Origin of the sequence: Nodularia sp. LEGE 04288, from assembly GCF_963896525.1 — a bacterium.
In the GTDB taxonomy this organism is placed as follows: domain Bacteria; phylum Cyanobacteriota; class Cyanobacteriia; order Cyanobacteriales; family Nostocaceae; genus Nodularia.
Genome location: NZ_CAWQOY010000106.1, coordinates 1 through 57,671 on the forward strand (window position 1 = coordinate 1; position 57,671 = coordinate 57,671).

The following is a 57,671-nucleotide window of genomic DNA, read 5'->3' on the forward strand; positions in this document are numbered from 1 at the left end:
CCTCTTCCCCACTCCCCACTCCCCACATCATGCCTACCATCCGTCCTGCCCAAATCACCAAAGTATTACCCGATTCTATAGCCGCAGAAATTGGCTTTGACACGGGGGATGCCATAGTTGCTATCAATGGCACACAACCCCGTGATTTAATTGATTATCAATTTTTATGTGCTGATGAAGTTCTCGAACTAGAAGTTTTAGACGCAACAGGGAAAACTCATCATCTTGAAATTGAAAAAGATTACGACGAAGACCTGGGGTTAGAATTTGCCACCGCCCTATTTGATGGGTTAATTCAATGCAATAACCGTTGTCCATTTTGCTTTATTGACCAGCAACCACCAGGTAAGCGTTCCAGCTTGTATTTAAAAGACGACGATTACCGTCTCAGTTTTTTATATGGTTCCTACTTAACTCTGACCAATTTGTCAGAAAAAGAATGGCAACGTATTGAACAAATGCGCCTGTCTCCCTTGTTTGTTTCTGTTCATGCGACGGAACACGAAATCAGAATTAGACTCCTGAAAAATCAGCGTGCAGGACAAATTTTAGAACAAATTAAATGGTTCCAAGACCGAAGACTACAAATTCATGCCCAAGTAGTCGTTTGTCCTGGTATAAACGATGGTCAACACCTGGAAAAAACCCTCAAAGATTTAGCGTTTTTTCATCGTGGTGAAATACCTGCTGTGGCATCAGTAGCAGTTGTCCCAGTGGGCTTAACGCGGTTTCGCCCAGAAGCAGACGAACTGATCCCCGTAACCAAGGAAAAAGCTCAAGAAGTAATTTCCCAAGTGCAAACCATCTCACAGCAATTTCGTCAACAATTCAGTTCCGGCTTTGCTTGGTTAGCCGATGAGTGGTTTTTGATTGCAGGTGAAGAATTGCCCAGCGAAGCGGAATATGAAGAATATCCACAAATTGATAACGGTGTGGGTTCAATTCGGTTATTTATTAAGCAATTTGCATCTACATCTGCCGAATTATTACCACCAAAGCTTCACCATCCCAAAAAATTAACTTGGGTAGTTGGTAATGCCGTAGAACAAGCATTTCAACCGATTTTGGCACGTTTGAATGCTGTGGAGAATTTAGAAGTCAATATGCAGGCTTTATCTAGTGATTACTGGGGACAAAATATTAGTGTGACTGGGTTAATTACAGGTCATGATTTACTTTTAAATCTCCCAGGAAAAGATTTGGGTGATGGAATTTTGCTGCCAAAAGTCATGCTAAAAAATGGCGAATTGGTATTTTTAGATGATATGAGTGTTGCAGAAGTAGCTGAGAAACTCAATACAGAAATATTTCCAGTTTCTGGTATTGAAGAATTAATAAATACTTGTATTTCTGAAGTAGTTCTGGTTTAGATAGCACATATCATCTGTAATTCTTTTTTGATCATCGCCATCATCATCTATGCAAGCTTCACCTCAGCTTTCCCACCTACGATGTTTAAAGTCAATCATTGACTTTGATCCACTCAGAGTAAATCCAGAAACATCAGTATCAGACGCAGTATTTTTGATGGCCAATCATGGCGTGAGTATCTTGGTTTTGTCAGGATCACAGGTAGTTGGATGGTTGATACCCAAAGATGTGGTGCAGCTTTTAGCTTCAGGGGTGGACTTAAAAACAACTCCAATTTCTGAAGTTATGCAGGCTGTAGAAATTACCCTCAAACTTGCGGAATTTGAGAGTATGGCAACGGTACTTTCACTGTTGCACCAGCATCAATTAGATATTTTGCCAGTTATAGATGATCATGGTCAACTTGTTGGGACAATAACTCCAGCAAGTGTTTGTCAAGCCCTAGCAAAACCAGCCGAGGAAACTCAAGGTGAATATTCACAAACCCCAGTCGAAAGATTGCGTTTGCTAGAGTCAGCAGTGGTAAATGCCAATGATGCTATTTTGATTACTGCCGCTGATGTCTTAGATGAACCATTTGGCCCGCGAATAGTTTATGTCAATCCAGGCTTTACCAAGATGACTGGCTACTCCCCTGGGGAAGTGATTGGCAAAACACCGCGTATTCTACAGGGTGAGCTAACTTCTCGGACTCAACTCAAGAAAATGCGGACTGCACTTCAAAGCGGTTTGCCAATCAGGACAGAATTTATTAACTACCATAAAGATGGTTCTACATACTGGGTGGAGGTGAACGTAGTCCCAATCATAGATCAAGAAGGAAAAAGCACTCATTTTGTATCTGTACAGAGAAATATAAGTACGCAAAAAAGTAATGAAGCGGCGATTCGGTGGAATGAAGAGCTATTTCGGCAAGTAACAGAAAATATTCCGCAAGTCTTTTTTGTGCGAGATGCTTATGAGGAGAAATTATATTATATTAGCCCAGCTTACGAACAAATTTGGGGCAGAAGTCGCGATCGCCTTTACGAAAATTTCCGAGAAAATCTGCTTGATTCTATTCATCCCTTAGATCGAGATCACTACAGAGGTATTTTAGATGGTTTATTATCAGGCCAGAATTTCACCGCCGAATTTCCCATTGTCCGGACTAGCGGCGAAATGCGTTGGATTTCTGCCAAAACCTTTCCTGTTAACAATGAAAAAGGAGAACTTTACCGTTTTGCGGGGATTGCTGAAGATATTACCGAAATCAAAGAAGCACAAGCGGCTCTGACTCAGGTCAACCAAGAGCTAGAAATGCGTGTATCAGAACGAACTATTGCTTTAACTCAAGTCAATCAGCAGCTAGTATCAGAAATTACCGAACGCCATGAGAGTGAAGAACGCTTTCGCTTTTTGGCTGAATCCATCCCGCAACAAGTATGGATTGCTAATGCTAACGGTGAGCTTGAGTATGTAAATCAACGCGTTGTTGACTACTTTATGTGCAGTTCTGCACAAATTCTAGGGGTGGGATGGCAGGATGGGATACATCCTGATGATTTACCAGATACTTTGTCTGGCTGGCAGCAATCTCTGAGGATGGGTACACCTCATGAAGCTGAATTTCGTTGCCTCCGAGGCAGTGATCAAACCTATCGCTGGCATTTAATCCGGGCTTTGCCTATGCGTGATCAACAAGGTAGAATTGTCAACTGGTTCGGTACTAATACTGATATTGATGATCGTGTATCCACAGAAATTACTCTGCGGGAAACACAACAACAGCTACAGGCAATTTTATATAACTCTCCGGCGGTGATTTATGTAATCGATCCTGATGGTAAAAACCTACTAGGCAACCGCAAGTATGAACAGCTATTAAACCTGACTCAAGACCAAATCTTGGGCAAAAATGTGCATGAACTTTGGCCGGCTCATATTGCCGATGAGTTTGCCGTCAATAACCGTCAAGTCATTGCCGATGGTGTGGCTATAGAAACAGAAGAAGTCGTTCCTCAAGAGGATGGTTTACACACTTACTTGTCTATCAAGTTTCCTTTAAAAGATGCTCATGGCGTGACCTATGCTGTGGGTGGTATTTCTACTGATATTACACAACGCAAGTTAGCAGAAGAATCACTACTACGCTTTGGCAAAGCCATAGAAAGCATCAGTGATGCCATAGTGATTGGAGATATTACGGGTGCTTCTATCTACGTTAATCCGGCGTTTATCGAACAGTATGAGTACACCTTAGAGGAATTACAGGTCGCTGGGGGATGTAGAGTGATCTTCGAGCATCCAGCAATTTATGAAAAAATTCGCGCTGCTGTTGCCAAGCATCAGTCTTGGCGTGGTGAAGTCACCTTTCGAGCCTGTAGTGGTCGTCTTGTTCAAGTTTACGTGCGTTCTGATGCCATTAAAGATGCCACGGGTAAAAGTCTGGGTACAATCTGCATTCATACAGATATTACTCAACGGAAGCGCACAGAAGAAGGTTTAAGATTACGTAATCGTGCGATCGCTGCTAGTAGTAATGGCATTATTATTACTGATGCCAGTCTTCCCAATAGGCCGATTATCTATGTTAATCCGGCTTTTGAGCGCTTGACTGGCTATAGTGCCGCAGAGGTAATCGGCAGAAATTTTTGTTCATTCCAAGGTAATGATCTCAATCAATCTGAGATAGAAGAACTCTCTGCTACTATGCAAGCAGGAAAAGACTGCACTGTGACTTTACGCAATTACCGTAAAGATGGCAGCCTATTGTGGAGCGAGTTAAATATTTCCCCAGTTTATGACGTTGCGGGCAAACTCACCCACTACATCACCATCCAAACCAATATCACTGAGCGCAAGCAGGCAGAAACAGCTCTACTTGTGAGCCAAGAACGGCTACAATATCTACTTTCTTCCAGTCCAGCTGTCATCTATACCACTACAACTACCGGGTCTTTGGGTAGTACTTTTATCAGTGAAAATGTCACTGCCATGACGGGATATGAAGCGTGGGAAATTATCGAAAATTCTAGCTTTTGGACTACTCGTATCCACCCAGAAGATTTACCAGATGTCTTGGCGGAAATGGCTCAGGTAGTAAAGAAACCACATTACAGTCTTGAATATCGCTTTTTACATAAAGACGGCACTTATCGTTGGCTATATGACAAAGGCCAACTCATGCGGGATCAAGCTGGTAATCCATTAGAATTGGTCGGTTACTTGGCAGATATCACAGAACGTAAGCAATTAGAACAAGAACTGAAAGTAGCATTAGAGACAGAAAAGGAACTTAACGAACTCAAATCCCGTTTTGTTTCCATGACTTCCCATGAATTTCGCACGCCTTTGAGTACTATCCTTTCTTCGTCGGAATTACTAGAACATTACCGCCACCAATGGACAGAAGCAAAACAACTGACTCACTTGCATCGCATTCAAACTGCTGTGAAGCGAATGACAGAAATGTTAAATGATGTGTTGGTGATTGGCAAGGCGGAAGCAGGAAAACTAGAGTATAGTCCAAAGTGCTTTGATTTGGTGGAATACTGCCGTTATTTGCTGTCAGAAGCACAAGTGAATCAAGATGCTATGTGCGTAATTTATTTTACAAGTCAACATAAATCTTTGTCATGCTGTATGGATGATAAGTTGCTAGGACATATTCTGAATAACTTACTTTCAAATGCCCTCAAATATTCCCGAAATGACAGCACCATTGAGTTTAGTCTTGCTTGTGATAATGAGCAAGCCATATTTCAAATTCAGGATCAAGGAATTGGCATTCCAGAAGAAGACCAACCACGCTTGTTTGAATCTTTCCATCGTGCGAGGAATGTCGGCAATATTCTCGGAACTGGATTAGGATTGGCGATTGTGAAAACTTGTGTAGATTTACACCAAGGTGAAATTTCTGTCACCAGTACACAGGGAATTGGTACAGTATTTACTGTTAAATTGCCATTAAATAACCATATAAATACTAAGGTAACAAATGACTAAAATTTTAGTGATTGAAGATGAAGAATCAGTGCGTGAGAACTTATTAGATTTATTAGAGGCTGAGAATTTTGAGACGATTACAGCTGCCAATGGCAAAATTGGCATAAATTTGGCTGTATCTGTGATGCCTGACTTAATTTTGTGCGATATGATGATGCCGGAAATTGACGGTTACGGAGTGCTAACAGCAGTGCGTCAAGAACCTTTAACGGCAACAATTCCATTTATTTTTTTGACGGCTAAATCTGCTAAAGCTGATTTTCGCCAAGGTATGGATATGGGTGCAGATGATTATCTGACTAAGCCATTTACTCGCGCTGAACTTTTAAAGGCGATTATGAATCGCTTAGAAAGACAAGCTACTTTAAAAAAGTATTTATCTTTATCGAATCTCTCGGCTATTAACACATTTTCTCCGAAAATGCAGTTGATAGAAATGAACTTACACCGAGTTATCCACCAAAAAAGATTTCACGAATTTGAAATTTATTATCAACCTATTATTAATATTGCTTCAGGAAAAATAATTGCTGCGGAAAGTTTATTGCGTTGGGAGAGTCCTGAATTGGGTTCTGTTTCTCCGGCGGAATTTATGCCAGTGGCTGAGTCTACTGGTTTAATTATTTCTATTGATCAATGGGTATTAGAAAATGTCTGTAAACAAATTAAAAGCTGGCAAAATATGGGCGGGATATCCTTGAGGATTGCTGTAAATATATCAGTAATTGAATTTAATCATCCAGACTTTATCAAAAAAATTATTGAGTTTATTCATATAAATGATTTAGAACCAAAATATTTAGAACTCGAACTGACGGAAAGTATGATTATGCAAAATGCTCATGGGGCGATCGCTACTATGAGCGAATTACAAAATTTGGGGGTCAGAATTGCTATTGATGATTTTGGTACTGGTTATTCTTCTTTAATTTATCTGAAAAATTTACCAATTAATACATTAAAGATTGACCGTTATTTTATTCACAATGTGGACCAAGATCCTCAAAAATCTGCCATTAGCAAGGCATTAATCGAAATGGCGCACAATCTGAATTTGCAGGTAATTGCTGAAGGTGTAGAAACAGAATCTGAACTATCTTTTTTACGCGAAAATAATTGTGATGCCATGCAAGGTTTTTTATTCAGTCGTCCATTACCAGCAGCTGAATTAGAGAATTTTTTGTGGACTACAAGACGCTTATCTGTATAAATAAATGTAGTAATTTACTAATAGTTGAGAAATATATTTATGTCTGAGAATGAGAATGATGTTCAGTCAAATATCCCTGAATCTTCTGACCATTCAGGTGCAAGATACTGGGGTAATGTAGAGGTGATAGAGGAGGGGGAAAGCTATAGAATCAGTCGGGTTGAAATCAAGCCTAGACATGGGATTAAAGCACAAATCCATTATCACCGTAATGAGCATTGGGTTGTAGTCTCCGGTGTCGCTAAGGTAACTTGTGGAGAAGAGGAAAAGTTACTAAATCGAAATGAATCAACTTTTGTTCCCGCAGCGACTCTGCATAAGGTAGAGAACCCCGGACAGATTCCGTTGATTATTTTGGAAATTCAAAATGGTGAGTATTTGGGTGAGGATGACATTGAAAGACCTTATGAACTCAATGTTGTCAAGCCTGCGACTGAAAATAAACAAGTTTAAATTAATCAACAGTTATCAGTAATCAACACCTATAGGGGAGAATTGAGATCAAATCATGTCTCTTGACTGATAACTGATAACTGATAACTGTTAAAACCATCCCTCTTGTTCTAGGGTTTCAATCAACTGTAAACCACGAGGATCACCTACGCCTAATAGTGAGGCTTTAGCGTCTTCCCGGACTCCCAAATCTTGGTCTTCGGCGAAGGCTTGAATCAGGGCATCGATGGCTGTAGCATAAACTATGTTAGATGGCAATTCCCGGCATAATTGCCCAATTGTCCAAGCGCAGTTACTCCGCACTGCGGCGACGGGATCTTGAACTAAGGCTTCAATTAGGGCTGGGATGGCTCCCACAACGGCTTCATAACCTACGTCTGCCATCTGGGCTAAGGCACTAGCCGACCATAAACGCACGGCGGAAATATCAGTTCTTAAGGCATCTGCTAGAGGTGCTAGAGAACGGCGATCGCGACAATTCCCTAATGCCCAAACTACACCTTTACGGACATAGCCATTCCAATCTTTGTTCAGTTGCACAATTAACGGTTCTACTGCTTCTGGACTGGGATTGCGTCCAATGCCATAGGCTGCACTGACTCGCACCAAGGGACAGGTATCAGTTAACAGGCGAATTAAATGGGGTGTAGCCCGTGGATCTTCAATATCACAAAAAGCACGAGCCGCTAGCATCCGTTGCTGGGGTTGATGATCTTCCAAAAGTGCTAGCATCACTTCTGGATCGGGCTTTACCACTTCAGATTCAGCAGTTAGCGGCTCTATTTTATCCAGGGGGCTTTCTAGATCCACCTCGGCATCAAGTAAGCTTAGGTCTTCTTCGTCATACATATTTCATTTAAAGGCGCGAGTGGGATTTAATTGCACCCCCCGTGCTAATAAGTCAAACAATTTTAGATTTTTGATTGATTCCACAGATAAATCTGGGGGATTTTACCATTAAGAAACTATTGGTAAAAACCTGATAGATATCAGATATTGTACACCTATATCAGTTTATTTATGACTATGCAGTGATTTTACCATCCATAGGGATTGGGTTTGATAACCTAGATGATTGTAAAGATTTAAGGCGACTGGGTTAGATTGCCAAACTTGTAAGCCGATTTGGCGATCGCCTCTTTGAATTGCCCAATTTTCCACATACTTCATCAAAGCTGTACCCACACCCCGCCGCCGATGTTCTGGGACGACATAGAGCAGAAAAATGTGAGCATGGCGATCGCCTTGTATTTGATCTATGGCATTTCCGACCCAGAGACAAGCAATGGGAGGTTGGGGAGAATCTTCCTCATCCAAAAACTCTACCCACCACAACGGTGTGTCCTGAGACAAATACTGCTCGACGGTTTGCGCTAGATGGGCAAAATCTTGCTGGGGAAATAGATCCTGGTAAGTTCGCTGCATGAACTTTACTAGTAGCGATCGCTCTAGTGTGGAACCGCGACGAATATAGTAACCCGGTAGCAGTTGCTCAGACAAACTCAGTTTCCATTTCTATGAGAGCAGTGGAGGCTGTGCAAAGGCAAATAATTGTTCCTCTCCATTTCCCCATTGTCCTATTTCCCCATTTGCTTCAATGGGTGCGGGTGCTGCCATATCAGAGGGTAAAAAGATGCGGGCGCTGACTGCCACGAGGGCTAATGAGAATATTAACACTGCCACCAATGGAGCAATGTACTGACGAATTATGGTCATAGTTTAATTGAAATCGGCTAGGTTCTGGGATGAGAATCTAGCTGAAGATTTGTGAAGTTTTCTTGATTTATTTTAGCGTTGATCGCGTTCCAAGTCATCAATGACTCTCTCGCAATACCAGGTTTCTGGCATTCCCGGATAGTTGAGCTTGGCCTGATCAATTAATCGCTCGGCTGCGGCAGCATCACCGCCTAATTTAGCAATTAGTTGGTTTTTGAGATGGTTATCGGCTATTTGCTCGGTGATTTGTGTCTGTGCCTGTTCTGGTCTGTGTGCTGGTACTACCTGTGATTGTTCTCTGCGTAGCTGCCAAAATAAAACGTAATAAAGTGTACAAAAAATCAAAATTAGGCTGAATGTTCCGAAGACAGTTAGTAGGTTAAACGCTAGAAACCCTAAAACTAACTGTGAGAGAACATAGCCGAGTAACAAGCCGGTGATTAAGAGAATAAATGTGCCGACAATAATAACTACTTGGTTCCCCATAAATCCTCGTCGTCTTCCTCAAGTCCTGGTCTGGATATTGCCACTGGTTTAGGGTTCCAAGGGGCAAAGAATGGTAACAGGAGTAGTCCTGGAATAGCGGCAACCATACTAATAATGAAAAATAATGGCCAACCTGTGCTTTTTGCTAAACTGCCAGCTGGCGCGACTAGAATATCACGACTTACAGCCATAAAACTGGATAATAAAGCATATTGGGTGGCAGAAAAGCGCTGGTTACACATATTCATCAAAAAAGCCACAAAGGCTGCTGTTCCCAACCCACCACAAAAGTTTTCGATATTGATTGTTAGTACTAGAGCTTGGTAGTTTTGACCTAAGTTGGCAAGAACATAATAAGCTAAATTACTGACGGCTTGCAAAGCACCAAATAGCCAAAGTGAGCGATTTAGACCAATTTTACTCAAAATTACGCCCCCTGAGAGCGTGCCAACAATGGTAGCAATTAGCCCCATACCGCCTTGAATTGCCCCGATATCGGTTTGGGTGAATCCAGTTTGCAACAAAAAGGGTGTAGACATATTGTTGACAAAGGAATCGCCCAGTTTATACAGGACGATAAACAGCAGGACTAAAATGCCTTGGACTACACCCTGGCGCTGAAAAAATTCCCCAAAGGGTAAAATTACTGCCGCCGCTAAAGATTCTGGTGGACTAGTTTCTTGGGGTTCTGGGGCAAATAAGGTGGCAATAATCCCAATCCCCATGCCCAAGGACATTAATAGATAAACTGATGACCAAGGTAAAATATCGGCGAGGATTAATGCTAAAGATCCTGTGAATAAAAGTGCGATGCGATAACCTAAGACAAAAACAGCAGCACCGGCTCCCAATTCTAATTCTTCGAGAACGTCGGTGCGGTAGGCATCAGCAGCAATGTCTTGACTGGCACTTAAAAAGGCGATCGCCACAGCGTTAATCGCTAATAATTGTAGTGCTTGTTTGGGTTGTTGGAAAGCCATGAGGGCGATCGCCATCAATAACCCAATTTGCAGTGTAATTAACCAGCCTCGCCGCCGACCCAAAATTGGCACGGTAAACCTGTCTATTAAAGGCGACCAGATAAATTTTAACGAGTAGGGTAGACCCACAAGGCTTAATAAGCCAATGGCGGTTAAATCCACTCCTTCGACAGTCATCCAAGCTTGCAGAGTTCTACTGGTTAAGAACAATGGCAAACCGGAGGAAAAACCGATCAATGTCAAAGCCGCCATCTTACGGCTACCGAAAACTGTCAGTAGCGATCGCACTGGTTTCATGTTGTGCAGGTTCCTCTCAATCTGTGAATAGCAGTCATCTTGCCATAGCTGCTGTGTTATTCTACGCAAACATAAAAATTTGCCCAGGTTTAACCTGCTGAGATAATCATCAAGGTTGCCTTCATAGCATCAGTAATTCCTTAATTTTCCTTAATTTGCTCAACTTGATGACCTGTGATTTTTACCTTGTTTGCAGCCAGGCATTTTTCCCAACCGGCACGAGTCCCAATTTCACTTTTGGACTTGAGTAGTCCTAGTTGCTGTTCCTGTTGAGTCAGTTGAGCAAATTCCTCATAGCGGGGGTAGTTAGAAGTGACAAAATTTTCCTTGCGGTGCAGAATTGGCGGATTAGTTCTTTCTGCATAATCACGGTGAGTTATGTATAAACTTTTTAAGTCAATAGTGATACTGGCTTTTAAGGCTGGATGGGGATCACTGTCAAAATCTGGGTAAAACAAATAGGATATTTGCGGTTTTTCAATGTTGTATTTAATTAATGTCGCTCCATCTACGCGTCCAATAGTACGACTAGCACAGCTTTCATAAATTCGTAACAAGGGATCTAATGCTGCGAGTGCCGAAACATGAACATAAAGTGCGCCTCGTGTATGTTTACCAATTTTGCTTTTTTCACAAGCTGTTTGCACAACTTTGGGATCACCTAAGCTGAAGAGTTTTTGGTCAGCGACTTGACAGGCTTCTGCATAGTTACCGAAAAAGGCTTTGATATCGTGACGCATTTCTGGCGCTAGTTTTTGCCATGACGGACGTTGCTCAAAGTGGCTAAGGGCAAGATATACTTGGATATCTAAAGAACGACGATAGGCGATCGCATCCCATTCGGCTTCATCAGTAGCTTGTAACACCACATTAAAAGCCCGGCGGAAGTTTCCAAATTCACTCAATAATTCTGTTTGGTTCGCTAATTCGCCTTTAACGGGTAATCTGCCCCGTTTGGCAAAAAAGTCCATAAGTGGTTGCAGTTGTGCTTCGTAGTCCTCAAAGCGCTTGCTGGGGATACGAACTCTCGGTGTAGCAGTGCTAGAAAAGAAGCGGATAGCTTTAAAACTTTCTTTTGCAGCTTCATCACGAAAGACGAAATACACACCTAATGCTACAGGTACTGCATCGACATTGAGAATTTCGTCTATATACGTTTTTAGTTCTTGTTGTTCATAATATTTCTGAAACGTGTTGCGACGCGTGACAATCCCATCGCTGTAAGCTAGTTGTGCTTTACTAGGAGCATTAATTAATACTTGTGCCGCCACAATTAACACCTGCTGAGTCAGTTCCCACGCATGGATGAGACTTTGACGGCGTTCCTCTTGGTCTTCAATGACATTCAGGACATAGCCCAAATTGACCACATCGGCGGAGGTAATGGTGTCATGGGGAAAATAGTACGGGTCCCAACCAGCACTGCTATAGCCTAAATTGCCGACTCGCTGCACATCACCACCGTAGCCACAGCCGTAATCAAAGAATGAGGTTTCCTGATTGAGGATTGCCCATTCTATTGCTAAACGCACGGGGCGAGAGATATCATTACGAGCGATCGCAGCTCGATGACGCTCGATTTCTAAAGATTCGGGCATATCAGTTAACAGTCCATCGATTTTGGATTTTGGATTTTAGATTTTGGATTAATTTTAAATTCTGAATTAACAGGTTTTTAATTTTCAATCTAAAATTGGCACGATTAACAGTTAACTAATATCCTTTCAATCTTTGAGCGCCAGTTGGATTAAATCTTCAATTTTCTTGATATTTGGATCACCGGCTAAGTAACCAATTCCCCGATGTAAGTGCAGGCGAAATTGGGTAACGAGGCTGTCTTTATCAATGGGGTAGCCGTCGTTGTGACAGCGTTGTTTCAAAGCGAGGAGGAGGATATCGGACATTTCGCCGCCAAATACCCGCCAAGTCATTTCCACGTTGCTATCTTGGGGAATTGGTACCGGTGAGGGTGCGGTTGCTTCGGCGAGGGAACGACAAAATGCCCAACGACATAAAATGTTCCATTGGTCAATTTTTGTAGTCCGTCTGAGTTTAATCAGTTGGTCTTTAGCTGTTTGAGAGAGTTTAATTCTTTCGATGGGAGATTCCATGATAATTCGTAATTCGTAGTTCGTAATTCGTAGTTGATTGGGAGTTCTTCCTTTTTTTTGGGAAAAATAGAATGAATATTCATTATAAATCGTGAGCATCACAAATATGGTGACTAATAGTAATATTACTGACCGGACAAAAAGTTTTGCAATCCGAATTGTTAAAGCTTGTTGTTTTTTAGATGAACGACCAGGAGTGTATCGAACTCTTTCTAGACAACTGCTTCGTTCTGGTACTTCCATTGGTGCAAACGTCAGAGAAGCCCAGTCCGCCCAATCTGACAAAGATTTTATCCACAAATTAGAAATTGCGTTGAAAGAAACAAGAGAAACCCAATACTGGTTAGAAATATTAATTGAATCAGAGCTAGTTGAGCCGAAAAAATTCCAATCACTTCTACAAGAAGCAAATGAAATTGGTAAAATTTTAGTAGCCTCAACAAAAAAGCTCAAAGGCAAATAATTACGAATTACGAATTACGAACTACGAATTACCAAAAATATTTATTTTCTATGATTGTAGTTTGGCGAGTTGAGGAGTCGTATTTGAGAAGATATTCACGAGCGATCGCTTCATTATTTCTCAGTGTTTCTACTTCGTGTTTACCAATTTCAGTATCAGTAGATAATAAAATTACTTGATGGCTAGCAGATGGAAAATAGCGTTCTACGAGGTTTCCCCGGTGGGATGAGTCTAATCTCCCCAGAGGCGTGTCTATGGCTACAGGTAAGCGGTGTCCAGAGACTCGCGCTAATCCCCAGAGAAAGGCGATCGCTAAAAGTTGCTTTTCCCCGGCGGAAAGTCGATGTTTCGGTACTGGTTTACCATTAAAGTCATACAGGGAGAGGCTGAAGCTATCGGTATGAATAGCGACACGATGTACTAAATCTGATTTGTGTAGCAGATAGCGGAAGCATTCTGTAACTTCAACTTCTAGTTTATTCAGTTTGCGGAGAGTCAGTTTCTCCCGAAAAAGTTTGAGTGTATCTTGAACTTTAGCTGTTGCCGTAATAATATGTTCGTTATATTTGCGATCAATATTGGTTTCTGTATATTTTTCTAAGGTTTTTTTAGTAGTCCGAATTTGAGTTTCTAATTCGTTTAAATCGCGCTTGGCTATTTCACAAGCTGCTTGCACTTCTGCCACTTCTTTCTGTGCTGCTTGCAATTCATCTACCAACCTTTGATAATCCTCTGGAGATGCGGCTGTTTGAATTTGTCTTTCTAGGGTAATAACTTCTTCTTCTTGACTTTGGTGTAGTTCTAGCTGCTTTTTAGTAGCGTTTTTGGTATAGGGTAAATAATGATGAATCATATTATCTAAATGATGCAGGGTTTCCGTATCAGATAATAGCCAAACTTCCCCTGTGGTATCTTGCTTAATTAGATTATTTTCTTCGTCAATAAAATCTTGAATTTTTTCTACTTGTTGATCAGCAATAGTTAATTGTTTAATTAATTCAATTAAGCGGTGATTTCGTTCTAATAATAAATTATATGCGACCTTGGCTTGTTGAGTCCGAAATTCTTTTTGTCCTTGGATATAAGTTTCATTTAGCAAAGGTTCAATTAAAGCTAAGGGTAAAATGTCAGCAGCTAATCCGCGCATGGCTTGACGGGTATTTTCTGACTCCGTAATTAGTTGAGATTTTTGTTTTTCTAAATAAGTGCGATCGCCTGCAATTTTACCACCTTCAGAGATGAAATTATCCACAGCTTCTTGCTGCTTTTTTTCTGCTGCTACTAAATTCTGGTTCAGTTCCTTTAATTGAATTTCAACTTCCTGATATTCCTCTTGTTGTAGCTTTAGTTCTTGTTCAATTTCTTCTAAATTAGCCAAGTCTTGAGTATCAGCAATTTCCTTGCGCTTGCGGTTGACGATGATTTCTAAATCACCCCCTAAACGTTCAGCTAGTTCTAAACCTAAAAGTCCGCGAATTGCATCAACTACAATCGATGGAGGTGTTTCTTGTTCTGCGAGTTCCTTAACTTGTTCACCATCAAATAGAAACAGATTAGAAATTCCTAAAGGTAAGAGATTTTCTATATACTCATCCCAAATATTAACTAAAGCTTCTAAAGGCCAAGTATCATCCTCACCTAAAATTCCTAAGTGGTCTTTACCATCTTTAGGGTTTTTTGTCCAACGGCGGACAACTCTATATTTTACTGGTTGGTCATTTTCAATATGTTCAAAAACCAATTCAATGCGAGTATCTTCAGTGGGTGAACTGTGGCTATTAACGCATTGGTTGAGAAAATCGTTATAACTCAAGTTTCCACGAGTGGAACATTGGGCGCGATGACCATATAATGCTAGGCGAATTGCATCCATCAGAGTAGTTTTACCGCCACCATTCATCCCACCTAATAGAATAATGGGATAAGAATTTTCTTCATCAATTTTTGGGTCAAGATTGATTACTTGACGACCACAGTAAGGTCCAAAGTTTTGTAATACGAGTTCGAGAAATATCATTTATCTTAGTGCGGTTTTGTCAAGAATATCGGGCGAATAAAATGTGGAATTATACAGAAGACCCAGCGAATGAATTCGCCCGGTATTTTATAATCAATATTCATTTCTCCTTAACTCTTTTTAAACTTCATACTTCCCCAACTTGGCGGTTGATCGATTGCGTCGTCACCTTCATCCACAGCGTCGCCCAAAGTCAACTGCTTGACCTTTTTCACATCCCCTTGGTCAATGGCTGTTTTTAAATCGCGTTTCAGATGAGCATTTTTAATCGCTTCTTCTGGCGAATGGGAACTGGTGACAAAACATTTCTCTAAACTTTCATATATTCCCACCCGACGACCTTTTTTCCTGTACTGGCGTTCTGTGTCTAACAGCTTAGACATCAGTTCTAAGTGCATCGCATCATCGCCACAAATTTCCTCTAGCACTTCCCATTCATCGCTACCCAGTAGACTATAGCCAGCACCAGGACGAGGGTCTTGGAAAACTTCACCAGTCACTTCTTGATAAATCCGGGGTAAACTATCATCAAATTCATGCTTTTCTTCTAGCCAAATGCGGCGAATTTCGCTAAGTTCTTCTGGACTTATTAGCCTAATGTCGCGCATATTTTCTGGTGCTGTACGCCGGATTTTAGTTTGTGCTTCTAGTAACTTTCTTAACAAATGTTCTCGCCAAGATTTAACGTAGGGTCCTGGTATTGGTTCAATAGAAACTTCCCCTTCTAAGTTACGCTCAAATAGTTGAACTTCTCCCCAAATACGGCGAAAGTCTCGCTTACTTCGGTCTTGGTCAATATTTAATTCTTCTAAACGAATATCCATCAGAGGTTGCAACCATTCTTTCTCTTCGTCATTTTGGATCATGGCTTGCATAGACTTATCACTATTAACTAATGTGCAGACCCAGCATCCAAAACGAGAGCTACCACAACTAGGAGTAGAAGTATCAACGACTAAGGGACATTCGTTATCTGCTGTTGCACCTCGATACATAGCAAATAAGTCTTTGTTGCTGTATTCCCAAGGGTTTGACCATTGCATCAAATACAGCCAAACTTCATCAGTACGCCAATCTTCGATGGGAGTATAAAGCAGTGAGTTAACCAGACTAGGATGAGGACTAAGACGCTCTCGGACTCTACCAATTTCACGCTTGGCCATAATAGCAGCACGATTAGTACTTTCGGTTTTCCGAGTTCCTAAGACTACAATTGTTTCACCGCTAGCCCGGACAACATCACGAATGAAATGGTTAGAAGGGTCAATTTTCAACCTTCCGGTACACCAACGGAATTTGTGACGTGGTGCTGGGTAGCCTTTACCCATCAAACCTACCCAGTAACTCTGTTTAGTCTCTGGTTTCAATAAATGCGGTTTTATGGGCATTTTTTGCTCTTGAGCCGCTACTTTCATCTGTTCTAATGAATTACGTACCCAAGTAGCAACATAAGGATTCTCAACACCTGTATCAGTTGTAATTACATGAATTGGTTTAATCCGTTTTTCTGCTGGAAGTTCCTGTATTGCATTCCAGATAAGCTGTAAGGTCGCTGTGCTGTCCTTACCACCTGAATAACCAATAACCCAAGGTATCTCGTCTAAACAATATAATTCTTGTATTTCAGTGGTGAGAACTTGGATATAGTCCACTAACTCTGCTACAGTACGTGTTTGCGGAACTTTATTTTCTGGTTGTTGTGCTGTAGTCATAATCTCTCTATATTTTTAAATATGGGTGTGACTTGGTTTTTAGTATCCCAGTGAATGGAATTAGCTGGTATACAGGCAAAATTTACCTATGTGGGTGCAAAATTTTTTTAAAAACCTTACTACTCTTACTCAATTTTTAGACAATTTGACTATCCTAACACTATTTAGTTTTTAAAAATTAATATGAAGAAGAATGTATCAGATCAAACTGCTGACATCGCTCAAGAGTATCTGGAACGAGAAAACAAGGATAAACAGGTACTCGCCTTACTGCTAGAGAAGTTCATGGGGAAGAAAGACCAGATTTTAGTCCAAAAAACCGAGATGGGTGGTACTGAGGCTTTTGTTGGTTCTGTTACCTTGGAATGGTTGGCTGGTCGTGTTCATTTCGCCTCTGGTTTACCCTTACTTGAAAAAAAGTACAATGCAGAAACTCGTAACATCGAGATTGACGCAGATAGCATTGATGAAATTCAGCAACGTCCCATTGACTGGACGCGTCAAGCACCCCTAGTACAGTATTTAGCAGCGCGGAAAAGTCACAAATTCCCACCTGTGCTAGTAGTAATTAATCAACCTTGGGTGGATAATCCCAAAGCGGCTGAGTGGGATAGTCAGGGAATAGCCTTAAAATCTACTACTGATTTCACCGCTTTAGATAAAGATGGTAAAGTTGGTCTGCTGAATATTTCTGAAGATAATGTGACAATTTATGCCTTGGATGGTCAGCATCGACTCATGAGTGTACAAGGGTTGATGGAGTTAATCAAAACTCGCAAATTGCAGCGCTATAAAAAAGATAAAACTGCTGACGATAACTTTATTACCTTAGATGATTTGAGAGATCAGTACCAAGTAGACCTTGATTACTTGCAAAGCTTACCCAAAGAAAAAATTGGGATTGAATTTATCTGTGCGGTTGCGGCTGGGGAAACTCGCACCGAAGCTAGGCGAAGGGTAAGGTCTATCTTTGTTCATGTTAACTTAATGGCTGCACCATTGACTAAAGGTCAGTTAGCACAGCTAAATGAGGATGATGGGTTTTCCATTGTGGCGAGAAAAATTGCAGTTACTCATCCGCTTTTGGAACAACGAAAAGAGCGCAATCCTCGTGTTAATTGGAATAGTGGGACAGTGGCATCTAATTCTACTGTTTTAACCACCCTGCAAGCTCTTCATGATATGTGTGAGCGATATTTGGGGCAAAAGTTCCCTCACTGGAAACCTTTGGAAAAAGGCTTAATTCCCATGCGTCCAGAGGATGAAGAACTTGAGGAAGGAATTGCGGAATTTAGTCAGCTATTTGATAATTTAGCCAGCCTTCCCAGTTATAAGCTGTTGGATGAAGAAGACACGCCAGCTTTGCGACGCTTTAGTTTTGAAAAGGATGGGGGGGAAGGAAATCTGCTTTTTCGTCCTGTTGCACAAGTGGCTTTAGCGCAAGCTTTGGGAATCTTGGTTTTTCAAAAAGGTTTTACACTAGTAAATGTTTTTAAGAAGTTGCGAAAATTCGACCAGCAAGGCGGTTTGAGTGGTATGGAATATCCACAGTCTTTATGGTATGGCGTTTTGTATGACCCCAATAAAAAGCGAGTGCAGGTTTCTGGACGCGAATTAGCAGCCAAGTTACTAATTTATATCCTGGGTGGAGTTCAGGATCAAATGGAACGTGCTGAACTGCGTAAGGCTTTGGCTGATGCGAGAACGACAGAAAATAAAACCATCGGTTTTGATGGTAATTTTGTTGAACCCAAGCAAGTAGGACTTCCACCAGTGCTGTAATTAGGCTTGAAATATATTTTGGCGATGCCATTGAAGTGCTTCCAGTTCTGGAAAGTATTGTTCTGTATTTGGTAGAAGTATTTTTTCCCCATGAAAATCTTTCATAGGTTTAGCGTAGGGAGAAACTTCTGCCAAATCTTCGCTCACAATGATTTTGTATTGGTCATCTATGGTAAACCAACCCCGGTCAAATGCCCAATGATGATTTTTACACAATGCTATTCCGTTATGGATTCTGTTGTCATAGAATTGGGAAAATGGTTTAATATGTGCGCCGTCAACAATATTTTGATTTAGTGCTTTAGTTACTTTCAGTCCACAAAAAGCACACCTAGAATCATAAACATATACAATAGCTTTCCTGAAAAAAGCATTTCTAATCGCTGCTCGCTTTAACTGCCATCTTGGCTCATAATCTGCATTATCAGATTGAAATAATTTTTCTATTTCTACAGTTTGGTCATCAAAAGTCTCATTGATTTTCAAAATAACTTCTATATCACTTTCATTCTCAGAAAAGAAGGCTACCACGAGTGCATCAATTAAATATTTTCGGGAAGTTTCATCTTGGAGGAAGTTAAATAATTCAATATCTAAATAGGCATATTCAATAGCTTCTTTCAATTTTTTAGTCGTTTTTGGACGCAACCCATTAAAATTAGGTGTAAACGCTAAGTACCAAAATTCTTCATTTTTTAGATGGTAGAAAGGATAGTGTAAACCACCTTTGTGATACGCAGATCCTATAACATTCCAGTAATTTGTAAATGTTTTAATTAATTCGTGTGAAATATAAATTTTATTATCGTTAATAATACCTCTGCTAATTAAATCAACTACAGATAAAAGTAATATAGGTTTGTATAAAGCATTACCAAGCTTCCGGCTAACGCTAACATTTAATTGGGAAAATTTTTGACGATAATATTCTAAATTTTTCATCTTAAAGTTTTATTTAAATAAATAATTTAACTTAAAAATTTACTGAGATCAAATTCTTCGTCTGACTGTTCTTGAGCATCTTTTTCGGAAATGAGAACCAATAAAAGACGTTCTGAATAATCAACGGCTCCTCGTAATTCATTTTGTAAAATTTCCAGCCCTCCGTTAGCATACTCTTCAAATATTTGGGTACGTTTGTCTTCATACTCTTCTTCTCTAGAAGACAGTATTTGTATATCTTTGGTTTCAGTTATTCCTAATAATTTGATAATGAGGTCATGTCCTAGAGAAGCAAAATTTTCTTGTGGAATTGGCGAAGGTTCTCTTTTTGTAAATTCGCCTAGAAGAACACGCTTGTTATTTTTCACACCTAAAGCCGCCGCAAATACCATTACTTCCACATAAGTTTGAAAAGGCCCAGTTGTGTCTTTTGATGCTACTAACTGTTTCACCAACTCAGCCTTATCTTTAGCAACCCTGATTCTATTTGCAGCCATGATAATGATATCTATATTGTGACTATTTTAACCGAATATTAGATGCGATCGCCTATTTCCATTTCCTCTCCGTTTCCTCCGCGCCTCCGTGTTTTTCTCTCACCCACTTACTTAAACAAGGCAACCATACATTACTCATTTTTTAAGCATAAATCAGCACATACCCAAGGAAGTAGGACTTCCACCAATCTTATAATGTACACAGTGCAAACACCAGGTGCTTTACGCAGAAATGAAAATTAATTCATCCGAAGCGATCGCATCTAGGATTTCTCCCTGCTTGTTGTAAATATTACTTCAAAATTACTGATATCTAGATCAGAGTTTTCAGACCATCTTGCAGGTTTGGACTTCTCTATCGGGTCACTTTTTGCCAAAGTGTATTAGTATTCAGTTTAAACAACAAAATATAGCTGCTAGGTAATTTAAGATAAATAAGATGTACGAACAAATTTCTCACTCACTGTTAAATTCAATACTAGATGATTTAAAGCCGGAAATTCGTCGGCAAGATTTGCGGCATTTTTATACCCGCCTTGGGGCAAACTTTTACGCTATTCATTCGCTATTTTCTACGCTGTACGGACATCGTGATGATTTTGAACTGCAAATGTTACGGCTAGTTGAAACAATGGCCAAAGGCTATATTGATCGCTCTCCAGAATTGGAGCGGTTAGATATTCAACGTGAGCAAGACCACAATTGGTTTTTGTCGCAAAAATGGGTAGGGATGGCACTTTATTCCAACGGTTTTGCCGAAAACTTGGCAGATTTAGAAAACAAAATCGGCTATTTTCAAGAGCTAGGCATCAATATGGTACATATTATGCCGATTTTGATGTGTCCTAATGGTCAAAGTGATGGGGGGTATGCCATTAGTGATTTTAGACAAATTGACGATCGCGTTGGTAGTTTAGAAGATATTCGCAAAATTGCTCAGGAGTTCAGAAAGCGTGATATTTTACTAATTCTGGACATTGTGCTTAACCATACTTCTGACGAACATGAATGGGCGCAAAAGGCGAAGATGGGCGATCGCAGTTTTCAAGATTACTATTATATCTTTGAAAACCGAGAAACCCCTGATATGTTTGAGCAAAGTATGCCAGAAGTTTTCCCAGAAACAGATCCGGGTAATTTTACTTGGGATGCTGAGATGGAAAAATGGGTGATGACGGTTTTCCATAATTACCAGTGGGATTTAAATTACAGTAATCCCAAAGTTTTTATTGAAATGCTCGACATTATTCTGTTTTGGGCAAATCAAGGTGTGGATATTCTCCGGCTGGATGCAGTTGCTTTTCTATGGAAAAAGATCGGTAGTTCTTGCCAAAACGAGCGCTATGCACATTTAATTTTGCAGTTAATGAAAGATTGTTGTCAAGTGACTGCGCCTGGTGTGTTATTTATCGCTGAGGCGATTGTTGCGCCTGTGGAAGTAATTAAGTATTTCGGCGAGGATGCGATCGCTGCTAAAGAATGTGAGATTGCTTATAATGCTACTTTAATGGCATTAATGTGGGATGGAATTGCCACTAAAAACACTAAGCTAATTTACCAAGGCATTAAAAGTTTGCCTAATAAATTAGAACGAGCTACTTGGCTAAACTATGTGCGTTGTCATGATGACATTGGTTTGGGTTTTGACGATAGTGATATTTACTCAGCCGGTTATGAACCCAGAGCGCATAGAAAATTTTTAGTTGATTACTTAACCGGTCAGTTTGATGACTCCCCATCGAGGGGAATGGTGTTCATGCCTAATGAAGCTACGGGAGATGCGCGGATTTGTGGTTCACTAGCTTCTTTGGTGGGATTAGAATCGGCGCTGGAAACTGCTGATGAGGATTTGATTGCCCTGGCAATTAATAGAATTTTATTAATGCACGCAATTATTCTATCTTTTGGCGGCATCCCTCTAATTTATAATGGCGATGCGATCGCTGTACTTAATGATTACAGCTATATTGATGACCTCAGCAAAAGTAATGACAATCGCTGGGTACACCGCCCTAAAATTAATTGGGAAAAAGCCGACTTACGCAAAAAACAAGGCACACTGGAACACACAGTATTTAATGCTACTAAAAAATTGATTGCCATCCGTAAAGAAATTTCTGCATTTGCTGATTTCAATAACCGCGAATTGGTACACCTAGAGAATGAACACTTGCTATGTTTTGTTCGTTTCAATCATCAACGTCCATCAGAAAAAGTGCTAGTCATCGCTAACTTTGATGCAAATCCGCAAGACTTGTCTTTGGAGTCACTTAGAACTATGGGCTTCAATATTTATAGTAATTTTGTTGATTTATATAGTGGTACGAAACCAGAGCAATGTGATAGTCGTATTACTTTACAAGGATATCAATTTTATTGGCTCACAGAGACATAAAAAGCGGCAATATCTCCTTGGTTATCGCATCAGGATTGGTTTGCCTTAGTCAGGTCGCGTCGCTCCAATTCAAAATTCAAGACAATTAGTAGGAGATTGAACTCGCCACTAATTTTTCGCGTAGCGTCCCGTAGGGAAGACCGTCCTTACGGGTTAGCCAGTCACCTACAGTGGGAAACCTTCTTGCAGTGCTGGCTCACCCAATATTATTTAACTATATTGTTACCATTTTAACCAAATATTAGATGCGATCGCCTTTCTCTTTCCTTGTCCTCTGTGGTTTTTTTCTCACCCTCTACTTGTAAACAAGGCAACCATACATAAAAACTGGTTCAGTAATTTCCCTGTGCTGTATGGGTAATTCAGCTTGCCATGCCGAAACAGGCAAAATCCCATGTTCACTTAATTGCCAACGTCCCAGTAGCGGTTTAATCGTTGCCGGATTCCGCATATATAAATGTGCATCTAACGAATCCATTAGTTCTATCAATTGAGGATATTGCAACCCAGCCTCACCATCAAAATCTAAAGCCAGAAAACTACCAGCAGGTACCCAGTCATAAAGTTTATCCAGCATCTCAGTTAAAATATCGTCAGGAATAAAAGCGGAAACACCGACAAAAACTATCCCTAAACGCTGCAAACTTCCCAAAGTTTCAGTCACCACAGATTGATCAAGAGAATTCAGGTTTTTTGCATCACAGAATGTATAGTTAGCATTAGGGCTATTGGCTAGTAATTCTTGACCTAGTTGAATATTAGCTGCGTCAATGTCCGTGTACAACACCTTGGCTTGCGGCACAGCTTCATGGACATTATCACAAGTTGGTAAACCTGAACCAAAGACAACAAACTGGTCAATTCCCTGCGATTCAATATAACGTGATGCACGCCCAATATAATCTCTGAGTGTGCGAAAAACTTTTGGGAACTGGGGATAGACCTGTTCAAAGACTTTGGCGGCTTCCACATCAACAAGAAAATGATGAGAACCACCCAGCCAATAATCTAGAATTCTGCCTGTGTTGGGAATTGATGGTGTTTCCATTGTGATGATGACTTTGTAAGAAGGTTTACATCTCCACTCATACTACAAATTGCACATCCTCTTGACATACTCCCCCGAATTCTATTCGAGGGATTCTAGGCTCAAACAGCAATTGCAGGCATAGCCCGGCTTACATCACCTAACCCGACGACAGTCGATGCCCCGACTGCACAAATTACTCTGGAGGCGTTCTCATCTCTCCCGTTCACTGACGAACAGGAAGGACAGCGCCATTCCCTAACAGACAAATCAAGACTTTCTAAAACGTGTCCACAGTGGGAACAAGTCTTACTACTGGGATACCATCGGTCGATGAACACAACCAATTTATTCTTCTTTTTAGCAACCCATTCGAGGATTTGTATAAACTCACCGAAAGCCAAGTCTGATATTTTTCTACCCCAAAGTCGCTGCATTCCTTTGAGGTTTAAAGTCTCAAAACAGAGAAGATCAAACTTATTAGTTAAATCATCTGCTAACTTCCAAAACCAGTCGCGTCTACGATGAGAAATATCCTCATGCTTACGTACTAAATTCTTTCTAGCTCGTTCACGATTAGATGAGCCTTTAAGCTTTTTAGAATGATGTTTACTGGCTTTTATGATAGCACTTAAAGACTGCTTAAAAAATTGGGGAGACTCAATGGTTGTACCGTCAGAGCAAGTGAGGAATGTTTTCAAACCAAAATCAAAACCAGCGATTTTAACCGTCTTAATTTCAACTTCTGGCTTACTGCCTTCATCAACAACCACAACCATAAACAAATCACCCAACGGTGTACGCTTTATAGTTAATGTTTTGACTGTTCCCTCAATTTCTCTAGACTTCCAGAATTGATAAACACGACTACCAACTTTTACCCTGTTACCACCCAAAAACTTATAACCAGCTTGCTTAAGGGTAAATGATTTATATTTTTTGACCTTCTTGAATCCCGGTGGTCTAACTCCTTTTTTATTATGTTTAAAAAATAATTGGTAAGCTTTCTCAATGCGTTGACAGATATCTTGAACTGCTTGAGATCCTACTGTTTGCCAAAAAGAATTGCGTTTTCTTAATTTGGCAATATGAGATTGAAGTTTTGCACAGCTTAAATGCTTGCCCCACATCCGGTAGTAACGTTTATGCAAGGCAATGCAATGATTATAGATTACCCCACTCGCGTTAATCATACGCTTAAGGAATCTGTTTCTTTTATGCTGGTACAGTTTAAACTTCAATGTTTTCATGCGGTCATGCTACCATTAATTATGTAGATAATTAACACTCGTCTACACTTCGGCAAGTGTTACAGTGAGCTTGTCAAACTGCTCTGTTACCACATGAAAACTGTATATAATCACTACAATCATGCAATTAGATTGGCTACTGTTCATCTGGTCTGGATACCATGTAGGCGTAAGAGGGTTTTCACTAATAATGAAAAATTAAAGCTGCGATGTATTGAAATACTTCAGTCTGTTGCTAATGATAAAAAATGGGTTATCAAAGCCCTAGAAATTGCCCCTGATCATATTCATTTATTGGTTGAGTATGACCCTCATCATTCAATCTCTCAAGTAGTGAAAGCGTTTAAAGGTCGGTCGACTCGCAATCATAACCCCACCTCAAAAACAACCACCCCTCTCAACTCTACCTCTTCCCTCCGCGCCTCTGCGCCTCTGCGTGAAACACTCACCCCTGTGTCCTCACAGTCAAAACCTGCGGTGGAGTAGCATCAGGAGGATACAAAAAATCCACCTGAACTTGTCGCCTCTCTCCCCCTTGCATTTCCAACCTCAGCAAAGGTTCACCAGTTTGTCCCCGTCGTTGTACCAAATGCACATAGCGCGTTCTTTCCACGCCATTATCATCTGGATAACGCACCCTCACCGTTCCCCGAAAAAATACCTGTTCCACCCGTGGCTGTAAAAACAGTAACCTATCACTACCCCCTTCATCCTTCACAGGCGTTTGAATAGATACAGTTACAGTCCGGGTTTGATTGCTAGAATTACGTAAAGGCAAACTGAGATTGTATTCTATGCCATAATTACTGTGAGCAAAATAAGCCGTATCTACATAGCGTTTCAACATCGGCGCACTCTGAATTTGCCCAGTACTGAGAGTAACTAAATGTATAGTCGCCAAAGGATAAGAAAACGCCTGTCCTCGCTGGGGTATCGTCAAATCAGGCACAGTAGAATTATCTGTAATTTGGGCTAGCCATTGCGTCCCTTGGGATACACCAGCCACCCGACTAAATACTGTGGGTTCTCTGGGAGGATCGAGAGGTGTAGGAATAGCATCGCGCTTTCCTGCTAAACTGCCAGTATCCAGAAGTCTTTGCCACTGGGCTAAACTGGGCGGAGTATTACTACTCTGAGATAATTTTGCCATATAAAGCGGGCGATCGCTCTCCAATCTAATCATCGTACTGCGACCACTAGAAGATGGCGATCGCACAGGAATTTCTAAATTGGCTAATATTTGGCTTTTCCCTGGTTCTATTACCAATCTTTCCGGGAAATTAGCTTGTCTGACACCCCGCAAGACATCATTCATGGTGCGACTACCAGGGCCAGCGTAAACTGTACCTTGGGGATTATCTACCATATCCGGCAGAGTAATAAACGGTGATTCTCTGGTAAGATAACTAGCAGCTTGTAATACTTGCAATGTTACCGGTTGATTTCCAGGATTATGGACAATAATACCTTGGTAAACCGTGCGGCTTTGGGCTGATGTTTCTGCCCTGACGATATGATGGGCGAAGACATCAAATCTGCCTTGAAAAGAATAGTTTAAATGTGCTTCTGGTGCTTGTTTGCCTTCTGGGGGAAAAGTTGATAGCAAAATGCCGTCAGTTGTCACCAATTCCGGGCTATTACTGTTAAAAGTGGGAATAAGATTGAGTTGTCCTGGTAAAAGGCGCACCTCTTGAGGATCTACTTCTATTCCCGCAATATATTCTGGGGGAACACTGTAGATATTTAACGCCCGACACATTAAAGCTGCAACTTCCCCTCTGGTAGCACTTTGCAGTGGTTTTAGCTGTTTAATGTTAGGATAATTAACAATAATACTATTAATTGCCCCTTGAGCGATCGCATTTTGGGCATAGTTAGGAATTTGCGCCGCATCATCAAAGTACTGTTGTAATGTTTGCGCTGGATTAGATACAGAGTTATAATTTTTCGCACCAGCTAGCACACCGATAATTTGCACCCTGGGAATTGCTTGATTTGGTTGAAAAATTCCCCCTGGATAACCAGCAAAAAACCCTTTTTGATAAGCCCTCGCAATGGCTTGATTTGCCCAATAGTTAGTAGGTACATCTTTAAATGTAATGGCTGGGCGCTGTATTGGTGCGTCGGGGAAAGCATTTAACATTAATACAGCTGCTTCCGCGCGGGTGACGGTTGCATTGGGGCGAAAACTTCCGTCGGGGTATCCTGTAATTAGTTTGCGTTCTCCTAATTGTTGAAGACAATCTTTTCCCCAGTGGTTTTGGGTGTCAAAGAAAGCGAGGGTGCGGGTGTGGGATAAGGTTAGGAGAAAGGTGAGTGTTGCTAGGGTATATTTATTCATGATTGTCTCACGCAAAGGCGCAAAGGCGCAAAGAAGAAAGCCAGCAAAGGAAGTATAGCCTGTCGGTAATTACGAACTACGAATTACGAATTACGAATTATTTCTATGATTTCGGTATATTCAAATTCGTTGGGACTTTGCTTGACTAAGGGGTATCTTTGTCCTGCTAATTGGATATGATTTTGTTCACAATCTGGTTTTGAGGAATAATAGGTAAGTACGTATTCTCTACCTATTCTTTCTGTCATTTCTTTTTCTACTTCACCTCGCCATTGAGTTTTACTGGCTAAGACAATTAATTGGTTAGCTAATTTGGGAATTGTTCCTGCTATATGTCGCCGCGACATTTCATCTAAGCTGCCAAAGGGGGAATCCATAACAATAGGAAATGTGCTACTATCGGGAAGCATCATCATTTTGCGCTTTTGACTCCACTCTCTGACTTTATCGATGATGCTGGCAATGAAGGATAAGCTGAGAATTTGATTTTCTCCTGTAGAAGCTGCAACTGGTGCTTCTATTCCCGCCGTATGTTCTACTAAGGTTAATTCATATTTTTCGCTAATTTTGGGAATATATGGTTTGACTGAAAGCTGGTTAAATATCTCTTGGACTCGTTTTTCTAGTTGCAGACGAAATTGTTTTTCTTGGCGATTTTTAACTTCGGTTAACCGTTCAATTGCATCTTGAGTAGCGTTAATGCGTCGCTGTGCTAAGATTTGCCTTTCTTCATTCAGTTTCTGCTTAGATATTTGTTTACCTAAAGCATCAATTTCTGTTTTTAATTGAATAATTTTCTGCTGGTTTGCACCTTGTTCTCGATTTAATTCATCAATTTTACTGGAAATCTCATCTAAGCGTTTTTGTAAGCTGCTAATTTCTTCATTCGCATCTTTTCGCAGTTTGTCTTGAAGGTTATCTAATTCACCCTCAACTTGGAATATGGTTGCTCTTAATTGCTTAATTCTGGCTTGTTCTCTATCAACTTCTTCCCAAAAAGCCGCAGCTTGTTTATCAATTTCATCTACTTGTACACCCATGCGAATAGCGGTTTCTTCCACGGCTGAAGAACCAGCTTTATCTAGCCAAGTTCGGACATTTTCATGATTATCAGTACCTGCGCTTAAGTCTGCACCACAAATACAGCGTTGAGTTTTTAATAATTCATTGACAAATTCTCGCGAAATTCCAGAGGTTAACTCACCTCGCTGTTTTAAGTCATCAATAATTTTCCGAAATTGTGATGTTGTCTCTCCCAGTAATACTGTATAACCCCGTGAGGAAATTATTTTTTTCAGGGCTTCTTTATTTTTTTTGAATGCTTCCTGGTTTTCGGCTTTCTGCAATTCTAAACTTTGCCACCTGTCTTCTATTTCTTTAGCCGCAACCAGTTCCAACAAGTGGTTACTTGTCTCTTTTTTAAAGGTTTGTTGATATTCTAACTCTTGTTTAATTTCTGTTTGGCGGTTGGTGAGGCGTTCACTTTCTTGTTCTATCTTCTCTTGGTCTTTTAGCAGTTTCTTAGTTTCTGCATCACCAATGGCTTTTAACTCATTTTCTAAAGTTTTTTTCGCTTCTCCTAAATGTCGAATAGAACGGTTAATTACTTCCACACCCAAGAAAATCTTAGTCGCTTCCGCAATTTCAGCTTTTTTATCAGAACGCACTATTTCTTCTATGCGTTCACCGTCAAAGAAAAAATATTGATGTAAACTTGCAGGTAAAATTTGATTAATAATATCATCTGGTTGTTGTTGTGGTATCTTCCAATCACCATCTTCTTCACCTACCCACATCCGTAATTCTGTTTTACCAGCTTCAAAGTCACTGTCATTTTTATAAACCCGACAAGAACGTTTAACTTTGTAGCGTTTACCTTCGTGTTCCCAGCCTACTTCTACCCAACATTCTACCGGTTGTCCTTTTTGGGCTTCAGCTATTGAACGTTTATTAACTAGCTGTTCGGCGGAGGCGAAAGCTGCACTAAATTTCTCATATAATACCCAAGTGAAGGCATTGAGTAAACTGGTTTTTCCAGAACCGTTATTACCATGAATAATTGTGGTGTTCAGGGTATCTCCTACCGCGAGGAGTATTTCTGGAGTTGTACCATAAAAGGAGCGAAAGTTGCACAGCTTGATTGAAGTCAGCTTCATTGCACTTCTTCCTTAACAATATCTAATATCTCTTCGTTAATATGGCTATTGATTTTTTTATCTAGTCTGCCTTTTTCCAATTTCCAAACTCGCTCAATAATCTGTCGCACTTCTGGCGACGCACTAGAAATTGGTTCCTGCACATCTTCAATATTTGTGTCTGGGAGCATTTGGCGGCTTTTCAATAGGTTTTCTTTATATTTTAGCTGCTAGAAGTCCTGCATTTGCATCCGTGAAGCTACTATTACTCTTGCTTTTAGGTATGGCGAGAATTTTTGTAACTTATTGGGCAAAAAAGAATGCTTGATTTTGAGTATTGGGCGTGGTAAATTAAAGATGGATTTACATTATAATTGGGTGTAAGCTAAATTTTAAAATCAAGTTATATCCAATTATAATTAACTTTAATATTATTTTCACACACTATCTGCAATTTACTACAAAGTCAAAAAAATTTTTTCAGGTTTTTTTTGTATCTGGGTTTGAAGAGGAACGAACCGCAGAGGCACAGAGAACACAGAGTTATGAGAGTTGGAGGTTTTTTTTACAAGTCCGGAATTAAATATCTAATAATCCGTAACGTTTTTGTAAGTTGAGTAGTTTCATTCTGGCTTCGCCGGCGTTATCGGCTAAGTCGGCAAATTCTACAAAGCGGCGTAGTTCTTTTTTTAATAGGTTGCGTTCTATTTCTATGGTTTCTCTATCTAAGTCTGGTGGTAAGACTATCATATCGAATATGGTGGCGCGTTCTTTATTAATGTGAGGACGTAATACTCTCCCCCGACGCTGAATGAATTGGCGCGGGTTTCCTGAACTTGATAAAATTACGGCTGTTTGAATGGCTGGTATATCAACTCCTTCGTCTAAGCAGCGTATTGCTACTAAACCCTGTAATTCTCCACTTTCAAATTGACAGCGTAAGGTTTCCCGTTCTTTTAAGGAAGTGTGGGCGGTGTATGTGCTGACTCTATATCCTAAGTCTACACCGAGAATTTTGGCTACGGCTTTGAGTTGACGCAAGGATGAACGTTGTCCGGTTTCTTGGGAACCATCGCTACAATAAAATAGTGTGTGGGTGCTTTCTCGCCGAGTCTCCATTAATTCTCGCAAAGCGGTTAATTTATTTTCTGCTGTGCCAATTAGTCTGGCGCGTTGCATTAATAATGGTTTTAAGTCTTCGTTGTCTTCAAAGTTTCTGGCTTGGCCATTTTCTCGTTCTCTATATAATAGCGATCGCCCGATTTTTTTGGTTAACTTTAAATAAGCCATACTTTCGGTTTCGGTCAGTTCTACAAGTATGGGATAATACAAATAATGTACTAAAGCCCCTTGAGCGATCGCATCCTTCAAGTTAAACTCTGGTTGTAGCACTGAACCAAAATAATCAAATAATGATTGCGTCCCATAATCATCAAAATATCTTTCTGGTGTCGCCGATAAAGCCAGCCGCAACCCTACCCGACGAGGTAAATTTTCTTCTAACTTTGGTGCGCCTAAATTATGCGCTTCATCACCGATAATTAAAGTTTTCGGGGGAAAATACTTAAGTTGAGACTGAAAACCATCACCAATTAATGTGGAATTGGTAGTAATTACCGTGACAAAGTTTTGCGAACCGGAACGCAGATTATACAGTTGCGTAGATAGTTGACTTTGCCAAGTGCGTAAATTCTCGAAAGCTAAGATAGGCTGTAAGTTAAACTTCTCACATTCTCGCGCCCATTGGGTGACCAGATGACGATAAGGACACACCACTAATAACACTTGTAAGTTAATCTGCTGGTATAATTCACAAGCGATCGCTAAAGCTGTAATAGTCTTACCACTACCAGTAGCCATTTTTAGCGTCCCTCTGCCATTGTTAGCAAACCAGCTAGTAATAGCCTGACGTTGATACTGCCGTAATTGCAGAGATACAGGCAAAATTGGGCATCCTGGTAATGGCTGACGAGTTTGATAACTTCCCTGACGTTCCCTCAAAAATGGAACTTTCAGCCTGAAAGTAGATTGTTCCTGTACTAAATAATTAATCATTAGTCATTAGTCATTAGTCATTGGTTATTGGGAAATCACCATCTTTTCCCCCACTCCCCACTCCTCACTCCCTACTACCCAATTAATAACCGCGCCAAACCCCAACCAGAGAACCCTGCACCTGCACTTGTGTAGCGAGTACCTCAATGGGTTTATATTTAGAATTGGCAGGCTTGAGAGTGACGCGATCGCCTTGGCGATAAAAACGTTTTAAAGTAGTACCGTATCCATCAACTCTAGCAGCAACGATGGTGCCATTTTTTAATTGATCTGGTTCTAGCACTGGATGCAGAAATACCAAATCGCCATCAGCAATTAAATCTTCAATCATGCTATCCCCAGCTACCCGTAAACCGTAGCTTTCGGGAGGTAAAGAAATATTAGAAAAGTCTAAATGATCTATAGCATCAGTAAAAGGTTCAATTAAACCACCAGCCGCAATTGTGCCTAAAATGGGGATACCTTGTTTAACAGGATGCAAAATCCGAATCGTTCGCGCCTTCCCTTCATTCCAGTCTATATAACCTTTGGTGCGTAAATGCTCTAAACGACTTTGAATCGGTGCAGGTGATTTCAGCTTCATTGCTTCCATCATTTGCCGAATGGAAGGAGAATACTGGTGAATTTTGATATAATCTACCAACCAATCGTATAATTCTTGTTGAGCTTCTGTGAGACGTTCCATAAATTTATTGGGAATTAAATACAAATGTCTTTAGAACATTAGTACTACAAAAAATCCCAAATCACAAGATGAAAGTAAAAATATGAAAGGCAAAAGAAAGATAAATCTCTTTGCTTTTGCCCGATAAATTTTTATTCTGCGCCTAGAACACTAGCAAGTAAAGCTTTTTGGGCGTGTAATCGATTTTCGGCTTGTTCCCAAACTCGCGACTGAGAACCTTCTAAAACTGCTTCGGTAATTTCTTCACCACGATGGGCTGGTAAGCAGTGTAAAACAATTGCCTCTGGGTCAGCAAGACTTAATAAATGTTCCGAAATTTGGTAAGGTTGGAAAATTGGCAAGCGATTATCAGCTTCGGTTTCTTGCCCCATACTTGCCCAAACATCAGTGTAAAGCACAGCAGACCCCTTGGCGGCTAATTCTGGGTCATGAGTCAGCATAACTTCAGTTTGATCAGATGCGATGCTTCGTGCTTGTTCTACAATCCTCAAATCAGGTTCATATCCTTTAGGGGTGGCAATTCTCACATTCATTCCAGCCAAAGCGCAACCCAGCATGAGAGAATTAGCGACATTATTGCCATCGCCGACATAGGTCAAAGTTAAGCCAGATAAATTACCAAAACATTCTTGAATAGTCAATAAATCAGCTAATACCTGACAAGGATGTTCTAAATCGGTCAGCGCATTAATGACAGGAATCTTGGCATAACTAGCAAAAGTTTCCAAATCTTGCTGTGCAAAGGTGCGAATTGCCAAAACATCTAAATATCGATCTAATACCCGTGCGGTATCCTGCAAAGGTTCCCCGCGACTAACTTGAGTCACGTTAGGGTTAAGATCAATTACCTGTCCGCCCAAGTGGTACATTGCTACAGTAAAACTGACTCGTGTGCGAGTTGAAGCTTTAGAGAATAACAAACCCAACACCTTATTGCAATGCAACTTCAACTTCTGTGACTTGAGTTGGGTTGCTAGTTGCAGAAGTTCTTGAAGTTCCTGGGGACTGAAGTCCGCTAGGCTTAATAAATCTCGTCCTATCAACGCTACCATGCTTCCGATTTGTAAAGAACAATCATCGATTTCTGTTCCTTGACCTAGCTGGGTCAAAAAAAGTACAATTTTAAACCTGTACCCAATATTTTGGCATCCAGCCCAGTATTTGAGTTAGTTTTTGCTATGCATATTAATTTAGCAACTTTACCAGTAATTCAAATTACTAATTTTTTTAGGGTTGACTGCGCTTTGACCACACCCTCCACTAGAGGTTCCCCGGTCAGGAGAGCAATAAAAATTTTTTTTGCTCTTGACTATAGACAATCAAATTATATATGCTAAAATAGGAAGTCGGTTAACGCGTTGAAAGCAATAACCATGCTCGCCAGCATAGCACAGTGGTAGTGCATCCGACTTGTAATCGGAAGGTCGTCGGTTCAAATCCGACTGCTGGCTTTTGACAAATAATTTGGCAAACGACAACACGTCCAACTCCGGGAGGTGTGTTGAAACTTTATCTTATAGTATCTACATTAAAACATTCTCATTGCTACAGCAGTTTCAATGAGTAGTGGGTTTCCAAACATTAATCGGGAAGAGCTTAGTGAGTATCAAGTGGCTTTGCCTGCCTATGGTGAGCAAAAAAGTATTTCCGCTATTATTAACACTCACGATATCCGCAAAGAAGAAGCTTACCTCGAAGAACTCAAACTCCAGAAAAAAGGGCTAATGCACGAGTTATTAACTGGAAAAGTACGAATCAATCAGGTTAAAAATAATATAGCCATATCTACAACTGCATAATCTAATGCCCACCCCCATCTACCACATCACCCATATGAATAACTTAAACTCAATTCTAAAGTCAGGTGGATTGATGGCAAACAGTAGGCTAAAGCAAGAAACAATTAAATACCTTGATATTGCTCATGGTCACATCCAAGATAGACGATCAATGACTCGTGTTCCTTGTGGTGCTGGTGGAACTTTACATGATTACGTACCATTCTATTTTGCTCCACGCTCTCCCATGCTTTACGCCAATTATAGAAAGAGCGTAGATAAATATAGCGGTGGACAAACACCAATTCTTCATTTAGTTTCCAGTGCAGAAGCTGTTGACACTGGGGGACTATCTTTCGTAGGTGCAGATGGACACGCAGCTATGGCATATACAGGTTTTTTCGATCAGCTTGTGTATTTATATGCAGATAACGTGATTGATTGGGAGATTATGGAAGCTAAATACTGGGCTGATACCGAAGAAGACGGAGACAGAACACGTAGACGACAAGCGGAGTTTTTAGTACATCAGTTTTTTCCCTGGGGACTCATTCAAGAAATTGGAGTTATTAACTCCACAATTCAAACCCAAGTTAAAGAAATATTACAAAATTTTAACATTCAGACCCCTATTAGGGTTTACTCTGAATGGTACTATTAAAAGTTTTGAGATAGACTCACGAGTATACTACATATACAACCAGTTAAGGGAGATGATGGAATTTAAGCAAGGCAACCTACTAGAAGAAAATGCCGAAGCCCTAGTTAACACCGTTAATAATGTCGGTGTAATGGGTAAAGGTATTGCCTTGCAATTTAAGCAAGCCTATCCTGAAAACTTCCGCCAATACGAAAAAGCCTGTAGTGCTGGAGAAGTGCAACCAGGAAAGATGTTTACTATCTCAACAGGTAGCCTATTTAATCCCAGATATATCATTAATTTCCCCACTAAACGCCACTGGAAAAGCAAATCCAAAATAGAAGACATTAAAAATGGATTGGTGGCTTTAGTTGCAGAGGTACAAAAATTAGGTATTACTTCAATTGCTATTCCCCCGTTAGGATGTGGCAACGGTGGCTTAAATTGGCGAGAAGTTAAGCCTCTAATAGAATCAACTTTTGCCCAACTGCCAAATGTGCAAGTAATTATATTTGAGCCATCAGGCGCACCAGCAGCCGAAAAAATGCAGGTTGCCACCAAAAAGCCCAACATGACCCGTGGACGTGCCTTAATCATTCGCCTACTGGAAGTTTATGGTATCCCTGGCTATGAGTTAACTAAGCTAGAAATCCAAAAACTGGCCTATTTTCTTCAAGAAGCGGGGGAATTGCTCAAGTTACCCTATCAAAAGCATTTATATGGCCCCTACGCAGATAATCTTAACCAAGTTCTAAAACATATAGAAGGTCATTACATTCGTGGTTATGGCGATGGTACTGGGAGAGCCGGTATTTATGTATTACCAGAAGGTAGAGAAGCAGCAGACACTTTTTTAGCAACAGAACCGGAAGCAAAAGAGCGTTTAGAGCAAGTTAGCAAACTGATTTATGGCTTTGAAACGCCCTACGGCATGGAATTGTTAGCAACAGTTCACTGGGTGGCTACCAAACACCCCAACCCAGCGAAAAATAGTGAAGAAGCGATCTCTCTGGTACATGAATGGAGCGATCGAAAGCACAAGCTATTTAAACCAGAACATATCCGCAAAGCTTGGCAGCGTTTAGAAGAACAAAACTGGCTAACGATGAATTTAACTAATATGATGGAATCAAATATAACTCCTATTCAGCTTTGATGTTCAACGAGTACAGCCAGGTTGAACTCCCTCTAATCAAGCAACTCCAACTCTACAGATTAAATAGGGTGCAACAATTAACCCTGCTTCCCATCGTTGATAACGAGTTTGGTCGCCCAGACGAGCATCAATACTCTCTATTGCGGCAAAAGTGGGTGAAGAAGCAATGCGTGGCATTTCCTAGCGTGTGAATTATTTTCTCAGAGATTGAATGAAGCGATCGCTTGACTTTCCTAAAATCATTCAATTGGGGGAAGACTAATTAAGGTTGCTAAATCAACGGGTTAAAAAATCAACCTGATTTAAATATAGTTTTACTGAGATTTAAAGAGAATCGACACGGAAATATATACCGAAATTGAAATTGATCCAAGTTCTGAGAATGTAGGGCAAAGATTCGCAATTTTGACATCTGTCCCCAATGGAATCCGTTGGTTAGGGAAGCGGAGGGTGAAATCCAGAAAGGACAAAAATTAACCGTTTTTATTCAGCCTTCAGAGAGTGGAGGAATGAAGTTTAAACCTACTATCTTAGAAGCCGAGCCAAATAGGAACTATTGCATGGCTAATACAGATGGAAACCCAAAGCAGCCACTATTACCAGCGCTGAGGTCACGAAACTATCGTCTGTTTTTTGCCGGACAAGGCATTTCCTTGATTGGGTCATGGATGACACATATTGCCACGATTTGGCTAGTGTATTATTTGACAAATTCCCCATTGATGTTGGGACTTGTGGGATTCTCTAGTCAAATTCCTAGCTTTTTTCTAGCACCATTTGGGGGAGTTTTTGTAGATCGTTTTTCGCGGTATCGGACATTAATTGGCACACAAATATTTTCGATGATTCAGTCCTTAGCCTTAGCGGTGCTGGCGCTAACTGGGACGATTCAGGTATGGCATATCATCGGCTTAAGCTTGTTTCAAGGATTAATTAACTCAGTCGATTCACCCGCACGACAAGCATTTGCGCCCGAATTAGTGGAACGCAGAGAAGATTTAGCCAATGCGATCGCGATGAATTCCACTATGATTAATGGAGCGCAATTAATTGGCCCAGCCATTGGCGGTTTACTCATAGCTAGTGTTGGCGCTGCTTATTGTTTCTTAATTGATGGATTGAGCTATATTGCCGTCATCGCCGCATTATTGGCAATGAATATTAAACCCAGGCAAATTGCACTGACAATCGGTAATCCCTTCCAAAAAGTTGCAGAAGGATTTGTTTATGCTTTTAGCTTTCCAGCAATTCGCGCCATATTATTATTATCAGCTTTAGTCAGCTTCATGGGACTGCAATATACCATTCTGCTGACAATTTTTGCAGAAGATATCCTCAAAGGTAGTGCCGAAACATTGGGATTTTTAATGGTAGCTTCGGGAGTGGGCGCTTCAACAGGTGGTATTTATCTAGCTACACGCAGAACAATACTAGGAATTGGCAGATTAATTGCCTTCGCACCTGCAATTTTAGGAATTGCTTTAATTGCCTTTTCCTACTCTCGGTTTTTACCACTTTCTTTATTTATTATGCTGTTTGTGGGCTTGGGAACAATTCTGCAAGTTGCTGCTAGTAATACATTTCTCCAAACAATTGTCGAAGATGATAAACGTGGGCGATTGATGAGCTTATACACAATGTCATTTTTAGGAATATTACCTTTAGGAAATCTACTGGGCGGCTTCTTAGCAAATCGCATTGGCGCGCCCAATACATTAATTATTGATGGCATAGTTTGTCTTTTAGGGTCTATATTGTTTTACAGAAAACTCCCACTATTAACACAAGCTATCAGTACATTCTATGAGCAAAAAAGCATGGGATTAGTTAAAACCCTTTCCAGGAGGTAAATATTTTATCGGTGTACTTGCAAAAACTTTGGAAGTACAACTCCCTGAATAACGAATTTTTATGAAATATCAGGTTCATCTAAAGTTTTTAACTTCTGCAAAATTTGTTCAATCTGAAAAACTCTTTGATTTCTACTTTGTGATTTAAAGATATCTAAAGCTTTTTCTAACGCAGCTATGCCCTGATTTTTTTGATTTGTTTGTAAAAGTGCCACTGCTGAATTAGCTAGAGCATCACCATATTTAGGATTAATTTCTAAAGCTTTCTGATAAGCTGTAATAGCTTCTTCCCAACGACTTTGACTAGCATAAACCAGACCAATACCGTTGTAAGCTAGTGCATGGTTGGAATTAAGGCGAATGGCTTCTTGGTAAGCGTTAATAGCCTCTTCTGCCTTATCCTGTCGAAACAACAAATTTCCTAATTCAAAGTGTCCAAAGGCGTATTTGGGGAATTTCTTAATTAATTGGCGTAAGTTTGCTTCTGCACCTGAGAAATCGCCCTGACTGGATAAAGCATTAGCTTGTTGGATCAGCTGCGATCGCTCTTCTTCCTGTGACCCGCCAAATTGTGCTAGTTTTTCGACTGTATTGTTTACACCTTCGGGTGAGTTGAACTGATTAGTCAAATTATCCGTTGAATTTAAAGCGACTTTTCCAGGATGCGCTAACACTAATGGTGATATAGCAATTGTAGTGATGATACTCAGCGTTATGTAGCTCAGAGTGGGAACAAATGCTGATTTCATTTGGCTATTTACCTCAATGATGTTCTGATACCTATGATAAATTCAAAATGACTAGGCATGGGTTAGGGGAGAAGAATCACCACCGATGAACCTCACCCCCAACCCCTCTCCTTGCTTTCGCGTAGCGTCTCCCTTTGGGAGAAGGAGAAGGGAGATTTAGATGGAGGGTGAAAAAATCGATTTGCAGATTATTTAAGCACCTTCGCGCAATTTATCTAAAACACTACGATCTTCTAAAGTCGAAGTATCACCAGATATCTCTTGACCGGATGCGAGATTCCGCAACAAGCGCCGCATAATTTTACCCGATCGCGTTTTGGGCAAAGCATCCGTAAAGCGAATTTCTCCTGGACGGGCGATCGCACCAATTTCTTGGACAACGTGCTGCTTGAGTTCTTTACTCAGTTCCTCACTGGCCTGATATGTCCCCTCTAAAGTCACAAAAGCCACAACTTCCTCACCCTTGAGGTCATCTGGTTTACCCACTACCGCCGCTTCCGCCACGGCTGGATGGGAAACTAAAGCTGATTCAACTTCCATTGTTCCCAAACGGTGTCCTGAGACATTCAAGACATCATCGACACGACCCATTACCCAGAAATAGCCATCTTCATCTTGTCTCGCCCCATCACCAGCAAAGTAGATATAGTTACCATCTTTGGGGGGGATATGTTCCCAATAAGTGCGGCGAAAACGTTCTGGGTCATTGTAGACTGTCCGCATCATCCCCGGCCAAGGATAACGCACTGCTAAATAACCGCCTTCGTTGTTGGGTACGGTGTTACCTTCTAAATCAATGATATCTGCAATAATACCAGGAAAGGGCAGAGTGGCTGAACCTGGTTTGGTGGGAATGGCTCCGGGTAGTGGTGTAATCATAATACCGCCGGTTTCTGTTTGCCACCAAGTATCCACAATGGGACAGCGTTCACCACCAATGATTTTGTGATACCACATCCAAGCTTCTGGGTTAATTGGTTCGCCGACTGTTCCTAACAACCGCAAGGAAGATAAATTGCGGCTTTTGGGATGGTGTTCACCCATCTTGATAAATGCCCGAATTGCTGTAGGTGCTGTATAAAAGATATTTACACCATATTTCTCAATTACATCCCAGAAGCAGCCAGGATTAGAAGCACGGGGCGCACCTTCGTACATTAAAGTCGTTGCACCGTTGGAAAGCGGCCCGTAAACTATGTAGCTGTGTCCAGTAATCCAACCGACATCGGCAGTACACCAGTATACATCTGTATCTTGCAGGTCAAAGATCCATTTGGTGGTGATATGGCTATATAAGTTATAACCACCAGTGGTATGCACAACACCTTTTGGTTTGCCGGTGCTACCAGAAGTGTAGAGGACAAACAGCATATCTTCGCTGTCCATCGGTTCCGCCGGACAATCGGCTGATACATCTTTTTGTAAATCATGCCACCAATGGTCACGCCCTGGTTCCATGTGTGTTTCTTGACAGGTGCGTTTGACTACTAGCACATCTGTAATGGAGGGGACAGCATGATCTGCTAAGGCTTTATCTACTTCTACCTTGAGAGGAACGATCGCATCTTTACGCCAACCACCATCAGCAGTAATCACTATTTTAGCTTCTGCATCATTGAGGCGATCGCGCAAAGCTTCGGAACTAAAACCACCAAAGACGACGCTATGAGGTGCGCCAATTCTCGCACAGGCTAACATGGCGATCGCCGCTTCCGGAATCATCGGCATATATATACCGATGCGATCGCCTTTTTTCGCCCCCAATTGCTTCAGCACATTAGCAAACTGGCACACTTCCCGATGTAATTGGGCATAAGTTAGTGTCCGGGAATCTCCTGGTTCCCCTTCCCAAATCAACGCCGCCTTATTTTTGCGCCAAGTAGTCAAGTGTCGATCCAGACAATTATAAGAAATGTTAATTTTACCACCGACAAACCATTTAGCAAAAGGTGGTTGCCAATCTAGTACCGTGTCCCATTTTTGAAACCAATCTAATTCAGTTTCGGCTAATTTCGCCCAAAATTCCTGCGGATTAGCTTTAGCTTGAGCATAGAGTTTTTGATAGTCCGCCAAACTTTTGATTTGGGCATTTTGAGCAAATTCGCTTGTAGGAGGGAATGAGCGCTTCTCTTGTAGGATTGATTCTATCGTTGGCTGAGACATAGTGATCACCGTGAGCAGTATTGTGCCTGAAAACTATTGTTAGGGGATTTGTACCAAGCAGATTTCGATTTAGCTGGGCAGGAATTACTTAAATTACTCAGTTTACAAGATAGTATAGTCAGCCTGAAAGCCTACCCCAGGACTAGAGGCGCTTTTATATGGGATTTAGGCTTTGAATTTGGCAAATTTGTGGGTAATACTGACAATAAGTGGGAAAAAAGCTCCTCTACGCCCAACGTGTCTTGTACAGCTACCTAGCAGAAACCTGATTGACCGAAGAACACCTTTAACAAACAAAAAACGCGGAGGTCACAAGACTGTTATACTGAGTTTCAGCGCTGTTTAGCTGTACTAGTGTGACAATTAGCTCAAAATTATTTCATGCGACTCAAGTAACAGTTATATTTATGTAATTCTTTGAGAGTGGCGTTCACAATGAAAAGATTAATTTTCTTTGTTACCAGAGACATTTACCAGCTCAGTTAGTTATAAATTATTCAACAAAGCGTTAGTTATTGAAAGTAGGGCATCGTTTGCAAGCACAAGAGATTAAGGATCAGTTAAAATCCCTCATCGAGCAAGCCTCCTCGATAGACCCTAACTTGGCCAAAAAATTAGATGAAATTAATCGTTGGGTAAAAAATACTAGGCCTGGTTCTCTGACTGCGAAACCATTTGTCCTCGCCTTTCTCCTAGAAGTAATTACAGATTCTACCATTTGGCTGATGATTAAATCATCACCTTCGGCAGCAGAACAAAAAGCTAAGTTCGAGCAGATGACCCCAAATGAGAAATACTGGTATAGCTATCTTTTTCCCAGATGGATAAATGCAAATGACTCCAAATTTTACATTTGGAAACAAAAACTCATGGCAGGGGAGTTTAATCAGGAAGATGATGATATCATTAGAGCTATAGCCCAAGATATTGTGCAACGTGAAGGTAGTGTGTGGAAGCGTTATATTGCCGACTTGTCTATGGCAACAGATTTGATTGTTAGTAGTCGTCAGCACAAACCACTATGTATTCAAGTTACCAGCGTATCCGAAGAGTTTAATCATCAAAAGTATCATTTTTGGCAAAATACACTGCATTCCTGGGAAATTGAGAGAGGAATATTTTTAAGTTACAATCCCAAGGATGCCAATTTCATTAAGCAGTTAGTCAATATAGCACTGCACAACAGTGACTACCTTTCTGGTGGCAAGTACTTGAAATTTGACTGATGCTCTCAACAGTTCAATAATTCCAGTTTTGTGTTTGTCCCCTACATACTCATCAGATCATCACAGCTTTTATGGCTAACAGACAAGAAACTCAAAGCTACGAAACTTCTGTGGAAGAATTTGCTAAAACTTTAACAACAGCCCGCAGAATGCAGCATGACTGGCTAACTTACGGGGTAGATTTTGTTCATTTCTATGTTGAGGATGCAGATAGTAATTGGTTAGAGACTTGGGGAGACGACGAAATTTTAGGTAATAAATTATTAGATGCTATTAAAGAGTTTTTAGTTAGCAGTGATGATGTAGCTATCAGAATCAGGCAAAATTTAGGAGAGCGTTCTCTTTTTGATTTAGCCGTAAATTTAGAAGTATGTTGGAGAATTGGCGAAAAAAATGACAGATTATGTCTGGTGAGAAATCTGTTAGCTGGTGAGGACAAGAATGTTGATTTAAACAATGGGGAGTTATTAAATTTAGCAGAGAGTCTGTTGAGAAAATTGGCAGAGTTTTCTGAGTAAGAATTAGAACGGCGTAAATCATTAGAGGTTTGTAGCTCATGAAACCTCACCCCAACCCTCTCCTTACTAAGGAGCTACCGTGTACACACAAGTCTTGCCTGTCTGCGTTTGAGCCTGTTTAGCCCCCTAAATCCCCCAAGTTTGGGGGACTTTGAAAATTCTTGTTCCCCCAGAATTGGGGGTTAGGGGGCGATTCGATCACTTGTGTGTACACCGTAGTTACTAAGGAGAGGGAGCAGGAGTAGGAATCTTATTTGGGTGCTTCACTGAACTGTACTACTCTATATGAGTTCTACAATAAATTTATTAACTTACTATTTTAAGGACATTGGCAGCCATGATATGAATAGATAGCAATTTTAGAAGCTGTATCTCCATGTCTAAAGATTTGTTAAAGTCCTTTCAAGAAGCCTACCGCAACTTAGAATTGCTTCCTTTGTCTCAGGAAAAAGACTTAAGAGATTTCCGGGTTGATTATGGCGGGGATACTATTGATGAATTAGAACAGTTAGTGGAAGATAGCCCTAGCAGTGATGGCAAAATAATTTTTACGGGACATCGTGGCTGTGGTAAGTCAACTTTGCTGGCAGAATTTAGCCGCAACATTCACGATAGATATTTTGTGGTGTTTTTCTCTATTGCCGAAACTATCGAAATGTCTGATGTGAATCACATCAATATCCTGTTTGCTATTGGTCTTAATTTAATGCTGGAGGCAGAAGCACGTCAAGTCAATATTCCCCAATCTACAAAAGATGCGTTAGAAAAATGGTTTACTACTCGCACCCGCACTGAAGAAAATAGCATCCAAGCTGAAGCAAGTAACGAAAACAGTATATTAAAATTAATTAGCACTAAATTAAAAGTAGATTCGACAATTCGCTACGAAATAAAACAGGAATTTGAGCGCAAAATATCTGAATTAGTTGCCCAGCTAAATATTATTGCTGCATCGATTCAAGCAGCATATAAAAAAGATGTATTAGTAATTATCGATGATTTAGATAAACTTGACTTGAGTGTTGTTAATCATATTTATAAAGATAACATTAAAGCTCTGTGTTTACCAGGGTTTCGGATTATCTACACAATTCCGATTGCAGCACTGCGAGAAACTGCACTCAAGCCAATTATTGAAAATGAAACAAATGACCAAGTTGTGGTTATGCCTGTTTTAAAGTTATTTGCTAAAGGTGATAGTCGCCAGCCAGATGCCCAACCACGTCAAGAAACATTTGATATTCTCTGTGAAATTCTGCAAAAACGTATTCCCTCAGATTTGATTGAAGCGGAAATAGCCAAAAATATCGCTATAAATAGCGGTGGTGTACTGCGGGAATTAATTCGGATTGCTAACGAATGTTGCCGAATTTGTTTGCGGTTAATTCGTCGCCAACCAGACGAAACTGTTGTGATTAATGTAGATATTTTAGACCAAGCAATTAATAAAATTCGCAACGATTTTTCTTTGCCACTGGGCAGTGCAGAATATAAAATATTGCAAAATACTTATCAAAACTTTAAACCTGAAGATCCCAAAGAACAAGAATTTCTCGATTTATTACATGGTTTGTACGTTCTGGAATATCGCAATAGTAAAAACTGGTATGACGTACATCCCATAGTAGTGGAATTGTTGCGCGATGAGGGTTTGATATGATGACAAATCCAGCATCAAATAATTTAGATGAGCAAAATCAAGACGCTTACGATGATTTAATAGTTTCCATTGAAGCTGGTGTGGGAAGTTTGAATTTATTAATTGCAGTTTGCGATTATGAAAATTATCGTCAAGAAATTATTTTTCGTTATCAAGCAGAATTACAACCAGATATCCGTTGCTATCATGTCACCTTAGCGCGAAATGAACCCAGTTTGAAAGCTGCAATTCAGCAATTAGTTGAAAGCGAAGAATATTTACAGCAACATCAACCCGCAGTGATTACAGTTACGGGTGTAGAACAACTTTATTTTTTGAGGCTAGGCGAGTCACAATCTGAACAAGAAAAGTTTTTTGGTTATTTGCAATGGACAAGGGAAGCACTAAGAGAGTTTCCTTTTACAATTGTCCTGTGGGTAACGAATCAGGTTTTAGTTAACTTAATTAAAAAAGCCCCGGATTTTTGGAGTTGGCGAAATGGTGTATTTTATTTTATCTGCAAGCCTAAAAATATTGTTCATGTTCAAGACTTTGAACAAATTAGGAATATTTTAGAAAATGGTGAATTATCAAATTTAAATGATGGTAAATATTCGGGATTACCAATAGCTGATTTAGAAAGGTTAGTTGAGCAGTTAGAACAGCAAGATAATCACAAAAACCCAAAATTACTAATTAGTCTATATTCGCAGCTAGGAAGCATTTATCAAAGACGACTAGAGAAAGGTGAAGCACCAGATTATCAACAAGAAGAGAATCTAGCAATTAAATATTATTCGCAAGCAATTAATTTGCAAACCGAATTGGGTTTAGAAACTGACTTAGCCACCAGCCTCAACAACTTGGCATTACTCTACGAATCCCAAGGACGCTACGACCAAGCCGAACCCCTGTATCTCCAAGCTTTAGAACTCAGAAAACGCCTGCTGGGAGACAATCATCCCCTTGTCGCCTCCAGCCTCAACAACTTGGCATTACTCTACAATTCCCAAGGACGCTACGACCAAGCCGAACCCCTTTATCTCCAAGCTTTAGAACTCAGAAAACGCCTGCTGGGAGACAATCATCCCGATGTCGCCACCAGCCTCAACAACTTGGCATCACTCTACAAATCCCAAGGAAGGTACGACCAAGCCGAACCCCTGTTTCTCCAAGCTTTAGAACTCAATAAACGCCTGCTGGGAGACAATCATCCCGATGTCGCCACTAGCCTCATTGGCTTGGCATTACTCTACGATTCCAAAGGACGCTACGACCAAGCCGAAACCCTGTATCTCCAATCTTTAGAACTGAGTAAACGCCTGCTGGGAGACAATCATCCCTCAGTCGCCACTAGCCTCCTTGGCTTGGCATATCTCTACGATTCCCAAGGACGCTACGACCAAGCAGAACCCCTGTATCTCCAATCTTTAAAAATTTGTCAACAGGTGTTTGGGGATGACCATCAAAATACGGTGACTGTTCGTAAACATTTAGCAAAATTTCGGGCTAATTTGAGTGATAGTCCTCAATCTGAAAACTTTGATAGCAATCATATTTGATTTGAAAACACCGCGAGGCTCAGATCCCCGACTTCTTCAAGAAGTCGGGGATCTTTTTCTTTTTACTTTTTACACCGCAAAGGAAATATTAAAACTTTTGGTGTATTGAATAACACCCCAAAATCTCTAACCGTAACGCGATCGCCTGGATATCCTCCCCATGAGAATGCAGCACCAACACGTTAAGCTGGATAAGAGTAGCATTTTGTTGCACTTTTCAGATAAATTTTATTTTTCCTGCTTGAGAAACCCGGAATGCTAGACCACATTTTTGATTACCTTAACTTTCATTTCAGCGTTGAAGCCCCGATAGTGCTGCTAATCCTGGTTCTATTAGAGGCTGTGCTATCTGCTGATAATGCGATCGCCCTCGCTGCGATCGCCCAAGGATTAGAAGACAAGGAACTCGAACGCAAAGCCCTCAACTTTGGTTTAGTCGTTGCCTATGTGCTGCGAATTAGCCTGATTCTTACTGCCACTTGGATACAAAAATACTGGCAATTTGAATTATTAGGTGCTGCCTATTTGCTGTGGTTGGTATTTCAACACTTTACCTCAGAGGAAGCAGACGACCATCATCACGGCCCCCGTTTTAACTCTTTGTGGCAAGCCATCCCTGTAATTGCCTTTACAGATTTAGCTTTTTCCTTGGATAGTGTGACAACTGCGATCGCGGTTTCTCAAGAAAAGTGGCTAGTGCTGACTGGTGCAACAATTGGCATCATCACCCTGCGATTTATGACAGGATTGTTTATCCGTTGGTTAGACGAATTTAAAAACCTCGAAGATGCCGGCTATATCACCGTGGCGTTTGTCGGTTTGCGCCTGTTAATGAGAGTGATCAACGATAACTTAGTCCCACCAGAATGGGCAGTAATTTCGGCGATCGCACTAGTTCTCGTCTGGGGATTTTCTCAGCGTACTGTTATTGAAGAAGTACCCGAATTAGAACCCGAAAAGAGTGAAGTGTCGAAATAATGCAGATGCGGGAGAAAGATTTTGTTCATAGCCCGAAGTCTTCCCCCCTGCACCCTACACCCATTCGGCTACGCTCACGGCAAGCCTGCCCCCTTGCCTCTTCCCACTCCCTAAATTACTCTTGCAACCAAGGTGTTAAATGTGGTTGCCAACTGACTAATTCTTCCTCTTTAAACCACAAAGCTATTTCTCTCTGTGCAGTTTCCAAAGCATCAGACCCGTGGATCAGATTCCGACCAATATTAATGCCAAAATCGCCCCGAATTGTGCCAGGTTCTGCTGCTAAGGGGTTAGTAGCGCCAATAATTTTTCTCGCAGAAGCCACAACGCCGTCACCTTCCCAAACCATCGCGACAACAGGGCCAGAGGTGATAAATTCGACCAAACTGGCAAAAAATGGTCTTTCCTTGTGAACATCATAATGCTGTTCCGCCAATTCGCGGCTGACTTTCATGAATTTCAGACCAACGAGGGTAAAACCTTTAGTTTCATAGCGACGGATGATTTCCGCTACCAGTCCACGCTGTACACCATCAGGCTTAATTGCTAAAAATGTGCGTTCCAAAGCTATCTCCCAAAACTTAATACGTTTTTTATCTAGTCATAGTTATTGTCATTGCCTTGCGTCTTTTGTTCATGTAATCAAGATTTCACACTCAGGACTAATGACCAAGGACTCAGGAGTAATGACTAATGACCAATCAGAGTCTATCTCAGAAATTATCTCTAAGTGCATATCCGTTGCAACTTGAATGCGTTAAATTGTTAATTCGTGGGTCAAAAACAGAGGTCACGAAAAATGGGTGCTGAATCAACTGCTACATCTGAAGAGGTAGTCATGCCTTCCAATGGACATAAATCGGAAGTGAAAAGTCACAAGCAAAAAAAGCTACTACCACCTAGTATTACTACTACAGCAGCTTTGCCTGGGTCTTGGAAAATTGAGGACAGCGAATCCTTATACCGAATAGAAGGTTGGGGAGAGCCGTATTTTTCCATTAATGCTGCCGGTCATATTACAGTTTCTCCCAAAGGCGATCGCGGTGGTTCTCTAGACTTGTTTGAATTAGTCAACGCCTTGAAGCAGCGTAACTTAGGGCTGCCGATGTTAATTCGCTTCTCCGATATTTTGGAAGACCGGATTGAGCGGTTGAATGCTTGTTTTAATAAAGCGATCGCCCGCTATAACTACCCAGGTGTGTATCGTGGCGTGTTTCCTGTCAAATGCAACCAAGAACGCCATTTAATTGAAGATTTAGTCAAATTTGGCAAACCTCATCAATTTGGCTTGGAAGCCGGTTCTAAACCGGAATTAATGATTGCTTTAGCCTTGTTGGATACACCAGGCGCATTGCTGATTTGCAACGGCTACAAAGACCGGGAATACATCGAAACGGCAATGTTAGCCCAAAGACTAGGACAAACCTCAATTATCGTTATAGAACAGGTTGAGGAAGTCGATTTGGTGATTGCGGCACACCGTCAGTTAGGGATTAAGCCGATTGTCGGAGTTCGCGCCAAATTAAGTACCCAAGGTATGGGACGCTGGGGAACATCCACAGGCGATCGCGCTAAGTTTGGTCTGACAATTCCCGAAATTATGGGAGCTGTTGACAAACTACGGGAAGCTAATTTGCTGGATTGTTTGCAGTTAATGCACTTTCACATTGGCTCCCAAATCTCTGCCATCAATGTGATTAAAGATGCCATCCAAGAAGCCAGCCGGATCTACGTAGAGTTAGCCATGTTGGGGGCAGACATGAAGTACCTCGATGTGGGCGGTGGCTTGGGTGTAGATTACGACGGTTCCCAAACCAACTTCTACGCCTCCAAAAACTACAATATGCAGAACTATGCTAACGACATCGTGGCAGAGTTAAAAGATACCTGTGCAGAGCGGCAGATTCCCGTACCAACGCTGATTAGCGAAAGTGGCAGAGCGATCGCCTCCCATCAGTCGGTACTAATTTTTGATGTTCTCAGCACTAGCGATGTGCCACTAGATTTACCAGAACCCCCAGAAGAAGAAGAATCCCCTGTAATCAAATACTTGTGGGAAACTTACCAATCCATCAACCAAGAGAATTATCAGGAGTTCTACCACGACGCAGCCCAATTTAAAGAAGAAGCCATCAGCCGATTCAACTTAGGAATCCTGCGCCTCCAAGAACGAGCTAAAGCCGAGCGACTCTACTGGGCTTGCTGTCAAAAAATCCTGAACATCACTAGACAGCAGGAATACGTACCTGATGAATTGGAAGACCTAGAAAAAATTATGGCTTCCATTTACTACATCAATCTTTCGGTGTTTCAATCAGCACCAGATTGTTGGGCAATAGACCAACTATTCCCCATCATGCCAATACACCGCCTAGATGAAGAACCCATACGACGAGGAATTTTGGCAGACCTCACCTGTGATAGTGATGGCAAAATTGACCGCTTTATTGACCTACGCGATGTCAAATCGGTTTTAGAACTGCACACCTTTAAGCCAGAAGAACCCTACTATCTGGGGATGTTCCTGAATGGAGCCTATCAAGAAATCATGGGCAATTTGCACAACTTATTTGGTAACACCAACGCAGTTCATATCCAGTTAACACCCAAAGGCTACCAAATTCAACACATCGTCAAAGGTGACACCATGAGCGAAGTTGTCAGCTATGTGCAGTATGACTCTGAAGACATGGTAGAAAGTATCCGTCAGCGTTGTGAGAAAGCCTTAGAAGAAAAACACATCACCCTAGCTGAATCTCAGCGATTGCTACAAACCTACGAGCAGAGTCTAGGAAGATATACGTATCTGAATAGCTAGGGGAAGAAGCAGGGGAGCAGGGTGCAGGGTGCAGGGGGGAAGAAAATTCTCCATCTAAATACCCAATACCCAGTCCCCATTCCCTAGTACAGCACGGCGTAAATAGACAGATCATTCAAAATCAATAAAAAGCCTATAAAATAAGTTTTTTGACTTTTGACTTCCGCCCTGCGGTACTACTCCCTACTCCCTAAGTTACATTCGTTCCCAACAAGTCCTCAATCGCTTGCCGCTCAAAAGGTGTTTCCGATGGCGGAGTCTGACGCGCATCAGTAATCAGCCAATCTAAAGCAGCAGCTTGAACATCTATGGCATCACCTGTTTTATCCACGCAATAACGTCCAAAGACTAACTTATCAACCAGTCTGACTCCTGGGCCTAATCGCGACCATTCAAAAATTACACTGTTTTCTACTGTTGCACCATTGCATATCCAGCAATTCGGGCCAATCATTGCCGGGCCAACAATCTTAGCCCCGTCTTCAATCCTGGTCATACCACCAATGTACACTGGGCCTGTGATATCCACTTTGTCCCAATTCACTGCCACATTTAAGCCAGTGTAGATACCAGGAGCGACTTCATTACCGGGAATTTGGACATTTTTAATTTCGCCTCGTAGTACACCATTAATTGCCCGCCAGTAGTCTGGTACTTTACCAATATCGACCCATTCAAAGTCCATCGCAATGGCGTAGAAGGGCGCACCAACTTCCACCAATTTGGGAAATAACTGGCCACCAATGTCATATTCCACCCCGGAAGGGATGTACTCAAACACCTCTGGCTCAAAAATATAAATACCAGTGTTGATGTTGGTGCTAATAGCTTCCTCTTGCGAGGGTTTTTCTTGGAAATCTATGACGCGACTATCTTCGTCGGTGACTACTACACCATAACTGGAAACCTCTTCCAGTGGAACAGATTTCGTAATGATGGTGGCAATTGACCCTTTAGATTTATGCCACTTCACAGCCGCAGACAAATCTAGGTCAATGAGAGCATCACCACACAACACCACAAAGGTATCATCAAAGAATGGTGAGAAGTCTTGGATACGCCGCATTCCACCAGCTGAACCAATGGCTTCTCCTACCAGTTTGCCGTCATCATCAATTTTACCTTCAAAAGAATAAGCAATTTCTACGCCAAACCGTTGACCGTCACGAAAATAGTTTTCAATTTCCTCCGCCAAATGGCTAACATTGACCATAATCTGGTTAAATCCATGTTGGCGCAAAAGTTCCAGGAGAAATTCCATCACTGGCTTTTGCAGGATAGGAATCATCGGTTTGGGAATTGTATAGGTAATGGGACGCACACGAGTACCCTTACCCGCCGCGAGAATCATGGCTTTCATAAAATTTTATTCCTCAAACACAAGCCAGTTTACCGAAAAATTGGGTTTAAAGCCCCGTTGTTCTACGACGGCTTTTAATTCATTAGTGTACCAATATGCTGCTATACTCATAATAGTGGAAAGGTAATCAACCACTTAAAAAACCTAGCTGTCGAAAGACAAAGCACTGAACCTTCTCCCAAAGGGAGAGGCTTCGCCAAGATAATTAAATCTACGCGGTTCTATTGCATTTTTCTAGTTTCCTCCTAGCAGTAGGTAAAAGATTTATAGGGGCTAGACTTGTGTTGAGCGAAGTCGAAACACGACTCAGAATTTTGAAACAAATGTTTCAAACTAAACAGGACTTGCACTAATGCAAATAGGGTAGGGCATACCCGAATTAACGCTAAAGCCCTATGCCTAGCGGCAGGCTTACGCCAACGGGCATGGCTGCGCGTCGGGGGAGAATCCCACCTCTGGTCTAGATGACGCAAGGACTCTAGGTTAAGTGGTTTCGTTGAACCAAGAATCCCCGTGGATTTATCGCGGGGAGTGTCAATTAGCTATATCTGTCAGTAACCGAATTTTAATTTCCTGGTAAAACTCGTCTTGTAATAACTCGACTTTGGATTGAGATGAGAGCAGTAGTAGCGCCCAGAAAACACTAACTGTGTGGCTATTTTCTGACTCATGGGGAGAATTCTTGGGGTGTGGTTGCTTTGTTTGAGTCCACAAATCCACGAGTTGTTCTAGATTTAAACAATTTTGTTCTCTAAATAGCTCTCTTGCGGAACAATGCAACACTTGCTCTAGTTCCCCAGCTACTTCTGTCAGATTTTCCTGGTGAGCTAACTCTAACGCCTGTCGCATATTTTGGGCGCTGGGTTGACGCTTGGGGCGAACAGATTTGCTGGATTTTTGCACAAGTTTGAGCTGGTTGGCCATAATCTGCAATTGCTTAACTAACTCTTGCAGAGTCACACGGCGCTTTGGTGGTGGCATTGCTGAGGGACGGCGGCGCAGGTGTCGCTCTAATTGCAGACGATGAGCATGATGTAATAAGCCATCTTCACTGGCTGAGAGAGCATCATCTGCTAAATTTTGATCTGCCTCGTCTACTGTAGATAGTTGCATCAAAGTGTTAGCTTTGAATAATACCAGCATTGATGCTGACAAAAATGCTTGTCCCGATTGCGATAAGTCGGACTCATAGCCTTTAGCTGTGGCCTCCGGTGCCATTAGTTCTAGGTAACGGTCAATAACCTCAATTACCTGCACATCCCAAGGATCAATGTCGCCTTGTTCTGCTTGATCAATCAGATGTGTGATTGTTGCTAATAACTCGGAAGCATCCATAAAACTTGCTAAAAAACTTGAATGAAGATTTTCTGGATATATACAAAATCAGTGAGTGGGAGCGATCGCTAAATCACCCCTGTGATCAGTAAACCACAAACTTGGAGAAATGAATGTCATAGTCAGGATTCTAGCTCTGGGAAACAAGATGCAAGGGAGCAGGGGGAAAGAGGATTTGGCGATTTTTGCACAGATGCGGGAATTTTAACTACTTAGGCGGAAATGATGGTCTGCTGACTCACATTTAACGGCAATGTCCACTGGAATTGGCTGATCAGAAACTTTTTGGTTTACTGATATTTTTTCACTGTATTAAATGTCTTAACTCTCCTTGTATCTTTTAGCCAAATTATCAGACAATACAAACATCTGTTTTAAAGAAGTCCGCAATTAATTACTAGACTAAGATGAATTATGTTGATTTGCGTTCCCGGCGGCTACGGTTTGTATGGTTAGCCGGATTTTTATTTTTTTGCTTGACATTCCTCATTTTTCCTACACCTGTGCAAGCAGACACCAGTCATGTAATTAATCCCCAATTAGAAACTGAAGTTTTGCAAATTATTCGCAATCATCCAGAAGTAATTAAAGAAGCTTTAAAGGCTGAAGAACAGCGACAAGAACAGCAGCAGCAACAAGCTCAACAGGACTTCAAGCAGGAAATTAAGAAAAATCCTCTCAGTTTTATCGGTGAATCTCCTGTCATGGGAGCAAAAGAAAAAAAGATTGTGTTGATAGAGTTTTCAGATTTTCAATGTCCTTACTGTGGTAGGGTTCAGCAGACATTAAATCAGTTTATGCTTGATCATCAAGATGAAGTGGCACTCGTTTATAAACATTATCCTTTAAGTGGGATTCATCCTCAAGCTATTCCTGCGGCTAAAGCTGCATTGGCAGCCGGAAAACAAGGAAAGTTTTGGCAATATCACGATGCTTTATTTAATAACCAAGACAAATTGAGTGAAGAATTATATGTTGCGATCGCTAAATATCTTAACCTAGATTTGACAAAATTCAATCAACAACGAAATGAAGCGGAAGTCAGTGAGTTGATTGAGAAAGATCAACTGCTAGCAGAGAAATTGGGAATTAGCGGTACTCCATTCTTTTTCATTAATGGGGAAACTTTTTCTGGTGCTGTACCGTTAGCAAAAATAGAAAGTCTGCTGGCTCGTGTTAAAGCCAATGTTCAGGTAGACTAAAGCCGCGACTTCAGTCTACGGCTCTTATTTCAAATTTCAGACGCATCGCGGATTTTAGATAAAAATCTAAAATCCCCAATCGATTTATCGATTCACTGCCGCAGCTTCTCGCGCCGCAGTCGCCTGGTCTGGGTGGATACCCAAACGTGTGAGATTAATTCGTCCTTTATTGTCAATTTCGCGCACTTTGACAATCACTTCATCCCCAACAGCTACTTCATCTTCAACTTTACCAACGCGATAGTCAGCTAATTGAGATATGTGAATCATGCCTTCTTTTCCTGGCAGAAATTCTACAAATGCACCAATGGGGATAATCCGAGTCACACGCCCGACATAAACATCACCTTCGTGTAGCTTACGAGTCATACCCTGAATGATGTTACGGGCTTTCTTAGCCCTACTTTCATCCACAGCAGAAATCGTCACGGTGCCATCGTCTTCGATGTCAATCTTCGCACCAGTTTCTTCAGTGATGCCCTTGATGGTTTTACCTCCGGGTCCAATGACCAGACCAATCATGTCTGAATCAATCTTGATGGTCAATAGACGGGGGGCATAGGGTGAGGTTTCAACTCTTGGTTCTTCGATAGTCTGGAGCATTTTATCCAGAATATGCAACCGGGCTGATTTCGCTTGGTGGACGGCTTGGGCGATAACGTCTAATGACAGACCAGATATTTTCATATCCATTTGCAAGGCGGTAATCCCGGTATCTGTGCCGGCGACTTTAAAGTCCATATCGCCTAAGAAGTCTTCAATCCCTTGAATATCAGTCAGGACTCGCACTTCGTCACCTTCTTTAATCAAACCCATTGCTGCACCGCTGACGGGTTTGAGAATGGGGACACCAGCATCCATCAAGGCTAGAGTGGAACCGCACACCGAACCCATAGAAGTGGAACCGTTGGAAGAAAGCACTTCCGAGACTACACGAATCACGTAGGGGAATGCTTCTTTTGAAGGTAGCACAGGGATGAGCGCTCTTTCGGCTAAAGCACCATGACCAATTTCGCGCCTTCCTGGGAAACGCATCGGTTTAGTTTCTCCAACCGAGAAGGGAGGGAAGTTGTAATGATGCAGGTAACGTTTGGATTGGTCTGTTTGCAGGTCATCGTTGAGGTTTTGGGCATCTCCAGGAGTACCAAGGGTACAAGCGGATAATACTTGGGTTAAACCCCGATTAAATAAACCACTGCCGTGGACTCGCTTGGGTAAGACACCAACTTGACAAGAAACTGGACGCACTTCATCGAGTTTGCGACCATCAACGCGCACGTTGTCGTCAACAATTTGACGGCGCATGAAGTGTTTAGTGATGTCTTTAAAGGTGTTACCGAGTGCTTTGTTGTTTGCCGTTGCAGCCAGTCGAACTTCGTTTTCTTCTGGTAATTCGGCGATCGCACTCGCAACTTGCTCCTTTACAATATCCAAAGCGTTATCCCGTTGGGCTTTGGTGTATTCAAATTGAGACAGAATTTTCTTAATTTCATCGCTGACGCGATCGCGGATATAATTGCTCAGAGTTGGGTCTTCCTCTGGTGGTGCTTCTTGCACAATTTTCAGACCCATTTCCGCTAACAAATCTTGCTGCGCTTTAATTAAATCTCTGACTGCTTCGTAACCAAAATCAATCGCTTCAATAATATCTTGCTCTGGCAATTGATTGGCTCCCGCCTCCACCATGATCACACCGTGGGGTGAACCAGCCACAATCAGATCCAAGTCTCCGTTTTCAGTTTCTGCATAGGTGGGGTTAATAATGAAATCATCACCCACTAAGCCCACCCGCACTGCCGCCATTGGCCCGTTAAACGGAATTTGTGCCATCAGGGTAGCAATAGAAGCACCAGTCACTGCTAGGACATCAGGTGGTACCAACTCGTCCATCGACAGCGTAAAGGCGATAATTTGCAGATCATCACGCAACCATGAAGGAAACAAAGGTCTCATGGGGCGGTCTATCAGACGGCTAGTCAGAATTGTTTTTTCTGGTGGACGACCTTCTCTCCGCATGATTCCTCCGGGAATCCTACCTGCGGCATACAATCTTTCTTCATAATCCACCGTCAGGGGAAGAAAATCAATTCCTTCTCTGCCCTTGGAACGCGTAGCCGTCACTAAAACAGATGTATCCCCTGATTCTATTAAAACCGACCCACCAGCTTGGGGAGCCAGTAAGCCTACTTTCAGTCTAATATCCCTACCATCGAAGGATATTGACTTATCAACTTCTGCCATTCAGTTTTTTTTCCTTCTCTTTCGCTTTTCTCTTTCTGTGGCAATCCTAACATTTATGCTCTCAGACTGACTTCTGGTACACAGAAAGATAAATAAGTCGTTTAATCCAAAGCGCGATAGAAAATCAACGCCTCTACTAACTGCCCATCAGCTAGCTTCACTGCACGCGGAATATTTCCAATAATATCAAATCCCAAGGATTGCCAAAGTTTAACTGAAGGTATATTGGTTTCAAAGACCAAATTGAACATCACCGCTTCGTAGCCCAGGTTTGCTGCTATTACTAGCATCGCCTCCCCCATAAACCTTCCAATACCCTGACCGCGTAACCCAGGTTGTACAATAAAACCAGCGTTGCAAATATGGCTACACATACCAGGGAAGTTTGGCTTGATATAAAATGCCCCTAGCACCTCTTTTGGCTTGTGTATACCATCTTGAGCAGATGTCCTCACCACGAAGGCATCCTGACTCAACCAGTAAGCTGCAAATGCCGCCTGCGACAGAGGTTTATTTTGGGGGTAAGTTTTACCTTCATTAATTACGACATTTAGTAATGACCTCACCGCCTCCTGTTCTTGGGGTTGCATATAATCTAGTTCCACTGCTAACTCATTTTTTAAAACTTGATCAAGAGGCAACTTCATGAGTAACAAATTTCATGCTGTGTGATTTATATTTTGCAAATATACTATACTACAAGATTTTGCAAATAAATCTGGTATTTACCAAGATAATTATCTCCAGATGTAGACAGATAAATTCATACTTTATCTAAATTATTTTTTGCCAATATTTGATGAGATGATGTAATTATTGACAAGTTTTTTACAGGTGGCAAATAATGGAAAATATGGCTAGAATAAAAAAATTGGGATAAGTCAAAATGTGAAAATAGATATTTTAATTAGTATAACAGAAGTTAGATATTTTAGGACTTACGCAGACTCTAAATTGTCTTGGCGTTCTTGGCGACTTGGCGGTTGGATAAATCAAGATTTTTGGTAATTTTTGCGTAAGTCCTGTATTTAATACTTTAGTTTAATCAAATTTTGAGTAGTTAGCAGATGGCAATTTTACACGGTAATTGGTTACTAAAAAATGAAAATAGTTGTTTATTCATTTGGGGTGAAACTTGGCGTTCATCACGAGTAAACTTTGAGTCTATTGCATCCCAAGAGATACCACCACATCCATTGGCAATGACACCAGTTGATTTGAGTGAATGGTTGATTTCTCAAAACATCAAAATTGCTAGCTTAATGCCGCAAACCCAAGTTGCTGTAACTGCCACTGGGCGAACTCGTAAAAGTACAAATTCTACTAAACTCAACTTACCAACGCACTCTCAAATCATTGCTTTACCAACTCATATCTCAGAAAATAATCAGCAAGAAATCGAATTTATTTCCCCTCTACATTCTGCAATTTTGGCATCTGAAATCAACTTACCTCAATATCTCCAACCTTGGCGAGTCGAGGGTTTTTGTCTCAACCCCACTGAAGCAATAAAATTTCTCGCTGCTGTTCCCTTGAATGCTGCTAAAGACGAGAATACTTTGTTCGGTGGAGACTTACGTTTTTGGTCACAAATTGCCCGTTGGAGTTTAGATTTAATCTCCCGATGTAAGTGTTTGCCCACTATCCAACGACAAGCTGATAGTTCAATTGTGGCTAGGTGGCAAGTCCTTTTAGACAGTGCTGTGGACGGAACTCGCTTAGAAAAATTTTCTGCAAAGATGCCATTAGCTTGTCGTACTTATGAAAAAAGTGCGGAGTTAGAAGAAAAATATTTAGCAGTAGATTTACCAAATGAACCGCAGGAATTATTATTAGGATTTCTCAACAATACGATAGATGCCCAAGTGCGGGGAATGCTGGCTTCTCAACCTCTACTAGAAACTAGGATGATGGCATCTTTACCATCTGCGGTGCGACAGTGGTTGCAAGGTTTAACGAGTGCATCTAACACCGTGAATGCAGATGCAATGGAAGTAGAAAGATTAGAAGCGGCGCTGAAATCTTGGACGATGCCGTTGCAATACCAACTAGCAGGAAAAGCGTTGTTTCGTGCTTGTTTTCAACTGCTTCCGCCTGCATCTGGCGCAACAGATTGGATGTTGGCATATTCTCTGCAAGCGGCTGATGATCCCGATTTCTTGGTGGATGCGGCAACTATTTGGCATCACCCAGTTGAACAATTAGCTACTCAAAATCGTACCATTGATCAACCCCAAGAAACTTTATTACGGGGGTTGGGGTTAGCTTCACGATTATATCCCGTTCTTGTACCTAGTTTAGAAATAGAATATCCCCAATCTTGTCGCCTCAACCCATTACAAGCTTATGAATTTATTAAGTCTGTGGCTTGGCGATTTGAAGATAGTGGTTTGGGGGTAATTTTGCCTCCGAGTTTAGCGAATCGCGAAGGATGGGCGAATCGTTTGGGTTTGAAAATCAGTGCGGAAACCCAAAAGAAAAAACAGGGACGGTTGGGTTTACAAAGTTTACTCAATTTTCAATGGCAATTGGCAATTGGTGGAC

Annotated in this window: 46 protein-coding genes, 1 tRNA gene and 1 pseudogene (1 of these 48 running past the window's edge); 21 read left to right on the forward strand and 27 right to left on the reverse strand. The window is 41.2% G+C overall.

The genetic code is table 11. The features are described 5' to 3' along the window. The first annotated feature begins 29 nt into the window (after nucleotides 1–29). The 4 genes from AACX33_RS11585 to AACX33_RS11600 are packed head-to-tail and all read left to right on the forward strand — an operon-like array spanning nucleotide 30 to nucleotide 7,021. Complete coding sequence (locus AACX33_RS11585) at nucleotides 30–1,370, forward strand: TIGR03279 family radical SAM protein (RefSeq protein WP_194000193.1); 1,341 nt, start codon at nucleotides 30–32, stop codon at nucleotides 1,368–1,370. A gap of 49 nt (nucleotides 1,371–1,419) precedes the next feature. Then, a complete protein-coding gene (locus AACX33_RS11590; RefSeq protein ID WP_194000195.1) occupies nucleotides 1,420–5,358 on the forward strand; it encodes a PAS domain S-box protein in 3,939 nt (1,312 codons plus the stop codon). Next, nucleotides 5,351–6,568, forward strand: coding sequence for an EAL domain-containing response regulator (locus AACX33_RS11595; protein WP_194000196.1), 1,218 nt, complete (start codon nucleotides 5,351–5,353; stop codon nucleotides 6,566–6,568). Before AACX33_RS11590 ends, AACX33_RS11595 begins: the two co-directional genes overlap by 8 nt. Before the next feature lie 39 nt (nucleotides 6,569–6,607). Then, nucleotides 6,608–7,021, forward strand: coding sequence for a phosphomannose isomerase type II C-terminal cupin domain (locus AACX33_RS11600; RefSeq protein WP_194000199.1), 414 nt, complete (start codon nucleotides 6,608–6,610; stop codon nucleotides 7,019–7,021). Between the two features lie 90 nt (nucleotides 7,022–7,111). Here the strand turns inward: AACX33_RS11600 and AACX33_RS11605 are convergent, their stop codons facing one another. The 7 genes from AACX33_RS11605 to dndE all read right to left on the reverse strand — a co-directional run bounded on the left by AACX33_RS11605 (nucleotide 7,112) and on the right by dndE (nucleotide 12,611). After that, nucleotides 7,112–7,870, reverse strand: coding sequence for a HEAT repeat domain-containing protein (locus AACX33_RS11605; protein WP_194000201.1), 759 nt, complete (start codon nucleotides 7,868–7,870; stop codon nucleotides 7,112–7,114). Nucleotides 7,871–8,035: 165 nt separating this feature from the next. Then, complete coding sequence (locus AACX33_RS11610; RefSeq protein WP_416209816.1) at nucleotides 8,036–8,521, reverse strand: GNAT family N-acetyltransferase; 486 nt, start codon at nucleotides 8,519–8,521, stop codon at nucleotides 8,036–8,038. Nucleotides 8,522–8,536: 15 nt separating this feature from the next. Next, a complete protein-coding gene (locus AACX33_RS11615; protein WP_194000203.1) occupies nucleotides 8,537–8,737 on the reverse strand; it encodes a hypothetical protein in 201 nt (66 codons plus the stop codon). 72 nt (nucleotides 8,738–8,809) lie between these two features. Next, entirely contained in the window at nucleotides 8,810–9,223 is a 414-nt protein-coding gene (locus AACX33_RS11620; protein ID WP_194000205.1) for an ABC transporter permease, read from the reverse strand. Next, nucleotides 9,208–10,500 carry an AmpG family muropeptide MFS transporter gene (locus AACX33_RS11625; protein WP_194000405.1) on the reverse strand — a complete coding sequence of 431 codons (1,293 nt, stop codon included), beginning with the start codon at nucleotides 10,498–10,500 and terminating at the stop codon, nucleotides 9,208–9,210. The genes AACX33_RS11620 and AACX33_RS11625 overlap by 16 nt, the downstream gene beginning before the upstream one ends. 140 nt (nucleotides 10,501–10,640) lie before the next feature. Continuing rightward, nucleotides 10,641–12,098: a DNA phosphorothioation-associated putative methyltransferase gene (locus AACX33_RS11630; protein WP_194000207.1), complete on the reverse strand. Its 1,458-nt coding sequence runs from the start codon at nucleotides 12,096–12,098 to the stop codon at nucleotides 10,641–10,643. 126 nt (nucleotides 12,099–12,224) lie between these two features. Continuing rightward, nucleotides 12,225–12,611, reverse strand: coding sequence for a DNA sulfur modification protein DndE (gene dndE / locus AACX33_RS11635; protein WP_194000407.1), 387 nt, complete (start codon nucleotides 12,609–12,611; stop codon nucleotides 12,225–12,227). A gap of 106 nt (nucleotides 12,612–12,717) precedes the next feature. Here dndE and AACX33_RS11640 point away from each other — a divergent pair, with 106 nt between their 5' ends. Next, nucleotides 12,718–13,074 (forward strand): four helix bundle protein, encoded by a 357-nt coding sequence (locus AACX33_RS11640; protein WP_194000209.1) that lies wholly within the window; start codon nucleotides 12,718–12,720, stop codon nucleotides 13,072–13,074. A gap of 28 nt (nucleotides 13,075–13,102) precedes the next feature. Here AACX33_RS11640 and dndD read toward each other — a convergent pair whose 3' ends face one another. Both dndD and dndC read right to left on the reverse strand, forming a co-directional pair. Beyond that, entirely contained in the window at nucleotides 13,103–15,091 is a 1,989-nt protein-coding gene (gene dndD / locus AACX33_RS11645) for a DNA sulfur modification protein DndD (RefSeq protein ID WP_194000211.1), read from the reverse strand. 110 nt (nucleotides 15,092–15,201) lie between these two features. Then, on the reverse strand, nucleotides 15,202–16,803 hold the full coding sequence (gene dndC / locus AACX33_RS11650; protein WP_194000213.1) for a DNA phosphorothioation system sulfurtransferase DndC: 1,602 nt from the start codon (nucleotides 16,801–16,803) through the stop codon (nucleotides 15,202–15,204). Between the two features lie 183 nt (nucleotides 16,804–16,986). Here dndC and AACX33_RS11655 point away from each other — a divergent pair, with 183 nt between their 5' ends. After that, a complete protein-coding gene (locus AACX33_RS11655) occupies nucleotides 16,987–18,585 on the forward strand; it encodes a DGQHR domain-containing protein (protein ID WP_194000216.1) in 1,599 nt (532 codons plus the stop codon). On the opposite strand, the gene AACX33_RS11660 is transcribed toward AACX33_RS11655, so the two are convergent. Together AACX33_RS11660 and AACX33_RS11665 are read right to left on the reverse strand one after the other, a co-directional pair. Further along, nucleotides 18,586–19,527, reverse strand: coding sequence for an HNH endonuclease (locus AACX33_RS11660; RefSeq protein ID WP_194000218.1), 942 nt, complete (start codon nucleotides 19,525–19,527; stop codon nucleotides 18,586–18,588). Between the two features lie 26 nt (nucleotides 19,528–19,553). Beyond that, nucleotides 19,554–20,024 (reverse strand): DNA phosphorothioation-associated protein 4, encoded by a 471-nt coding sequence (locus AACX33_RS11665; protein WP_194000220.1) that lies wholly within the window; start codon nucleotides 20,022–20,024, stop codon nucleotides 19,554–19,556. Nucleotides 20,025–20,463: 439 nt separating this feature from the next. Between AACX33_RS11665 and AACX33_RS11670 the strand changes: the two genes are divergently transcribed. Continuing rightward, nucleotides 20,464–22,419: an alpha-amylase family glycosyl hydrolase gene (locus AACX33_RS11670; protein WP_194000222.1), complete on the forward strand. Its 1,956-nt coding sequence runs from the start codon at nucleotides 20,464–20,466 to the stop codon at nucleotides 22,417–22,419. A 295-nt stretch (nucleotides 22,420–22,714) separates the two neighbouring features. Here the strand turns inward: AACX33_RS11670 and AACX33_RS11675 are convergent, their stop codons facing one another. Together AACX33_RS11675 and AACX33_RS11680 are read right to left on the reverse strand one after the other, a co-directional pair. Beyond that, nucleotides 22,715–23,467, reverse strand: a complete 753-nt coding sequence (locus AACX33_RS11675; protein ID WP_194000224.1) for an SAM-dependent methyltransferase — start codon at nucleotides 23,465–23,467, stop codon at nucleotides 22,715–22,717. 101 nt (nucleotides 23,468–23,568) lie between these two features. Beyond that, on the reverse strand, nucleotides 23,569–24,696 hold the full coding sequence (locus AACX33_RS11680) for an RNA-guided endonuclease InsQ/TnpB family protein (RefSeq protein ID WP_194000226.1): 1,128 nt from the start codon (nucleotides 24,694–24,696) through the stop codon (nucleotides 23,569–23,571). A 93-nt stretch (nucleotides 24,697–24,789) separates the two neighbouring features. On the opposite strand from AACX33_RS11680, the pseudogene tnpA reads away from it, so the two are divergent. Then, nucleotides 24,790–25,059: pseudogene (gene tnpA, locus AACX33_RS11685) on the forward strand (IS200/IS605 family transposase); the annotation flags it as partial. An 82-nt stretch (nucleotides 25,060–25,141) separates the two neighbouring features. Here tnpA and AACX33_RS11690 read toward each other — a convergent pair. From AACX33_RS11690 to argF, 6 genes are all read right to left on the reverse strand, one after another. Further along, nucleotides 25,142–27,037 (reverse strand): DUF3370 family protein, encoded by a 1,896-nt coding sequence (locus tag AACX33_RS11690; RefSeq protein ID WP_194000228.1) that lies wholly within the window; start codon nucleotides 27,035–27,037, stop codon nucleotides 25,142–25,144. Between the two features lie 83 nt (nucleotides 27,038–27,120). Then, entirely contained in the window at nucleotides 27,121–29,193 is a 2,073-nt protein-coding gene (locus tag AACX33_RS11695) for an AAA family ATPase (protein WP_194000230.1), read from the reverse strand. After that, the gene (locus tag AACX33_RS11700) at nucleotides 29,190–29,363 is read right to left on the reverse strand and encodes a hypothetical protein (protein WP_006195413.1); all 174 of its coding nucleotides are present in this window, start codon (nucleotides 29,361–29,363) and stop codon (nucleotides 29,190–29,192) included. Before AACX33_RS11700 ends, AACX33_RS11695 begins: the two co-directional genes overlap by 4 nt. Before the next feature lie 388 nt (nucleotides 29,364–29,751). Further along, nucleotides 29,752–31,227, reverse strand: coding sequence for a DNA phosphorothioation system restriction enzyme (locus AACX33_RS11705; protein WP_194000232.1), 1,476 nt, complete (start codon nucleotides 31,225–31,227; stop codon nucleotides 29,752–29,754). An 82-nt stretch (nucleotides 31,228–31,309) separates the two neighbouring features. Beyond that, nucleotides 31,310–31,912, reverse strand: coding sequence for a transcriptional repressor LexA (lexA, locus tag AACX33_RS11710; RefSeq protein WP_194000234.1), 603 nt, complete (start codon nucleotides 31,910–31,912; stop codon nucleotides 31,310–31,312). 131 nt (nucleotides 31,913–32,043) lie between these two features. Then, on the reverse strand, nucleotides 32,044–32,964 hold the full coding sequence (argF, locus tag AACX33_RS11715) for an ornithine carbamoyltransferase (protein ID WP_194000410.1): 921 nt from the start codon (nucleotides 32,962–32,964) through the stop codon (nucleotides 32,044–32,046). Between the two features lie 327 nt (nucleotides 32,965–33,291). On the opposite strand from argF, the gene AACX33_RS11720 reads away from it, so the two are divergent. The 4 genes from AACX33_RS11720 to darG all read left to right on the forward strand — a co-directional run bounded on the left by AACX33_RS11720 (nucleotide 33,292) and on the right by darG (nucleotide 35,486). Continuing rightward, nucleotides 33,292–33,363, forward strand: a tRNA-Thr gene (locus AACX33_RS11720). A 108-nt stretch (nucleotides 33,364–33,471) separates the two neighbouring features. Continuing rightward, nucleotides 33,472–33,711: a restriction endonuclease subunit S gene (locus tag AACX33_RS11725; protein WP_194000236.1), complete on the forward strand. Its 240-nt coding sequence runs from the start codon at nucleotides 33,472–33,474 to the stop codon at nucleotides 33,709–33,711. A 4-nt stretch (nucleotides 33,712–33,715) separates the two neighbouring features. After that, entirely contained in the window at nucleotides 33,716–34,351 is a 636-nt protein-coding gene (darT, locus tag AACX33_RS11730; RefSeq protein ID WP_194000239.1) for a type II toxin-antitoxin system toxin DNA ADP-ribosyl transferase DarT, read from the forward strand. Nucleotides 34,352–34,403: 52 nt separating this feature from the next. After that, nucleotides 34,404–35,486: a type II toxin-antitoxin system antitoxin DNA ADP-ribosyl glycohydrolase DarG gene (gene darG, locus AACX33_RS11735; protein WP_194000241.1), complete on the forward strand. Its 1,083-nt coding sequence runs from the start codon at nucleotides 34,404–34,406 to the stop codon at nucleotides 35,484–35,486. Between the two features lie 36 nt (nucleotides 35,487–35,522). On the opposite strand, the gene AACX33_RS11740 is transcribed toward darG, so the two are convergent. Continuing rightward, nucleotides 35,523–35,663: a hypothetical protein gene (locus AACX33_RS11740; RefSeq protein ID WP_194000243.1), complete on the reverse strand. Its 141-nt coding sequence runs from the start codon at nucleotides 35,661–35,663 to the stop codon at nucleotides 35,523–35,525. A 383-nt stretch (nucleotides 35,664–36,046) separates the two neighbouring features. Here AACX33_RS11740 and AACX33_RS11745 point away from each other — a divergent pair, with 383 nt between their 5' ends. After that, nucleotides 36,047–37,336 (forward strand): MFS transporter, encoded by a 1,290-nt coding sequence (locus tag AACX33_RS11745; RefSeq protein WP_194000412.1) that lies wholly within the window; start codon nucleotides 36,047–36,049, stop codon nucleotides 37,334–37,336. Nucleotides 37,337–37,395: 59 nt separating this feature from the next. On the opposite strand, the gene AACX33_RS11750 is transcribed toward AACX33_RS11745, so the two are convergent. Both AACX33_RS11750 and acs read right to left on the reverse strand, forming a co-directional pair. Further along, on the reverse strand, nucleotides 37,396–38,085 hold the full coding sequence (locus tag AACX33_RS11750) for a tetratricopeptide repeat protein (protein WP_194000245.1): 690 nt from the start codon (nucleotides 38,083–38,085) through the stop codon (nucleotides 37,396–37,398). Nucleotides 38,086–38,277: 192 nt separating this feature from the next. Next, on the reverse strand, nucleotides 38,278–40,248 hold the full coding sequence (gene acs, locus AACX33_RS11755; protein ID WP_194000247.1) for an acetate--CoA ligase: 1,971 nt from the start codon (nucleotides 40,246–40,248) through the stop codon (nucleotides 38,278–38,280). Nucleotides 40,249–40,781: 533 nt separating this feature from the next. Between acs and AACX33_RS11760 the strand changes: the two genes are divergently transcribed. The 5 genes from AACX33_RS11760 (at nucleotide 40,782) to AACX33_RS11780 (ending at nucleotide 46,171) form a co-directional block, all read left to right on the forward strand. Next, nucleotides 40,782–41,474, forward strand: coding sequence for a hypothetical protein (locus AACX33_RS11760; RefSeq protein ID WP_194000414.1), 693 nt, complete (start codon nucleotides 40,782–40,784; stop codon nucleotides 41,472–41,474). A gap of 71 nt (nucleotides 41,475–41,545) precedes the next feature. Beyond that, nucleotides 41,546–41,992 (forward strand): hypothetical protein, encoded by a 447-nt coding sequence (locus tag AACX33_RS11765; protein WP_194000249.1) that lies wholly within the window; start codon nucleotides 41,546–41,548, stop codon nucleotides 41,990–41,992. Nucleotides 41,993–42,368: 376 nt separating this feature from the next. Then, nucleotides 42,369–43,652: an ATP-binding protein gene (locus tag AACX33_RS11770; protein ID WP_194000251.1), complete on the forward strand. Its 1,284-nt coding sequence runs from the start codon at nucleotides 42,369–42,371 to the stop codon at nucleotides 43,650–43,652. After that, nucleotides 43,649–45,193, forward strand: coding sequence for a tetratricopeptide repeat protein (locus tag AACX33_RS11775; RefSeq protein WP_445253324.1), 1,545 nt, complete (start codon nucleotides 43,649–43,651; stop codon nucleotides 45,191–45,193). The genes AACX33_RS11770 and AACX33_RS11775 overlap by 4 nt, the downstream gene beginning before the upstream one ends. A 255-nt stretch (nucleotides 45,194–45,448) precedes the next feature. Beyond that, the gene (locus AACX33_RS11780; protein WP_194000253.1) at nucleotides 45,449–46,171 is read left to right on the forward strand and encodes a TerC family protein; all 723 of its coding nucleotides are present in this window, start codon (nucleotides 45,449–45,451) and stop codon (nucleotides 46,169–46,171) included. Between the two features lie 115 nt (nucleotides 46,172–46,286). Here the strand turns inward: AACX33_RS11780 and ndk are convergent, their stop codons facing one another. Then, on the reverse strand, nucleotides 46,287–46,736 hold the full coding sequence (gene ndk, locus AACX33_RS11785; protein ID WP_194000255.1) for a nucleoside-diphosphate kinase: 450 nt from the start codon (nucleotides 46,734–46,736) through the stop codon (nucleotides 46,287–46,289). Nucleotides 46,737–46,970: 234 nt separating this feature from the next. On the opposite strand from ndk, the gene speA reads away from it, so the two are divergent. Beyond that, nucleotides 46,971–48,989, forward strand: a complete 2,019-nt coding sequence (speA, locus tag AACX33_RS11790) for a biosynthetic arginine decarboxylase (protein ID WP_194000257.1) — start codon at nucleotides 46,971–46,973, stop codon at nucleotides 48,987–48,989. Between the two features lie 190 nt (nucleotides 48,990–49,179). On the opposite strand, the gene AACX33_RS11795 is transcribed toward speA, so the two are convergent. Both AACX33_RS11795 and AACX33_RS11800 read right to left on the reverse strand, forming a co-directional pair. Beyond that, nucleotides 49,180–50,349: a sugar phosphate nucleotidyltransferase gene (locus AACX33_RS11795; RefSeq protein ID WP_194000259.1), complete on the reverse strand. Its 1,170-nt coding sequence runs from the start codon at nucleotides 50,347–50,349 to the stop codon at nucleotides 49,180–49,182. 534 nt (nucleotides 50,350–50,883) lie between these two features. Further along, nucleotides 50,884–51,684 carry a segregation/condensation protein A gene (locus AACX33_RS11800; RefSeq protein ID WP_194000261.1) on the reverse strand — a complete coding sequence of 267 codons (801 nt, stop codon included), beginning with the start codon at nucleotides 51,682–51,684 and terminating at the stop codon, nucleotides 50,884–50,886. A 407-nt stretch (nucleotides 51,685–52,091) separates the two neighbouring features. Here AACX33_RS11800 and AACX33_RS11805 point away from each other — a divergent pair, with 407 nt between their 5' ends. After that, nucleotides 52,092–52,886, forward strand: coding sequence for a DsbA family protein (locus tag AACX33_RS11805; RefSeq protein ID WP_194000263.1), 795 nt, complete (start codon nucleotides 52,092–52,094; stop codon nucleotides 52,884–52,886). 84 nt (nucleotides 52,887–52,970) lie between these two features. Here AACX33_RS11805 and AACX33_RS11810 read toward each other — a convergent pair whose 3' ends face one another. Together AACX33_RS11810 and AACX33_RS11815 are read right to left on the reverse strand one after the other, a co-directional pair. Beyond that, entirely contained in the window at nucleotides 52,971–55,127 is a 2,157-nt protein-coding gene (locus AACX33_RS11810; protein ID WP_194000265.1) for a polyribonucleotide nucleotidyltransferase, read from the reverse strand. 101 nt (nucleotides 55,128–55,228) lie between these two features. Continuing rightward, nucleotides 55,229–55,774 (reverse strand): GNAT family N-acetyltransferase, encoded by a 546-nt coding sequence (locus tag AACX33_RS11815; RefSeq protein ID WP_194000267.1) that lies wholly within the window; start codon nucleotides 55,772–55,774, stop codon nucleotides 55,229–55,231. 420 nt (nucleotides 55,775–56,194) lie between these two features. On the opposite strand from AACX33_RS11815, the gene AACX33_RS11820 reads away from it, so the two are divergent. After that, nucleotides 56,195–57,671, forward strand: the 5' end (the start) of a protein-coding gene (locus tag AACX33_RS11820) for a DEAD/DEAH box helicase (protein WP_194000269.1). 1,754 nt of this gene lie beyond the right edge of the window; 1,477 of the gene's 3,231 nt are visible here — the first part of the coding sequence; its start codon is at nucleotides 56,195–56,197; the stop codon falls past the right edge of the window.

Coding starts and splice junctions, on each gene's coding strand:
- AACX33_RS11585 (WP_194000193.1), top strand. CDS start 30: ATGCCTACCATCCGTCCTGCCCAAATCACCAAAGTATTACCCGATTCT.
- AACX33_RS11590 (WP_194000195.1), top strand. CDS start 1,420: ATGCAAGCTTCACCTCAGCTTTCCCACCTACGATGTTTAAAGTCAATC.
- AACX33_RS11595 (WP_194000196.1), top strand. CDS start 5,351: ATGACTAAAATTTTAGTGATTGAAGATGAAGAATCAGTGCGTGAGAAC.
- AACX33_RS11600 (WP_194000199.1), top strand. CDS start 6,608: ATGTCTGAGAATGAGAATGATGTTCAGTCAAATATCCCTGAATCTTCT.
- AACX33_RS11605 (WP_194000201.1), bottom strand. CDS start 7,870: ATGTATGACGAAGAAGACCTAAGCTTACTTGATGCCGAGGTGGATCTA.
- AACX33_RS11615 (WP_194000203.1), bottom strand. CDS start 8,737: ATGACCATAATTCGTCAGTACATTGCTCCATTGGTGGCAGTGTTAATA.
- AACX33_RS11620 (WP_194000205.1), bottom strand. CDS start 9,223: ATGGGGAACCAAGTAGTTATTATTGTCGGCACATTTATTCTCTTAATC.
- AACX33_RS11625 (WP_194000405.1), bottom strand. CDS start 10,500: ATGAAACCAGTGCGATCGCTACTGACAGTTTTCGGTAGCCGTAAGATG.
- AACX33_RS11630 (WP_194000207.1), bottom strand. CDS start 12,098: ATGCCCGAATCTTTAGAAATCGAGCGTCATCGAGCTGCGATCGCTCGT.
- dndE (WP_194000407.1), bottom strand. CDS start 12,611: ATGGAATCTCCCATCGAAAGAATTAAACTCTCTCAAACAGCTAAAGAC.
- AACX33_RS11640 (WP_194000209.1), top strand. CDS start 12,718: ATGGTGACTAATAGTAATATTACTGACCGGACAAAAAGTTTTGCAATC.
- dndD (WP_194000211.1), bottom strand. CDS start 15,091: ATGATATTTCTCGAACTCGTATTACAAAACTTTGGACCTTACTGTGGT.
- dndC (WP_194000213.1), bottom strand. CDS start 16,803: ATGACTACAGCACAACAACCAGAAAATAAAGTTCCGCAAACACGTACT.
- AACX33_RS11655 (WP_194000216.1), top strand. CDS start 16,987: ATGAAGAAGAATGTATCAGATCAAACTGCTGACATCGCTCAAGAGTAT.
- AACX33_RS11660 (WP_194000218.1), bottom strand. CDS start 19,527: ATGAAAAATTTAGAATATTATCGTCAAAAATTTTCCCAATTAAATGTT.
- AACX33_RS11665 (WP_194000220.1), bottom strand. CDS start 20,024: ATGGCTGCAAATAGAATCAGGGTTGCTAAAGATAAGGCTGAGTTGGTG.
- AACX33_RS11670 (WP_194000222.1), top strand. CDS start 20,464: ATGTACGAACAAATTTCTCACTCACTGTTAAATTCAATACTAGATGAT.
- AACX33_RS11675 (WP_194000224.1), bottom strand. CDS start 23,467: ATGGAAACACCATCAATTCCCAACACAGGCAGAATTCTAGATTATTGG.
- AACX33_RS11680 (WP_194000226.1), bottom strand. CDS start 24,696: ATGAAAACATTGAAGTTTAAACTGTACCAGCATAAAAGAAACAGATTC.
- AACX33_RS11690 (WP_194000228.1), bottom strand. CDS start 27,037: ATGAATAAATATACCCTAGCAACACTCACCTTTCTCCTAACCTTATCC.
- AACX33_RS11695 (WP_194000230.1), bottom strand. CDS start 29,193: ATGAAGCTGACTTCAATCAAGCTGTGCAACTTTCGCTCCTTTTATGGT.
- AACX33_RS11700 (WP_006195413.1), bottom strand. CDS start 29,363: ATGCTCCCAGACACAAATATTGAAGATGTGCAGGAACCAATTTCTAGT.
- AACX33_RS11705 (WP_194000232.1), bottom strand. CDS start 31,227: ATGATTAATTATTTAGTACAGGAACAATCTACTTTCAGGCTGAAAGTT.
- lexA (WP_194000234.1), bottom strand. CDS start 31,912: ATGGAACGTCTCACAGAAGCTCAACAAGAATTATACGATTGGTTGGTA.
- argF (WP_194000410.1), bottom strand. CDS start 32,964: ATGGTAGCGTTGATAGGACGAGATTTATTAAGCCTAGCGGACTTCAGT.
- AACX33_RS11725 (WP_194000236.1), top strand. CDS start 33,472: ATGAGTAGTGGGTTTCCAAACATTAATCGGGAAGAGCTTAGTGAGTAT.
- darT (WP_194000239.1), top strand. CDS start 33,716: ATGCCCACCCCCATCTACCACATCACCCATATGAATAACTTAAACTCA.
- darG (WP_194000241.1), top strand. CDS start 34,404: ATGATGGAATTTAAGCAAGGCAACCTACTAGAAGAAAATGCCGAAGCC.
- AACX33_RS11740 (WP_194000243.1), bottom strand. CDS start 35,663: ATGCCACGCATTGCTTCTTCACCCACTTTTGCCGCAATAGAGAGTATT.
- AACX33_RS11745 (WP_194000412.1), top strand. CDS start 36,047: ATGGCTAATACAGATGGAAACCCAAAGCAGCCACTATTACCAGCGCTG.
- AACX33_RS11750 (WP_194000245.1), bottom strand. CDS start 38,085: ATGAAATCAGCATTTGTTCCCACTCTGAGCTACATAACGCTGAGTATC.
- acs (WP_194000247.1), bottom strand. CDS start 40,248: ATGTCTCAGCCAACGATAGAATCAATCCTACAAGAGAAGCGCTCATTC.
- AACX33_RS11765 (WP_194000249.1), top strand. CDS start 41,546: ATGGCTAACAGACAAGAAACTCAAAGCTACGAAACTTCTGTGGAAGAA.
- AACX33_RS11770 (WP_194000251.1), top strand. CDS start 42,369: ATGTCTAAAGATTTGTTAAAGTCCTTTCAAGAAGCCTACCGCAACTTA.
- AACX33_RS11775 (WP_445253324.1), top strand. CDS start 43,649: ATGATGACAAATCCAGCATCAAATAATTTAGATGAGCAAAATCAAGAC.
- AACX33_RS11780 (WP_194000253.1), top strand. CDS start 45,449: ATGCTAGACCACATTTTTGATTACCTTAACTTTCATTTCAGCGTTGAA.
- speA (WP_194000257.1), top strand. CDS start 46,971: ATGGGTGCTGAATCAACTGCTACATCTGAAGAGGTAGTCATGCCTTCC.
- AACX33_RS11795 (WP_194000259.1), bottom strand. CDS start 50,349: ATGAAAGCCATGATTCTCGCGGCGGGTAAGGGTACTCGTGTGCGTCCC.
- AACX33_RS11800 (WP_194000261.1), bottom strand. CDS start 51,684: ATGGATGCTTCCGAGTTATTAGCAACAATCACACATCTGATTGATCAA.
- AACX33_RS11805 (WP_194000263.1), top strand. CDS start 52,092: ATGAATTATGTTGATTTGCGTTCCCGGCGGCTACGGTTTGTATGGTTA.
- AACX33_RS11810 (WP_194000265.1), bottom strand. CDS start 55,127: ATGGCAGAAGTTGATAAGTCAATATCCTTCGATGGTAGGGATATTAGA.
- AACX33_RS11815 (WP_194000267.1), bottom strand. CDS start 55,774: ATGAAGTTGCCTCTTGATCAAGTTTTAAAAAATGAGTTAGCAGTGGAA.